This is a genomic window from Cellulomonas sp. P22 (assembly GCF_044392165.1).
This window is the reverse complement of record NZ_JBISBW010000004.1, coordinates 170,365-227,857: the sequence shown is the minus strand read 5'-3', so window position 1 is coordinate 227,857 and position 57,493 is coordinate 170,365. Positions and strand designations below refer to the sequence as shown.

Annotated in this window: 52 protein-coding genes (1 of these 52 cut by a window edge); 43 read left to right on the top strand and 9 right to left on the bottom strand. The window is 73.9% G+C overall.

Annotated elements, in window-relative coordinates; all coding sequences use genetic code 11:
* Positions 1 to 98 precede the first annotated feature (98 nt).
* Together ACGIF2_RS05110 and ACGIF2_RS05105 are read right to left on the bottom strand one after the other, a co-directional pair.
* On the bottom strand, positions 99 to 872 hold the full coding sequence (locus ACGIF2_RS05110; RefSeq protein WP_396044168.1) for a putative F420-0 ABC transporter ATP-binding protein: 774 nt from the start codon (positions 870 to 872) through the stop codon (positions 99 to 101).
* Positions 869 to 1,987, bottom strand: a complete 1,119-nt coding sequence (locus ACGIF2_RS05105) for a putative F420-0 ABC transporter permease subunit (RefSeq protein ID WP_396044166.1) — start codon at positions 1,985 to 1,987, stop codon at positions 869 to 871. Before ACGIF2_RS05105 ends, ACGIF2_RS05110 begins: the two co-directional genes overlap by 4 nt.
* A gap of 356 nt (positions 1,988 to 2,343) precedes the next feature.
* On the opposite strand from ACGIF2_RS05105, the gene ACGIF2_RS05100 reads away from it, so the two are divergent.
* The 4 genes from ACGIF2_RS05100 (at position 2,344) to ACGIF2_RS05085 (ending at position 8,284) form a co-directional block, all read left to right on the top strand.
* Complete coding sequence (locus ACGIF2_RS05100; protein ID WP_396044164.1) at positions 2,344 to 3,708, top strand: aspartate aminotransferase family protein; 1,365 nt, start codon at positions 2,344 to 2,346, stop codon at positions 3,706 to 3,708.
* Positions 3,709 to 3,787: 79 nt separating this feature from the next.
* Complete coding sequence (locus ACGIF2_RS05095; RefSeq protein WP_396044162.1) at positions 3,788 to 4,549, top strand: SDR family NAD(P)-dependent oxidoreductase; 762 nt, start codon at positions 3,788 to 3,790, stop codon at positions 4,547 to 4,549.
* A 58-nt stretch (positions 4,550 to 4,607) separates the two neighbouring features.
* Complete coding sequence (locus ACGIF2_RS05090) at positions 4,608 to 6,452, top strand: ABC transporter ATP-binding protein (RefSeq protein WP_396044160.1); 1,845 nt, start codon at positions 4,608 to 4,610, stop codon at positions 6,450 to 6,452.
* Entirely contained in the window at positions 6,449 to 8,284 is a 1,836-nt protein-coding gene (locus ACGIF2_RS05085) for an ABC transporter ATP-binding protein (protein ID WP_396044158.1), read from the top strand. The genes ACGIF2_RS05090 and ACGIF2_RS05085 overlap by 4 nt, the downstream gene beginning before the upstream one ends.
* A gap of 2 nt (positions 8,285 to 8,286) precedes the next feature.
* Here ACGIF2_RS05085 and ACGIF2_RS05080 read toward each other — a convergent pair whose 3' ends face one another.
* Entirely contained in the window at positions 8,287 to 8,982 is a 696-nt protein-coding gene (locus tag ACGIF2_RS05080) for an HAD hydrolase-like protein (protein WP_396044156.1), read from the bottom strand.
* Between the two features lie 121 nt (positions 8,983 to 9,103).
* Between ACGIF2_RS05080 and ACGIF2_RS05075 the strand changes: the two genes are divergently transcribed.
* Together ACGIF2_RS05075 and ACGIF2_RS05070 are read left to right on the top strand one after the other, a co-directional pair.
* A complete protein-coding gene (locus tag ACGIF2_RS05075; protein ID WP_396044154.1) occupies positions 9,104 to 9,646 on the top strand; it encodes a phosphoribosyltransferase in 543 nt (180 codons plus the stop codon).
* Between the two features lie 5 nt (positions 9,647 to 9,651).
* A complete protein-coding gene (locus ACGIF2_RS05070; RefSeq protein ID WP_396044152.1) occupies positions 9,652 to 11,406 on the top strand; it encodes a glycoside hydrolase family 9 protein in 1,755 nt (584 codons plus the stop codon).
* Here the strand turns inward: ACGIF2_RS05070 and ACGIF2_RS05065 are convergent.
* From ACGIF2_RS05065 to ACGIF2_RS05050, 4 genes are read right to left on the bottom strand one after another with little or no spacing between them, the layout of a single operon-like run.
* Positions 11,390 to 12,031, bottom strand: coding sequence for a hypothetical protein (locus ACGIF2_RS05065; protein WP_396044150.1), 642 nt, complete (start codon positions 12,029 to 12,031; stop codon positions 11,390 to 11,392). The genes ACGIF2_RS05070 and ACGIF2_RS05065 overlap by 17 nt on opposite strands.
* A 23-nt stretch (positions 12,032 to 12,054) precedes the next feature.
* The gene (locus tag ACGIF2_RS05060; RefSeq protein ID WP_396044148.1) at positions 12,055 to 12,729 is read right to left on the bottom strand and encodes a response regulator; all 675 of its coding nucleotides are present in this window, start codon (positions 12,727 to 12,729) and stop codon (positions 12,055 to 12,057) included.
* A complete protein-coding gene (locus ACGIF2_RS05055; RefSeq protein WP_396044146.1) occupies positions 12,726 to 14,735 on the bottom strand; it encodes a sensor histidine kinase in 2,010 nt (669 codons plus the stop codon). The genes ACGIF2_RS05060 and ACGIF2_RS05055 overlap by 4 nt, the downstream gene beginning before the upstream one ends.
* A 45-nt stretch (positions 14,736 to 14,780) precedes the next feature.
* Positions 14,781 to 15,479 carry a hypothetical protein gene (locus tag ACGIF2_RS05050; RefSeq protein ID WP_396044144.1) on the bottom strand — a complete coding sequence of 233 codons (699 nt, stop codon included), beginning with the start codon at positions 15,477 to 15,479 and terminating at the stop codon, positions 14,781 to 14,783.
* Between the two features lie 390 nt (positions 15,480 to 15,869).
* On the opposite strand from ACGIF2_RS05050, the gene ileS reads away from it, so the two are divergent.
* The 25 genes from ileS to ACGIF2_RS04925 all read left to right on the top strand — a co-directional run bounded on the left by ileS (position 15,870) and on the right by ACGIF2_RS04925 (position 43,122).
* On the top strand, positions 15,870 to 19,106 hold the full coding sequence (gene ileS / locus ACGIF2_RS05045; RefSeq protein WP_396044141.1) for an isoleucine--tRNA ligase: 3,237 nt from the start codon (positions 15,870 to 15,872) through the stop codon (positions 19,104 to 19,106).
* Positions 19,103 to 20,485 (top strand): bifunctional folylpolyglutamate synthase/dihydrofolate synthase, encoded by a 1,383-nt coding sequence (locus ACGIF2_RS05040; RefSeq protein ID WP_396044139.1) that lies wholly within the window; start codon positions 19,103 to 19,105, stop codon positions 20,483 to 20,485. The genes ileS and ACGIF2_RS05040 overlap by 4 nt, the downstream gene beginning before the upstream one ends.
* Positions 20,486 to 20,616: 131 nt before the next feature.
* Positions 20,617 to 21,612, top strand: a complete 996-nt coding sequence (gene dhaK / locus ACGIF2_RS05035) for a dihydroxyacetone kinase subunit DhaK (RefSeq protein ID WP_396044137.1) — start codon at positions 20,617 to 20,619, stop codon at positions 21,610 to 21,612.
* Positions 21,613 to 21,648: 36 nt separating this feature from the next.
* Positions 21,649 to 22,281 (top strand): dihydroxyacetone kinase subunit DhaL, encoded by a 633-nt coding sequence (dhaL, locus tag ACGIF2_RS05030; RefSeq protein WP_396044135.1) that lies wholly within the window; start codon positions 21,649 to 21,651, stop codon positions 22,279 to 22,281.
* On the top strand, positions 22,278 to 23,012 hold the full coding sequence (gene dhaM / locus ACGIF2_RS05025) for a dihydroxyacetone kinase phosphoryl donor subunit DhaM (RefSeq protein WP_396044133.1): 735 nt from the start codon (positions 22,278 to 22,280) through the stop codon (positions 23,010 to 23,012). The genes dhaL and dhaM overlap by 4 nt, the downstream gene beginning before the upstream one ends.
* Positions 23,013 to 23,066: 54 nt before the next feature.
* The gene (locus tag ACGIF2_RS05020; protein ID WP_396044130.1) at positions 23,067 to 23,684 is read left to right on the top strand and encodes a TetR/AcrR family transcriptional regulator; all 618 of its coding nucleotides are present in this window, start codon (positions 23,067 to 23,069) and stop codon (positions 23,682 to 23,684) included.
* A 52-nt stretch (positions 23,685 to 23,736) separates the two neighbouring features.
* On the top strand, positions 23,737 to 25,392 hold the full coding sequence (locus tag ACGIF2_RS05015; protein ID WP_396044127.1) for an MDR family MFS transporter: 1,656 nt from the start codon (positions 23,737 to 23,739) through the stop codon (positions 25,390 to 25,392).
* Positions 25,389 to 25,799, top strand: a complete 411-nt coding sequence (locus ACGIF2_RS05010) for a DUF4233 domain-containing protein (RefSeq protein WP_396044125.1) — start codon at positions 25,389 to 25,391, stop codon at positions 25,797 to 25,799. Before ACGIF2_RS05015 ends, ACGIF2_RS05010 begins: the two co-directional genes overlap by 4 nt.
* Positions 25,800 to 25,830: 31 nt before the next feature.
* The gene (gene ndk, locus ACGIF2_RS05005; RefSeq protein ID WP_396044123.1) at positions 25,831 to 26,265 is read left to right on the top strand and encodes a nucleoside-diphosphate kinase; all 435 of its coding nucleotides are present in this window, start codon (positions 25,831 to 25,833) and stop codon (positions 26,263 to 26,265) included.
* 128 nt (positions 26,266 to 26,393) lie between these two features.
* A complete protein-coding gene (gene smc / locus ACGIF2_RS05000) occupies positions 26,394 to 29,960 on the top strand; it encodes a chromosome segregation protein SMC (RefSeq protein WP_396044121.1) in 3,567 nt (1,188 codons plus the stop codon).
* Positions 29,961 to 30,088: 128 nt separating this feature from the next.
* Positions 30,089 to 30,454 carry a hypothetical protein gene (locus ACGIF2_RS04995; protein ID WP_396044119.1) on the top strand — a complete coding sequence of 122 codons (366 nt, stop codon included), beginning with the start codon at positions 30,089 to 30,091 and terminating at the stop codon, positions 30,452 to 30,454.
* A 92-nt stretch (positions 30,455 to 30,546) separates the two neighbouring features.
* On the top strand, positions 30,547 to 31,770 hold the full coding sequence (gene ftsY, locus ACGIF2_RS04990; protein WP_396044117.1) for a signal recognition particle-docking protein FtsY: 1,224 nt from the start codon (positions 30,547 to 30,549) through the stop codon (positions 31,768 to 31,770).
* Positions 31,771 to 31,935: 165 nt separating this feature from the next.
* Positions 31,936 to 33,234, top strand: a complete 1,299-nt coding sequence (locus ACGIF2_RS04985) for an ammonium transporter (RefSeq protein WP_396044115.1) — start codon at positions 31,936 to 31,938, stop codon at positions 33,232 to 33,234.
* A complete protein-coding gene (locus ACGIF2_RS04980) occupies positions 33,234 to 33,575 on the top strand; it encodes a P-II family nitrogen regulator (RefSeq protein WP_396044113.1) in 342 nt (113 codons plus the stop codon). The genes ACGIF2_RS04985 and ACGIF2_RS04980 overlap by 1 nt, the downstream gene beginning before the upstream one ends.
* 22 nt (positions 33,576 to 33,597) lie before the next feature.
* Entirely contained in the window at positions 33,598 to 35,382 is a 1,785-nt protein-coding gene (locus tag ACGIF2_RS04975; protein ID WP_396044111.1) for a [protein-PII] uridylyltransferase, read from the top strand.
* A gap of 27 nt (positions 35,383 to 35,409) precedes the next feature.
* A complete protein-coding gene (ffh, locus tag ACGIF2_RS04970; RefSeq protein ID WP_396044109.1) occupies positions 35,410 to 37,011 on the top strand; it encodes a signal recognition particle protein in 1,602 nt (533 codons plus the stop codon).
* Positions 37,012 to 37,033: 22 nt separating this feature from the next.
* Positions 37,034 to 38,122 (top strand): amidohydrolase family protein, encoded by a 1,089-nt coding sequence (locus ACGIF2_RS04965; RefSeq protein WP_396044107.1) that lies wholly within the window; start codon positions 37,034 to 37,036, stop codon positions 38,120 to 38,122.
* Between the two features lie 171 nt (positions 38,123 to 38,293).
* Positions 38,294 to 38,731, top strand: coding sequence for a 30S ribosomal protein S16 (gene rpsP / locus ACGIF2_RS04960; protein ID WP_396044105.1), 438 nt, complete (start codon positions 38,294 to 38,296; stop codon positions 38,729 to 38,731).
* Positions 38,731 to 38,970, top strand: coding sequence for an RNA-binding protein (locus ACGIF2_RS04955; protein WP_066581989.1), 240 nt, complete (start codon positions 38,731 to 38,733; stop codon positions 38,968 to 38,970). Before rpsP ends, ACGIF2_RS04955 begins: the two co-directional genes overlap by 1 nt.
* A 153-nt stretch (positions 38,971 to 39,123) precedes the next feature.
* Complete coding sequence (gene rimM, locus ACGIF2_RS04950) at positions 39,124 to 39,687, top strand: ribosome maturation factor RimM (protein ID WP_396044103.1); 564 nt, start codon at positions 39,124 to 39,126, stop codon at positions 39,685 to 39,687.
* A 1-nt stretch (position 39,688) separates the two neighbouring features.
* Positions 39,689 to 40,486 (top strand): tRNA (guanosine(37)-N1)-methyltransferase TrmD, encoded by a 798-nt coding sequence (trmD, locus tag ACGIF2_RS04945; RefSeq protein ID WP_396044101.1) that lies wholly within the window; start codon positions 39,689 to 39,691, stop codon positions 40,484 to 40,486.
* A gap of 210 nt (positions 40,487 to 40,696) precedes the next feature.
* Positions 40,697 to 41,056 (top strand): 50S ribosomal protein L19, encoded by a 360-nt coding sequence (gene rplS, locus ACGIF2_RS04940; RefSeq protein ID WP_396044099.1) that lies wholly within the window; start codon positions 40,697 to 40,699, stop codon positions 41,054 to 41,056.
* Between the two features lie 150 nt (positions 41,057 to 41,206).
* Complete coding sequence (gene lepB / locus ACGIF2_RS04935) at positions 41,207 to 41,956, top strand: signal peptidase I (RefSeq protein ID WP_396044097.1); 750 nt, start codon at positions 41,207 to 41,209, stop codon at positions 41,954 to 41,956.
* Positions 41,953 to 42,726, top strand: a complete 774-nt coding sequence (locus ACGIF2_RS04930; RefSeq protein WP_396044094.1) for a ribonuclease HII — start codon at positions 41,953 to 41,955, stop codon at positions 42,724 to 42,726. The genes lepB and ACGIF2_RS04930 overlap by 4 nt, the downstream gene beginning before the upstream one ends.
* 72 nt (positions 42,727 to 42,798) lie before the next feature.
* The gene (locus tag ACGIF2_RS04925) at positions 42,799 to 43,122 is read left to right on the top strand and encodes a DUF2469 domain-containing protein (protein WP_396044091.1); all 324 of its coding nucleotides are present in this window, start codon (positions 42,799 to 42,801) and stop codon (positions 43,120 to 43,122) included.
* 90 nt (positions 43,123 to 43,212) lie between these two features.
* On the opposite strand, the gene ACGIF2_RS04920 is transcribed toward ACGIF2_RS04925, so the two are convergent.
* Positions 43,213 to 45,321, bottom strand: coding sequence for a hypothetical protein (locus tag ACGIF2_RS04920; protein WP_396044089.1), 2,109 nt, complete (start codon positions 45,319 to 45,321; stop codon positions 43,213 to 43,215).
* 291 nt (positions 45,322 to 45,612) lie between these two features.
* Between ACGIF2_RS04920 and ACGIF2_RS04915 the strand changes: the two genes are divergently transcribed.
* The 5 genes from ACGIF2_RS04915 (at position 45,613) to whiG (ending at position 50,944) form a co-directional block, all read left to right on the top strand.
* Positions 45,613 to 45,969, top strand: coding sequence for a YraN family protein (locus ACGIF2_RS04915; protein WP_396044087.1), 357 nt, complete (start codon positions 45,613 to 45,615; stop codon positions 45,967 to 45,969).
* A complete protein-coding gene (locus ACGIF2_RS04910; protein ID WP_396044085.1) occupies positions 45,970 to 47,523 on the top strand; it encodes a YifB family Mg chelatase-like AAA ATPase in 1,554 nt (517 codons plus the stop codon).
* A 59-nt stretch (positions 47,524 to 47,582) separates the two neighbouring features.
* On the top strand, positions 47,583 to 48,761 hold the full coding sequence (dprA, locus tag ACGIF2_RS04905; RefSeq protein WP_396044232.1) for a DNA-processing protein DprA: 1,179 nt from the start codon (positions 47,583 to 47,585) through the stop codon (positions 48,759 to 48,761).
* 294 nt (positions 48,762 to 49,055) lie between these two features.
* Complete coding sequence (locus ACGIF2_RS04900) at positions 49,056 to 49,988, top strand: tyrosine recombinase XerC (RefSeq protein WP_396044083.1); 933 nt, start codon at positions 49,056 to 49,058, stop codon at positions 49,986 to 49,988.
* Positions 49,989 to 50,014: 26 nt separating this feature from the next.
* On the top strand, positions 50,015 to 50,944 hold the full coding sequence (whiG, locus tag ACGIF2_RS04895; protein WP_396044081.1) for an RNA polymerase sigma factor WhiG: 930 nt from the start codon (positions 50,015 to 50,017) through the stop codon (positions 50,942 to 50,944).
* On the opposite strand, the gene ACGIF2_RS04890 is transcribed toward whiG, so the two are convergent.
* On the bottom strand, positions 50,922 to 51,515 hold the full coding sequence (locus ACGIF2_RS04890) for a M23 family metallopeptidase (protein ID WP_396044079.1): 594 nt from the start codon (positions 51,513 to 51,515) through the stop codon (positions 50,922 to 50,924). The genes whiG and ACGIF2_RS04890 overlap by 23 nt on opposite strands.
* A gap of 365 nt (positions 51,516 to 51,880) precedes the next feature.
* On the opposite strand from ACGIF2_RS04890, the gene rpsB reads away from it, so the two are divergent.
* The 7 genes from rpsB to ACGIF2_RS04855 all read left to right on the top strand — a co-directional run.
* Entirely contained in the window at positions 51,881 to 52,813 is a 933-nt protein-coding gene (gene rpsB, locus ACGIF2_RS04885) for a 30S ribosomal protein S2 (RefSeq protein ID WP_396044077.1), read from the top strand.
* 45 nt (positions 52,814 to 52,858) lie between these two features.
* Positions 52,859 to 53,704 carry a translation elongation factor Ts gene (gene tsf, locus ACGIF2_RS04880; protein WP_396044075.1) on the top strand — a complete coding sequence of 282 codons (846 nt, stop codon included), beginning with the start codon at positions 52,859 to 52,861 and terminating at the stop codon, positions 53,702 to 53,704.
* 90 nt (positions 53,705 to 53,794) lie between these two features.
* Positions 53,795 to 54,544 (top strand): UMP kinase, encoded by a 750-nt coding sequence (gene pyrH / locus ACGIF2_RS04875; RefSeq protein WP_396044073.1) that lies wholly within the window; start codon positions 53,795 to 53,797, stop codon positions 54,542 to 54,544.
* Positions 54,545 to 54,586: 42 nt separating this feature from the next.
* Positions 54,587 to 55,144 carry a ribosome recycling factor gene (gene frr, locus ACGIF2_RS04870; RefSeq protein WP_396044071.1) on the top strand — a complete coding sequence of 186 codons (558 nt, stop codon included), beginning with the start codon at positions 54,587 to 54,589 and terminating at the stop codon, positions 55,142 to 55,144.
* Positions 55,144 to 56,004 (top strand): phosphatidate cytidylyltransferase, encoded by an 861-nt coding sequence (locus tag ACGIF2_RS04865; protein ID WP_396044069.1) that lies wholly within the window; start codon positions 55,144 to 55,146, stop codon positions 56,002 to 56,004. Before frr ends, ACGIF2_RS04865 begins: the two co-directional genes overlap by 1 nt.
* A gap of 40 nt (positions 56,005 to 56,044) precedes the next feature.
* Positions 56,045 to 57,196, top strand: a complete 1,152-nt coding sequence (rlmN, locus tag ACGIF2_RS04860; protein ID WP_396044067.1) for a 23S rRNA (adenine(2503)-C(2))-methyltransferase RlmN — start codon at positions 56,045 to 56,047, stop codon at positions 57,194 to 57,196.
* Positions 57,193 to 57,493: the 5' portion of a DivIVA domain-containing protein gene (locus ACGIF2_RS04855; RefSeq protein WP_396044065.1), read on the top strand. 254 nt of this gene lie beyond the right edge of the window; the window shows 301 of its 555 coding nt (coding positions 1-301); its start codon is at positions 57,193 to 57,195; its stop codon lies off the right edge, out of view. Before rlmN ends, ACGIF2_RS04855 begins: the two co-directional genes overlap by 4 nt.

Genomic DNA, 57,493 nt, shown 5'->3' with positions numbered 1-57,493 from the left:
GCGGCGCCTGCTGGGCTGGCGACGAGCGCAGTATGCCCGTCTCTGGGCATCTCCGGGCCGGTTCGTCCCCTGCCGGGCAGGACGCGTGCGCGGTGGGCTCAGGCCGGGTCGAACGTGAGCACAGGCCGACCCGTGCGTGGGTGCCGCAGCACAGTGGTGGCGACCCCGTAGACCTGGTCCACGACCCCCGGCACCAGGACCTCGTCGACCGGACCCGCCGCGACCACACGACCCGCAGAGAGCAGCACGACGTGGTCGCAGAACGCCGCCGCGAGGTTCAGGTCGTGCAGGGCCGCGAGCACCCCGGTGCCCGCGTCAGCGAGCCGGCGCACGAGCCCCAGCGTCACGAGCTGCGCGTGCACGTCCAGGTGGTTGGTGGGCTCGTCGAGGAGCAGCAGCTCGGGCTGCTGCGCGAGGGCCCGGGCCAGGTGGACACGCTGGCGCTCGCCGCCGGAGAGGGTGTCCAGGCGCCGTGCCGCGAGCCCGTCCGCGTCGACCGCGGCCAGGGCGTGCTCGACGACGGCGAGGTCCTCGGGCGAGTCGCCCGCCCACCGGGACCGGTGCGGCGTGCGCCCGAGCAGCACCGCGTCGCGCACCGTCAGGGGAACCTCGGTGGCCGACTCCTGCTCGACGAGCGCGACGCGGCGGGCCCGCTCGCGGCGACCGAGCGTGCGCAGGTCCTGGTCGCCGAGCCGGACCGTGCCCGCGTCGGGCGCACGGACCCCCGCGACGAGACGCAGCAGCGACGACTTGCCCGAGCCGTTCGGGCCCAGCAGCCCGGTCAGGGTGCCCGGTGCGACGGCGACCTCGACGTCGTCGATGATCAGGTGCCCGCCGGCCGACCAGCTGACCGCCCGCGCGTCCAGGCTCATCGTCCGACCTCCACGTCGCCGCGCGCCCGCCACAGCAGCCACGCGAAGACCGGGGCGCCGAGGAACGCGGTGAGGATGCCCACCGGCAGCTCGCGCGGCTCGAACACCGTGCGCGCCGCGGTGTCGGCCCACACGAGGAAGCTGGCCCCCACGAGGGCCACGACGGGCAGCAGGTGCCGGTGCCGGGCGCCGACGACCAGGCGCACGGCGTGCGGCAGCACCAGGCCGAGGAAGCCGATCGACCCGCTGACCGAGACGAGCGCACCCGTGAGCAGCGCGACGATCGTGAGCAGCACCCAGCGCGTGCGGGCCACGTGCACCCCGAGGGCCGCGGCCGCGGTGTCGCCGAACGCGAACGCGTCGAGCGTGCGGCCCGCGCCGACCAGCGCGGTGCCGAGCACCAGCACCGCGAGGCCCGCGATCGCGACCGACGACCACGTCGAGCCGGCGAGCGACCCGAGCAGCCAGCCGAGGATCTCGCGGTACGAGTCGCCCGTGGCCGACCAGAAGATCGCGAAGCTCGTGGCCGCCGCGCACAGCTGCGAGACCGCGAGACCCGCGAGCACGGTGCGGGTGGGGGTCAGCGCGCCGAGCGACCCCGCGAGGGTCAGCGTCGCGGCCAGCGCGGCGAGCGCCCCGACGAACGCCGCGACGGGCAGCACGAGCGCCACGCCCAGCAGCAGCACCGCGACCGCGCCGAGCGAGGCCCCCGAGGACAGCCCCAGCAGGTACGGGTCGGCGAGCGGGTTGCGCGTCAGGCTCTGCATCACGGCACCCGCCACGGCCAGCCCGGCACCGACGGCCGCGGCCGTCAGGACGCGGGGGAGCCGCAGCTCCCACACGATCGCGTCGGTCAGCCGGGGCACGCCGCCGCCACCGAGCCCCAGGTGCGCGCCGATGCTGCGCAGCACGTCCCCGACCGCGATGTCCGCGGGCCCGATCGTCACGCTCACCACGAGCGTGGCGGCGAGCACCCCGAGCAGCGCGGCCAGCACCGCGGCGAGCCGCAGGCCCCCGCCCGCACGGTCGTCGCGCCCGTCACGCCCGTCGCGCGCCGGACGCCCGCGGTCGCCCGGCACAGGGCGGGTGGGTGGGCGGACAGCCGGCAGGCTCATCGGGCGGTGCTCCCAGACGTGCGGCCCGGTGCGCGCGGGACCGGGCAGGCAGGTGGACGGTGGGGCGCACGTCGCGCCGGGGGACTCGCCGCCCAGGTCCGGACGGCCGCACCGGACGAAGCGTCGTCCGGGGTCCGGCTTCACCCTAGAGGCTCGCCACGGGCCGTCGCGACGCGGGACGCCCCCGGACGCCCGGCGCCAGGTCAGGGGGTCGCGGCGAGCACGAGGGCCTGCGCGACGAGGTCGACTGACCGCCGACCGGTGCGGCGCGGCTCTAGAGTCGTGCCGCACCGGCGCGGGGCTCGCCCGAGCACGACGCCACGCCACGCACCGCCCGACCTCCGAGGAGACGGCACATGAGCACCCACCAGTCCACGACCGGCGCGACTGCGCCAGTGACGGCCCCCGGCGCCGGGTCGGGCGACGACGCGACCGCGCGTGCTCTCGACGCGCACGTCTTCCACTCGTGGTCCGCGCAGGCGCAGCCCACCGCGTTCGTGCTGGCGGGCGGCTCGGGCAGCCACGTGTGGGACCACGCCGGTCGGCGGTACCTCGACTTCTCCTCCCAGCTCGTCAACACGAACATCGGCCACCAGCACCCCAAGGTCGTCGCGGCGATCCAGGAGCAGGCGGCCACGCTCGCCACGGTGGCCCCCGCGACCGCGAGCCTCGTGCGGGGGCGCGCCGCCGAACGCGTCCTGTCGCACGCGCCGGCCGGCATGAGCAAGGTCTTCTTCACCAACGGCGGCGCGGACGCGAACGAGAACGCGATCCGGTTGGCCCGGCTGCACACGGGACGCGACAAGGTCGTCTCGGCCTACCGTTCGTACCACGGCAACACGGGCGCGGCGGTGGTCGCCACGGGCGACTGGCGCCGGGTGCCCAACGAGTACGCACGGGGGCACGTGCACGTGTTCGGCCCCTACCTGTACCGCTCGGAGTTCTGGGCCACCAGCCCCGAGCAGGAGGCCGAGCGGGCCCTGCACCACCTCGAGCGCGTGATCCAGGCCGAAGGCCCCGCGAGCGTCGCGGCGATCCTGCTCGAGACGATCCCGGGCACCGCGGGCGTCCTCGTGCCGCCGCCCGGCTACCTCGCGGGCGTCCGTGAGATCGCCGACCGCTACGGCGTCGTGCTGATCCTCGACGAGGTGATGGCCGGGTTCGGGCGCACCGGCGCGTGGCTCGCGCTCGACCACTTCGACGTGCAACCCGATCTGGTGACCTTCGCCAAGGGGGTCAACTCCGGGTACGTGCCCACGGGCGGGGTCATGATCTCGGCCGAGATCGCCGCGACGTTCGACGAGCGCGTGTTCCCGGGCGGGCTAACCTACTCGGGGCACCCGCTCGCGATGGCGTCGATCGTCGCGACGGTCGACGCGATGGCCGAGGAGGGCGTCGTCGAGAACGCCGCCACCATCGGGCGCGACGTGCTCGGGCCGGGGCTGGCCGACCTCGCCGACCGCCACCCGCTGGTGGGCGACGTGCGCGGTCTCGGGGTCTTCTGGGCCGTCGAGCTCGTGCGCGACGCCGCGACGCGCGAACCGGTGGGCGCCGACGTGATGGGCGCGATCAAGGCCGGCGCGCTCGCCCGGGGGCTGCTGCCCTTCGTCGCCGACAACCGCGTGCACGTGGTGCCCCCGTGCGTCGTCACGCCCGACGAGGCCGCCGAAGGGCTCGCGCTGCTCGACGAGGTCCTCACCGAGGTCGGCGCCCGCATCTGACCGCGCGCCACGCCCGTCCACCCGAGTTCTGTCCCGCTGTCCGTCCACCCTGTCCGTCCACCCCTGGAGTGAGCACCGCATGAGCACCGCCCTGTCCCGTCCGCGCCGCGCCGTCGTCACCGGGGCGTCCTCCGGCATCGGCGCCGCGACCGTCCGCCGCCTGCGGACCGACGGCTGGGACGTGCTCGCCACGGCCCGCCGCGCCGACCGTCTCGCCGAGCTCGCCGCCGAGACGGGGGCCGAGGCGTTCGCCGCGGACGTGACCGACGCCGACGACGTGGCCCGCCTCGCGGCGCACGTGCAGGCCACGGGCGGCCTCGACGCGCTGGTCAACAACGCGGGCGGGGCGTTCGGGCTCGACCCGGTCGCCGACGCCGACGTCGAGCAGTGGCGGGCCATGTACGAGATCAACGTGCTCGGCACGCTGCGCGTCACGCAGGCCCTGCTGCCCGCGCTGCGCGAGCGCGGCGAGGCGGACGTGGTCGTCGTGACGTCGACCGCCGCGCACGGTGCGTACGAGGGCGGCGCGGGCTACACCGGCGCCAAGCACGCCGAGCGGATGCTCGCGACGACGCTGCGCTGGGAGCTCGTCGGCGAGCCGCTGCGCGTGATCGAGATCGCGCCGGGAGCTGTCGAGACGGACTTCTCGCTCGTGCGCTTCGACGGGGACGCCGAGCGGGCCGCCGCTGTGTACGCGGGGTACCAGCCGCTCGTGGCCGACGACATCGCCGACACGATCTCGTGGGCGCTGAGCCGCCCGCCGCACGTCAACGTCGACCTGCTGGTGGTGCGGCCCCGGGCGCAGGCGAGCAACACCAAGACCGCCCGGACCGGGGTGTGACGTCCGGGGGCTGACCACCGGGGTGTGGGACGGAGCCCGGCTCCGTAGGCTGCCCAGAGTGCCTACCGACCCGTCGGTCTCGACGACCCGTGCGCTGGCGCGACTGCTGCACTGGGCGCGTCCCGCCCTGCCGCGGCTGGCTGCCGGCGCGGCGGCCTCGCTCGGGGCCAGCCTCATGGCGCTGGCCGTGCCGCAGGTGCTGCGCGCTGTCGTCAACGGCCCGCTGCTCACCGAGGGATCGCCCCGGGCGCTCGTGCTCGCGGCCGGGCTCGTGCTCGCGCTCGGTGTGCTCGAGGCCCTCCTCGTGTGGTGCCGACGTGCGTTCGTGCTGACCCCCGGCACCCGGATCGAGCGGGCGATGCGCACCGAGCTGTTCGAGCACCTGCTCGAGCTGCCGTCGGCGTTCCACGACCGGTGGTCGGGCGGCCAGCTGCTCTCGCGCATCATGTCCGACCTCGGCATGGTGCGCCGGTGGCTCGCGTTCGGGCTGGTCATGCTCGTGGTGAGCGCGAGCACGGTGGTCGTGGGCATCGGGCTGATGCTCGCGACCGCGTGGCAGCTCGGGCTCGTGTACCTGTGCGGCGCGGTGCCGGTGGTGTGGCTCGGCTTCCGGTTCCGCGAGGACTACAAGGAGGTCGCGCGGCTCGCCCGTGACCAGGCGGGCGACCTCGCGACGACGGTCGAGGAGTCGGTGCACGGCATCCGGGTGCTCAAGGCCTTCGGGCGCGGCCAGGAGGCGCTCGACGACTTCGCCCGGCAGGCCGACGAGCTGCGCTCGACCGAGATCCACAAGGCCCGCACCCTGTCCCGCGTCACGTTCGCGCTCGGCGCGCTGCCCGAGGCCGTGCTCGCGGTGACGCTCGGGCTGGGGGTCTGGCTGGCCGCCTCCGGGAGCGTGAGCGTGGGGGCGCTCGTCGCGTTCTTCGCGACCGCCGCGGTCGTCAACGCCCCCGTCGAGCGGCTGGGCCAGCTGCTCGCGATGACGCTCGACGCGCGCGCCGCGACCGACCGCGTCGTCGAGGTGATCGACACCGCGAACCCGCTCGCCGACCCGCCCGTCCCCGTGCACCTGCCCGCCGCCGACCCGCGCGGTTCGCGCGTCGTGCTCGACGCCGTGCACTTCCGGCACCCGGCCTCGCCGCCCGACGCCCCGGACGTGCTCGACGGCGTGGACCTCGAGCTCGAGCCCGGGGAGACGCTCGCGCTCGTGGGGCTGACCGGATCGGGCAAGTCGACGCTGGTCCAGCTCGTGCCACGGCTCTACGACGTGACGGGCGGTGCTGTGCGCGTCGACGGGGTCGACGTGCGCGACCTGTCGCGCACCGAGCTGCGCCGCGCGGTGGCGGTCGCGTTCGAGGACCCGGTGCTGTTCTCGACCTCGGTGCGCGAGAACGTGCTGCTGGGCGTCGACACCGAGGCCCTCGGCGAGGCGCCGTCCGACGCGCTGGTGCGCCAGGCGCTCGACGTCGCGAGCGCCGATTTCGTGGACCGGCTGCCGCACGGCACCGCGACCGTGATCGGGGAGGAGGGGCTGAGCCTGTCCGGCGGCCAGCGCCAGCGCATCGCCCTGGCCCGGGCGATCGCGGTGCGACCGCGCGTGCTCGTGCTCGACGACCCGCTCTCGGCGCTCGACGTGACCACCGAGGCCGCGGTCACGACCCGCCTGCGCGAGGTCCTGACCGGCACCACGACGCTCGTCGTCGCGCACCGGACCTCGACCGTCGCGCTCGCCGACCGGGTCGCTGTGCTCGAGGACGGCCGGGTGACCGGCGTCGGCCGGCACAGCGAGCTGCTCGCGACGCACCCGCACTACCGCTACGTGCTCACGGCGCTCACCGCGCTCGACGACGCGGCCGACGAGGCCGTCGCGGGCCCCGGGGCCGGTCGGGGGGTGGACCGGTGAGCCCGACGCGTCCCGCACCCGCCGCCGCGTCCGGGCCGGCCGGCGCCGAGACCTCGACCGACGAGTCGACCCGCGCCGAGCGTGACCTGGCCCGGTCCCGCTCGCTGCGGCTGCTGCGCTCGCTGCTGCAGCCCCTCGCGGGACCCGCCTGGGGCACCGTCGTGCTCGTGGTCGCCGCGCAGGTGGCCCAGGTGGCCGGGCCCGCGCTCGTGGCGGTCGCGATCGACCGCGGACTGCCCGCGCTGCGCGCCGGCAACGGTGTGCCGCTCGTGCTGGCCGCGGGGGCCTACCTCGTGGCGGCGCTCGCGGGAGGGCTGCTCAGCGCCGCGGTGGTGCGCGCCGCGGCCCGCGTGAGCCAGGCGATCCTGCTCGACCTGCGCCGCCGCGTGTTCCGGCACACCCAGCTGCTGAGCCTCGAGTTCCACGAGCGCTACACCTCGGGCCGGGTGATCTCACGGCAGACGTCGGACCTGGACGCTGTGCGCGAGCTCCTCGACGGCGGCATCACCACGCTCGCGTCGAGCGTGCTGGCGATGGTGCTCACCGCCGCGTCGTTGCTGCTGCTCGACTGGCCCAGCGGTCTGGTGCTGCTCGTCGCGGTGGTGCCCGGCGTGGTGCTGACCCGCTGGTTCCAGGTGCGTTCGCAGGTGCAGTACCGCCGCAACCGCACGGCCGCGGCGCGGCTCATCGTGCGGTTCGTCGAGACCATGACGGGCATCCGCGCGGTGCAGGCGTTCCGCCGCCAGCGGCGCTCGGCCCACGAGTACGCGCGCCTCGCCGAGGACTACCGGGTCACGAGCGCCGAGTCGATCCGGCTCAACGGCCTGTTCGACGCGGGCCTCACGCTGATCGGCAACGTGACGGTCGCGGCCGTGATGCTGGTCGGTGGCCTGCGGGTGCTCGACGGTGCGCTCGAGGTCGGGGTGCTGGCGGCCGCGGTGCTGTACGCCAAGCGCTTCTTCTCGCCGCTATCCCAGATCGGCATGTTCTACAACTCGTTCCAGTCGGCGACGGCCGCGCTCGAGAAGCTCGCCGAGCTGCTCGCGGAGGAGCCCGGCGTGCCGGACCCGGCGCACCCCGTCCGGCTGCTCGCCCCGCGCGGCGACGTGCGGCTCGCGGGCGTCGAGTTCGGCTACGGGGACGGGCCGAGCGTGCTGCCGCACGTCGACCTGCACGTGCCCGCCGGCCAGAGCGTCGCGCTCGTGGGCGAGACCGGGGCGGGGAAGTCGACGGTCGCCAAGCTGCTCGCGCGGTTCTACGACGTGCGCGAGGGCGCTGTGCTGCTCGACGGGGTCGACGTGCGCGACCTCGCCCCGACGGACCTGCGGCGCGCGCTGGTCATGGTCACGCAGGAGGCGTACCTGTTCTCCGGATCGGTCGCGGCCAACATCGCGCTCGGGCGCCCCGACGCGACCCGCGCCGAGATCGAGGCGGCGGCCCGCGCGGTGGGCGTGCACGACCTGGTCTCCGCGCTGCCCGACGGCTACGACACCGAGGTGGACAAGCGCGGCGTGCGGCTCTCGGCCGGGCAGCGCCAGCTCGTCTCGTTCGCGCGGGCGTTCCTCGCGGACCCGGCCCTGCTCGTGCTCGACGAGGCGACGAGCTCGCTCGACGTGCCGGGAGAACAGCTCGTGCAGCGCGGGCTCGGCACGCTGCTCGCGGGGCGCACGTCGGTGGTCATCGCGCACCGGCTCTCCACGGTGATGGGTGTGGACCGGGTGCTCGTGGTCGACGGCGGCCGCATCGTCGAGGACGGCAGCCCCGCGGAGCTCGTCGCTGCGGGCGGCCGGTTCGCGGCGCTGCACGCCGACTGGCAGGCCTCGCTGCGCTGACGTCAAGCGCTGCGCGGCACGCCCAGACCGAGCCGGTCCAGCACGCTCGTGACCAGCGCGTCCGGCTCGTCGACGAGCGTCACCGCACCGGCCTCGACGAGCTCGCCGGGGCTCGCGTACCCCCACGTCACACCGATGCAGTCGATCCCGTGCTCGGCCGCGCCGAGCACGTCGTGCTCGCGGTCGCCCACCATGACCGTGCGGGCGGGGCCCGGGACGCGCGCGGCGCCGAGCTCGGCGAGGGCGTGCGCGATCACCAGGGCCTTGGACGACGGCTGCGAGTCGGCGGGGGCGCCGTAGACGCCGTCGACCAGGTCGCTCAGGCCGAACCGGTCGCAGATCGGGCGGGCGTACACCTCGGGCTTGGACGTCGCCACGGCGAGCGTGCACCCGGCGTCGCGCAGCCGCACGAGCGCCTCGACCACGCCCGGGTACACCGAGTTGTCGTACATGCCGCCCGCGGTGAAGGCCGCGCGGTACGCGGCGACGGCCTCGCCGAGCCGCTCGGGCGGCACACCGTGCGCGGGGAACGACGCGGAGATCGGCGGGCCGACGAACGCCCGCAGCGCGGCCGCGTCGGGCACCGGGACCCCCAGCGTGCGGAACGCGTGCGCCACGGACGACACGATGCCGGGCGCGGAGTCGGTCAGCGTGCCGTCGAGGTCGAGCAGGACGAGGGGGGCGGGGCTGTCGGTCATCGGACGATGATGCCTCGCCGGGCCTGGCATCTCCCAGCCGCCCGACCACGCGTACCCCGACGACCGGTGGGGAGGACCTTGGGGGAACGGGACGCCCGTGCGGGCCGATTACCCTGCGGGCATGGCGATCACCGAAGCAGCACCTGGTCAGCTCCTGCCCGTCGACCGTGAGGTGCTCGGCTGGGACGTGTTCGGCGAGGCCGCGCGCGACCTCGCGCAGGCCGTCGTCGACTCGGGCTTCGAGGTCGACGTGGTCGTCGCGGTCGCCCGGGGCGGCCTGCTGCCCGCCGGGGCCATCTCCTACGCGCTGGGCACCAAGGTGTGCGGCGCGCTCAACGTCGAGTTCTACACGGGCGTCGACGAGCGGCTCACGGAGCCGACTGTGCTCCCGCCGCTGCTCGACACGGCCGCGATGGCGGGCCTGCGCGCGCTCGTCGTGGACGACGTCGCGGACACGGGCGAGACCCTGGCCCTGGTCCAGCGGCTCATGGCGCAGCACTGCGACGAGGTGCGCACCGCTGTCCTGTACGCCAAGCCCACGTCGATCGTGAACCCCGACTACGTCTGGCGCCGCACCGACCGCTGGATCACGTTCCCGTGGTCCGCGCAGGCGCCGGTCGAGCGCGCGACCGCGGGTGCGGCCGCGGGCACGGCCGCGGGGTGAGCGACGTGCGCCCCGGACCCGGCGCGTCCGCGCCGGTGCCGCGCGTCCGTGCCAACCAGGTGGGCCACCTGCCCGGGGTTCCGGTGGCGGCCACGCTCGTGACCGACGCGCGCACGCCTGTGCCCTGGCGTCTCGAGCGCGCGGGCCGCACGCTCGCGCAGGGCCTGAGCACCCCCCGGGGGCACGACCCGTCCGCCGGTCTCGACGTGCACACGCTCGAGGTCGGACCGGTGACCGAGGTGGGCGAGGGCTTCACGCTCGTCGCCGACGGCGCCACGAGCGACCCGTTCGCGGTCGGCGCCCACCTGTACGCCCCCCTCGCGGCCGACGCGCTGCGCTTCTTCCACCTGCAGCGCAGCGGCACCCCGATCGGCCCCGAGGTCGCCGGTCCGCGCTACGCCCGGCCGGCGGGCCACGTCGTGAGCTCGCCCCACGGCGGCGACACGCACGTCGCGTGCCTGCCCGCGGGGCGTGCTGCGACCCGGGACGGCGTGGACCTCTACGACGGCTGGACCGACACGCACGTGCTCGACGTGAGCGGCGGCTGGTACGACGCGGGAGACCATGGCAAGTACGTGGTCAACGGGGGCATCGCGGTGGCCCAGCTGCTCGGCACCCTCGAGTGGGTCGCGGCGACGGTCGAGCTCCCCGCGGGGCTCGAGGACGCGCTGCGCGACGAGGTGCGCTGGGAGCTCGGGTGGATGCTGCGCATGCAGGTGCCCGCCGGCTCGCGGTTCGCCGGGCTGGTGCACCACAAGGTGGGCGACGAGCGCTGGACGCCGATCCCGACCCTGCCGCACCAGGACCCCCAGCCGCGCTGGCTGCACCGCCCGTCGACCGCCGCCGCGCTCAACCTCGCTGCCGTCGCCGCGCAGGGCGCCCGCGTGCTCGGCGACCACGACGCGGCGTTCGCCGGGCAGCTGCTGGCCGCGGCACGCACCGCCTACGACGCGGCGCTGCGCACCCCGGACCTGTACGCCCCGGACACGAACGTGCTCGAGAACCCCGGCAGCGGCCCGTACGACGACGTCGACCTCGACGACGAGCGCTACTGGGCGGCCGCCGAGCTGTACCTGACGACGGGGGAGGGCCGCTACCTGGTCGACCTGCGCGCCAACCCGTTCCACCTCGGTGGTGACCGGGACCCGTTCGCTGTGCTCGACTGGCAGCGCGTCGCGGCCCTCGGGCGGATCTCGCTCGCGCGGGTGCCCAGCCCGCTGCCCGAGGCCCCCGACGTGCGTGCTGCGCTCGTGGCCGCGGCCGATGCGCTCGTCGTGATCCAGGCGGACCAGCCCTTCGGCCACCCGTACGCCCCGGCCGACGACCGCTACGACTGGGGCTCGAACGGTCTGCTGCTCAACCACCTCACCGTGCTCGGCGCGGCGTGGGGCGTGAGCGGGGACGTCCGGCACCGCGACGCCCTCGCCGAGGGTGCCGGCTACCTGTTCGGCCGCAACGCGCTCGGGCTGTCCTACGTGACCGGGTACGGCACGCGCGACGTCCACCGGCAGCACAGCCGCTGGTACGCCCAGCAGGTCGACCCGACGCTGCCGCCGCCCCCGCCCGGCACCGTCAGCGGCGGACCGAACTCCGCGACACCCGACCCGGTCTCGTCGGGTGCGGTCGGCGGCCGCCCGGCGCAGCAGTGCTACGTGGACGACATCGGCGCGTGGGGCGTCAACGAGCTGACCGTCAACTGGAACGCCCCGCTGGTGCAGGTCGCCGCGCTGCTCGCCGGGGCGCTCACGCCCCGGCGGTGACCGGGGCCAGGTCCCGCACCCAGCTGCCGTCGTCCCGCGGGGTGAAGCCCGCCCGGGCGAGGTACGTGCGCAGGCCCACGAGGTCGGTGCCCGCGACCACCCGGCGCGCGTGCTCGGCCGCGAACGGACCGGCGTCGGAGTAGAGGAACGACCCGGCTGTGTAGTCGCGGTAGCCCGGGACGACGTAGTCGACCACGAGCCGCCACGACCCGGGGCCGTCGGGCTCGGCGACCACGAGACCGGCCACGACGTCGTCGTGCAGCACGAGAGCGTGCAGCGCACCCGGGGCCGCGGGCAGCGTGGCGGTGGGCGAGAACTGGGCGACGTCGGCGCCGTGCCGGGCGAGGAAGTGCGCGAGCATCGCGTCCTGCGGCGCGACCGGCACCCAGGCGAACGCGCGGCCCGCTCGGCGCGAGCGCACCAGCGACACGATGAACCACACGTTGATGAGGCACAGCGCGGCGTTCATCGCGGCCATGGGCCACACCGCGATGAGGGCGTTGAAGACCAGCAGCGCGAAGGACGCGGCCAGGTTCAGCACGCGGAACCGCAGCATGCGGGACTGGAGCACCGAGTACACGAGGAGCGCGGACCCGGCCCAGCCGAGGAGGTCGACGATGGCCACGCGGTGAACCTAGCGGTCCGGGGTCAGGGACCGGCGGGACGTCGGTCCGGCGCGCCGCCGAGCCCTTCCTCGCGGGCCAGGACGACGGCGGCCGAGCGGTCGGGCACGCCGAGCTTGGTCAGCACGTTCGCGACGTGGTTGCGCACGGTCTTGGGGCTGAGCGCCAGCCGCCGTGAGATCACCGTGTTGTCGTGGCCTGCCGCCACGAGGTCCAGGACCTCGCGCTCGCGGTCGGTGAGCCGCGGGAACGGTGGCCGCACGGCCGTACGACCGGCCAGCACGTAGGCCATCGCCTGCTCGGCGACGGCGGGTCCCAGGATCATCTCGCCCGCCGCGACGGCCCGCACCGCGCGCTCGACGGCGTCGGGCGGGGCGGACTTGAGCAGGTAGCCGCGGGCCCCGGCCCGCACCGAGGCGACGACCGCGTCGGCGTCCTCGTGCATCGTCACGACGAGCACGCGCAGCCCGGGCCGGGTCCGCACGAGCTCGCGCGTCACGTCGACCCCCGAGCCGTCGCCCAGGTCGAGGTCCATGAGCACGACGTCCACGGGCGGGGTGCCGCCTCCGAGCACCTCGCGCGCCTCACGTGCCCCGGCCAGCTGCGCCACGACGCGCACGCCGTCGAGCGAGTCGAGCAGCGCGGCCATGCCCAGCCGGAACACGGGGTGGTCGTCGACGACCGCGACGTCGATGCTCATCGCGCGCCGTCCGGCGTGGGGGCGGGGAGGGACCCGACGCGGGCGGCGAGCGGCAGGCGGGCGTGCACGCGGGTGCCGTGCGGGGCGAGGGCTGTCGTCTCGACGCTGCCGCCGAGCTCCTCGGCGCGCTCGCGCATCGAGCGGGTGCCGACGCCGGGCACGGAGCCGGGGGCGTGGCCCGTGCCGTCGTCGTCGCACACGACCTCGACGCCGGTGCCGGTCAGCACCACGCGCAGGGTGCACGCGCTCGCCCCGCTGTGCCGGGCCGCGTTGAGGACGGCCTCGGCGGCGATGGCGTAGGCGGCTGCCGCCACCGGGGCGTCGAGCTGCGCCAGGTGCTCGTGCGGGTCGGTCTCGACGTGCACGGCGATCCCCGGGGTGCGGTCCGCGAGCTCGACGAGCGCGGCCCCGAGCCCCGCGTCGTCGAGCACCGGTGGCAGCAGGCTGCGGGAGAGCAGCCGGACGTCCTCGACCCGCTGCTCGACCTCGGCCTGGAGCGCGGCGAGGAGCGCGTCGGTCGCCGGGACGTCCTGCTCGAGCAGGTTGCGGGCGCCCTGCAGCCCGAGCCGCAGCCCGCTGAGCCACGGGCCGATCCCGTCGTGCAGCTCGCGTCGGATGAGCCGGCGCTCGGCGAGCCGGGCCCGGGTCGCGGCGTCGCGCGCCCGTTCGAGGTCGCGTGCGCCCTGGGCGAGCGCGAGCCCGGCACCGACCACGGGCAGCACCTGGTCGAGAGCGTCGCGGGTGCGGGCGTCGAGCCGCTCGCCGGGCCGCGGGGTCAGCGCGACCTCGCCCACCACGACGCCGCCCAGGTGCACGTCCGCGCGGACGGCGACCGACGTCGGGGTGCCCCACGCGCCGACCAGGGTGCGGTCGTGGCTCGCGAGCGTGACCGACTCGAGCCGCAGCGTCTCGCCCAGGCTCGCGCACAGCCCCGTGAGCTGGGCGTCGGTGCCCTGCACCTCCGCGAGGCGACGTCCGACGTCGAGCGCGGCCTCGGCGGGGCGGGCCCCCGCGCCGTACACGAGCGTGTGCACCCGGCGTGCGAGCCACGTCCGTGCGGGCTGGGCCGCGAGGACGACGCCGAGCGCGGCGACCGCCTGGGCCGCGGGCGTGCTGTCGGCGAGCGCCGTCGCGACGGCCACGAGCGCCACGTAGCCGAGCGCCAGCCCCACGGTGAGCAGCGCCGCGATGGTGGCCCTGCTCACGGCGATGTCGATGCCCCACAACCGGTTGCGCAGCACGGTGACGAGCAGCGCGGCAGGGAACACAGCCTGGCAGGCGAGGTGCGTGAGCGGCACGGCGAGCATCAGGCCCGGTCCGGCGTCGGTCAGCACGAGCGGCACGAACGAGGCGGCCATGACCGCGGTGCCGAGCGCGAGCAGGCCCAGCCCCGGGCGCTCGGCGACGGGGCCGCGCACGTGCCGCACCCACGTCGCCGCCGCGGTCAGCAGGCCCACGGCCACGACCAGCACCATGAGGGTCGTGGTGTCGGCCATGGGTGCCAGCAGGCGCACGGACGTCAGGGCGAGCGTGAGCGCCCCGCCCAGGACGAGTCCGGACCAGCCGGTCCGGCCGAGCGGGTGGTCGCGCACGAGCCACGGCACCACGAGGAACAGGCCCAGCGTGCCGGGCACCCACGCCCAGCCGAGCGCCCCGGTGAGCCACGCCAGCTCGGGCACGTGCGGGCGGCTCGCGGCGTACGCCCACCACCCGCCGCCCAGCGCTGCCACCGCGCCGCCCACCCCCGTGAGCGCCACGAGGCCCCCGACGACGTGCGGGCGACGGGCGAGCAGCAGCCCCGCGACACCGCCGTACACGACGGCCACCATGACGTCGACCGCGAAGAACAGGGCCTCGCCGTCGAGCGGCACCCGGGCCGCGACGTGCAGCACCACGGCCACGACCGCAAGCGTCCAGCACACCCCCACGAGCACCACCGCGACCCGGGGCGACCCGGGGCGCGGCGGTGCGGGGCGGGACTGCGGTGGACCCGGGTCGCCGGTCATGGCGACACGGTAGGACCTGAGCACCGGTGTCCGATACGTCCTGGTTCAGCGGCGGTCGCCGAGCGCGAACCCGAGCGCCACGACGAGCAGCCACACGGGGCCCGTGAACCCGGCGAGGTACTGGAACGGGGAGATCCCGGCCACGAGCGTGATGCCCCCCAGCAGCAGGCTCACGACGCCGATCCACCGGGGTGCGGCGGAGTGCCGCAGCGACGCCACGGCGAGCGCGACACCCGAGAGCCCCGCCCCGAGCCACAGCCACGGCACGGTCGCGACCCAGTCGGTGTAGAACGCCGCCGACTCGGGCACCAGCACGTCGGGCTCGGCCAGCGCGAGCATGTACTGCGTGTCGAGCCCGCTGCCGAGCAGCAGGGCCACCGCGACCAGCAGCAGCCCCCACCCGGCGACCCGGCCGAGCAGCGACCCGGCCGGTGCCTGCTGGTCGAGCCGTCGGTGCAGGCCCGCGGCGAAGACGGGCACGGCGACCGCGCACAGTGCGGTGACCGTGTGGAACAGCAGGTACGTGCCCTGCTTGCCCGACGCGTCGGCGAGCATCGCCCCCGCGTCGCCCTGGGTGGCCTGCCAGTCGACCGAGCCGGCCAGCGACGTCTGGATGGAGGCGAGGCCGAGGGCGCCGGCGGCGACCCCCGTCCAGGCCCAGGCGCGGCTCGATGCTGCGCGCTGGCCGCGGGGGGCGGGGACCACGGCGTGCGTGGCGGTGGGTGTCGAGGACGAGGTGGGCACTGTGAGCTCCTGGAGGTCGGCGGCCGGGGCCGCGCACTGAGGGTGACCCGGTGAGCGTCCGTGGGGGGTGCGCCCGGGCACCAGGGCCCGGCGCCCGACCTCCCGGGCCGTCGGCGCCCGGGTCGGGCCGCTCGACCAGCCGCCGTGAGGAGTGGCTAGACTGTCGCCACAGGCGTCGACCCGGCCATCACCGGCGAGCCTCCGGAAGAACGGCGCCGCGTGGCGCTCAGTAGAACCGGACGGGTGGGCCCGTCATCGCCTGGAGATCGAGTGGTCGGTCACGTGCTCGCACGGACCGGCAAGCGGGGTGGTACCGCGGTGGGCCGTCGGCATCGACGAGCGGCCCGTCGTCCTCGCGGCGACCACGACGACCCAGGAGCCCGCACCGACATGGCGTACCCCCTGCACCGACCGACCGACGGCACCGGCCCCGCGGTCCCCGCCTCTCCCGACCTGCCCGCCCTCGAGAAGGACGTGCTGGCCTACTGGGAGGCTGACGGCACCTTCCGCGCCTCGATCGAGCAGCGGCCCGCCGGTGAGCACGGCTCGAACGAGTTCGTGTTCTACGACGGCCCCCCGTTCGCCAACGGCCTGCCGCACTACGGGCACCTGCTGACGGGCTACGCGAAGGACGTCGTCGGGCGCTACCAGACCCAGCGCGGCCACCGCGTCGAGCGCCGCTTCGGCTGGGACACCCACGGGCTGCCCGCCGAGCTCGAGGCCGAGCGGGTGCTCGGCATCACCGACAAGTCGCAGATCGACGAGATGGGCATCGCCCAGTTCAACGACGCGTGCCGCACCTCGGTGCTGCGCTACACGCGCGAGTGGCAGGAGTACGTCACCCGCCAGGCGCGCTGGGTCGACTTCGAGAACGACTACAAGACGCTCGACCTGACCTACATGGAGTCGGTCGTGTGGGCGTTCAAGCAGCTCTACGACAAGGGCCTCGCGTACGAGGGCTACCGCGTGCTGCCGTACTGCTGGCGCGACGAGACGCCGCTGTCCAACCACGAGCTGCGCATGGACGACGACGTCTACCAGTCGCGCCAGGACCCCGCGCTGACGGTCGGGGTGCGCCTGGAGACCGGTGAGCTCGCGCTCGTGTGGACCACCACGCCGTGGACGCTGCCGAGCAACCTCGCGATCGCGGTGGGCCCCGAGATCGAGTACGTCGTGGTCGAGCCCGCCGAGGGCCCGCTCGCGGGTGAGCGCGTCGTGCTGGCCGCCTCGCGCCTCCCGGCGTACGCCCGCGAGCTCGGCGAGGACCCGAAGGTCGTCGCACGCGTTCCGGGCGCCGAGCTGGCCGGCCGGTCCTACGCGCCGCCGTTCCCGTACTTCGAGGGCCACGAGAACGCCCACCGGGTGCTGGTCGCGGACTTCGTCACGACCGAGGACGGCACCGGCCTGGTGCACCTCGCGCCCGCGTTCGGCGAGGACGACATGGCCGTGTGCGACGCCGCGGGCATCAGCCCGGTCGTGCCCGTCGACTCCAAGGGCCGCTTCACGTCGGCCGTGCCCGACTACGCGGGCCAGCAGGTCTTCGACGCGAACCCCAAGGTGATCGCCGACCTCAAGGCGGGCGAGGGTGCGCTGTCCCTGGTCCCGGGCGAGCGCCGACCGGTGGTCGTGCGCCACGAGACCTACCAGCACTCCTACCCGCACTGCTGGCGCTGCCGGAACCCGCTGATCTACAAGGCCGTGTCGAGCTGGTTCGTGCGCGTCACGGACTTCCGCGACCGCATGGTCGAGCTCAACGACGAGATCCGCTGGGTGCCCGAGCACATCAAGGACGGCCAGTTCGGCAAGTGGCTCGCGGGCGCCCGCGACTGGTCCATCTCCCGCAACCGCTACTGGGGCACGCCCATCCCCGTGTGGACGAGCGACGACCCGGCCTACCCGCGGATCGACGTGTACGGCTCGGTCGCCGAGCTCGAGGCCGACTTCGGCGTCGAGGTCACCGACCTGCACCGCCCGTTCATCGACGAGCTCACGCGCCCCAACCCGGACGACCCCACGGGCCGTTCGACCATGCGGCGCATCCCCGACGTGCTCGACGTGTGGTTCGACTCGGGCTCGATGCCGTTCGCGCAGGTGCACTACCCGTTCGAGAACGCGGACTGGTTCGAGCACCACTACCCGGGCGACTTCATCACCGAGTACATCGGGCAGACGCGCGGCTGGTTCTACACGCTGCACGTGCTCGCGACGGCCCTGTTCGACCGGCCCGCGTTCCGCACGTCCGTGTCGCACGGCATCGTGCTGGGCTCCGACGGTCGCAAGATGAGCAAGTCGCTGCGCAACTACCCGGACGTCGCCGAGGTCTTCGACCGCGACGGCTCGGACGCGATGCGCTGGTTCCTCATGGCGAGCCCGATCCTGCGCGGGGGCAACCTCGTCGTCACCGAGGAGGGCATCAGGGAGAACGTCCGTCAGGTCATGCTCCCGCTGTGGAGCACCTGGTACTTCTTCACGCTCTACGCCGGGGCGGCCAACGAGGGGGCGGGTCTGACCGCGCGGCGGGTGAACGCCGCCGACCACGCGTCGGGCGACCTCGCGACCATGGACCGCTACCTGCTGGCCCGCACCCGCACCCTCGTCGAGGCCGTCTCCGCACAGCTCGACGCGTACGACGTGCCGGGGGCGTGCGAGAGCGTCCGCGAGTACCTCGACGTGCTGACCAACTGGTACGTGCGCACGTCGCGTGACCGGTTCTGGCAGGAGGACGCCGCGGCGTTCGACACGTTGTGGACGGCCCTCGAGATGCTCACGCGCGTCATGGCGCCGCTCGCCCCGCTGCTCAGCGAGGAGGTGTGGCGCGGCCTGACCGGTGGGCGCAGCGTGCACCTCACGGACTGGCCCGACCTGTCCCCGGGCACGCCCGACGACGAGGCGCTCGCGGCCGACGACGCGCTCGTGGCGGCGGTGGACCGGGTGCGCGAGATCGTCTCGGTGACGCTCGGGCTGCGCAAGGCCCAGTCGCTGCGGGTGCGTCAGCCGCTGCGTGCGCTGCGCGTGGTGCTGCCCGACCCCAGCCAGGTCGAGGACTTCGTCGACCTGGTCGCGGCCGAGCTCAACGTCAAGGGCGTGGTGCTCCAGTCGCTCGACGACGCGGCCGCCGGTGCGGTCGGGGTACGCACCCAGCTCACTGTCAACGCACGGGCCGCCGGCCCGCGCCTGGGCCGCGGCGTGCAGGACGCGATCCGCGCCGCCAAGGCGGGGGACTGGTCGACCGACGCGCAGGGGCGGGTCGTGGTGCACACCGCCGCGGGCGACGTGCCGCTCGAGGAGAGCGAGTACGAGACGAGCACTGTCGTCGAGGCGGGCGAGGGCGACCTGACCGCCGCTGTGCTGCCCGGTGGCGGCTTCGTCGTGCTCGACCTGGCGCTCGACGAGGAGCTGCGCGCCGAGGGCTACGCCCGTGACGTGGTCCGTGCCGTGCAGGACGCCCGCAAGGCGGCCGACCTGCAGGTGACCGACCGCATCCTGCTCACGCTCACCGTGCCCGAGGACCGCCTCGAGTGGGTGCGCACGCACCGGGACGCGGTCGCCGGCGAGACGCTCGCGTCCGAGCTGACTCTCGAACCGTCGTCCGACGGCGAGCTCGGTGTCCGGGTCGTGCGCGCATGACCGGCCAGGGAGGTGCGGGGCACCTGCGTCGCGAGGCCGACGACTCCGCCCGACGTGCGGCGGACGAGGTGTACGCCGCGATCCTCGAGCGGGCGCCCGAGCACGACATCGACCCGACGCTCGACCGGGTCGCGGCCGTGTGCGACCTGCTGGGCGACCCGCAGCGCACGTTCCGTACGGTGCACATCACCGGGACCAACGGCAAGACCTCGACGGCACGCATGGTCGAGGCGCTGCTGCGCGAGCACGGCCTGCGCACGGGCCGGTTCACCAGCCCGCACCTGACGCGCGTCACCGAGCGCATCGCGATCGACGGCGAGCCGATCTCGGACGAGCGGTTCGTCGAGGTGTGGCAGGACGTCGCCCCGTACGTTCACATGGTCGACACGGCAGCTCTCGCGGAGGGCAAGCCGCGGCTGAGCTTCTTCGAGGTGTTCACGGTCATGGCGTTCGCGGCGTTCGCGGACGCCCCGATCGACGTCGCGGTGGTCGAGGTCGGGCTGGGTGGCCGGTGGGACGCGACGAACGTCGTCGACGGCGAGGTCGCGATCCTCACCCCCGTGGCGCTCGACCACGAGCGCTATCTCGGGAGCACCCTCGTCGAGATCGCGAGCGAGAAGGCCGGCATCATCAAGGACGGCGCGACGGTCGTGCTCGCGCCTCAGCACGACGACGTCGAGGGCGTCGTGCTCGCGGTCGCGGCCGAACGCGGCGCACGCGTGGTGCGGGACGGCGTCGACATCGACGTCGTGGACCGGCAGGTCGCCGTGGGCGGCCAGGTGCTCAGCCTGCGTGGGCTCGGCGGGGTCTACACCGAGGTCTTCCTGCCGCTGTACGGCGCGTACCAGGCGCACAACGCGCTGCTGGCGCTCGTCGCGGTCGAGGCCCTGGTCACGGGCGGGGCCGCGCTCGACGGTGGCGTGGTCGAGGCCGCGTTCGGGTCGGTGACCTCACCCGGGCGGCTCGAGGTCGTGCGCACGAGCCCGACGATCCTGGTCGACGGCGCGCACAACCCGGCCGGCGCCGAGGCGCTCACGGGCGCCGTCGAGGAGGCCTTCGACTTCACCACGCTCGTGGGCGTCGTGGGCGTGATGGCGGACAAGGACCCCGAGAACATCCTCGCGGCCCTCGAACCGCTGCTCGCCGAGGTCGTGATCACGCGGGCGTCGTCGTCCCGCGCGCTCGACGTGGCGGACCTCGCCGAGGTCGCCGTGGACGTGTTCGGCGAGGACCGCGTGCACGTCGCGGACCGGCTCGACGCGGCGATCGACATGGCCGCGGGGCGGGCCGAGGCGCTCGAGGAGTACGGCTCGGGCGTCCTGGTCACGGGGTCGATCCTGCTCGTCGCCGAGGCGCGGGTCCTGCTCGGGCGGCCCTGAGCCGCGGGGCGGGAGCCCCCGCTTGACGACCCGGTGCGGTACCGGGAGTGTGAGGTGATGTGGCGCCGGTGCCGCACCCGCGCAGTCCGGTGCCGCACCGGTGTCCTGCGCGGGCCGAAGGGAAGCTCACGATGAAGAAGCTGATCAACGACCCTCAGACCGTCGTCGCCGAGTCGCTCGCTGGTTTCGGTCTGGCGCACGCCGACGTGGTGGAGGTGCACACCGACCCGCTGTACGTCACGCGGGCCGGGGGCGTGGTGCCGGGCAAGGTGGGTCTCGTGAGCGGCGGGGGCAGCGGCCACGAGCCGCTGCACGCCGGTTTCGTGGGGGTCGGCATGCTCGACGCGGCGGTCCCCGGTCCGGTGTTCACCTCGCCCACGCCCGACCAGATCGCCCCGGCGCTCGCCGCCGCGGACGCGGGTGCGGGGGTCGTGGCGATCGTGAAGAACTACACCGGCGACGTGCTGAACTTCGAGACGGCGGCCGAGCTGGCCGACGCCGACGGGCTGCGGGTACGCACGGTGCTGGTCAACGACGACGTCGCGGTCGAGGACTCGCTGTACACCGCGGGCCGCCGCGGGGTCGCGGGCACCGTCGCGGTCGAGAAGATCGCGGGCGCGGCCGCGGCGCGCGGCGACGGCCTCGAGCAGGTCGTGGCGGTCGCCGAGCGGGTCGTGGCGAACGTGCGCTCGATGGGGGTCGCGCTCACCGCGTGCACGGTGCCGCACTCGGGACGGCCGAGCTTCGACCTGCCCGAGGACGAGATCGAGATCGGCATCGGCATCCACGGCGAGCCGGGGCGCCGGCGCGTCCCGCTGGCGGGTGCCGACGAGATCACCGAGATGCTTCTCGCTCCCGTGGCCGACGACCTCGGGCTCGCGGCGGGTGAGAAGGTGCTGCTCCTGGTCAACGGCATGGGTGGTACCCCGGCCTCGGAGCTGTACGTCGTCTATGGTCAGGCCCGCAGGCTGCTCGAGGACCGGGGGGTCGCGGTGGTTCGTTCGCTCGTCGGGAACTACGTGACCTCGCTCGAGATGCAGGGGGCGTCGGTCACCGTGCTCCGGTTGGACGAGGAGCTGACGGCCCTGTGGGACGCCCCGGTGCACACCACCGCGCTGCGTTGGTGAGCACGCCTGCACGATCGCCGAACGAGGAGCTGGAGCATGACCCTGGACGTGACGTGGGCCATCGCGTGGGTACGCGGCACGGCCGCGACCGTGGCCGAGCACCGCGACGAGCTCGTCGAGCTCGACCGGCAGATCGGCGACGGTGACCACGGCGAGAACATGATGCGGGGCTTCACCGCGGTGCTGGCCCGGCTCGACGCGCTCGACGAGCCGCCCACCGAGGTGGGGGACGTGCTCAAGCTCGTCGCCACCACGCTGATGTCCACCGTCGGGGGCGCGGCGGGTCCGCTCTACGGCACGGCGTACCTGCGCGCGGCGAAGGCCACGGGCGTCCGCGAGCTCGACAGCGCGGGGGTCGTCGCGCTGCTCGAGGGGGCGCTCGAGGGCATCGTCGTGCGCGGCAAGTCGACCACGGGGGAGAAGACCATGGTCGACGCGTGGTCGCCGGCCGTCGAGGCCGCGGTCGCCGCCGCGGACGCGGGGGCGGGACCGGCCGAGGTGCTCGAGGCCGCGGCCGACGCGGCGGCACGCGGCTCGGACGCGACCATCCCGATGGTCGCCACCAAGGGGCGGGCGAGCTACCTGGGCGAGAGGTCGGCCGGGCACCGTGACCCGGGGGCCGAGTCGAGCGCGTTGATCCTGCGCGAAGCGGCCCGGGCCGCGCAGTGACCGCCGGGGTCGGCGGCGGCGCGCGGGTCGCGCTCGTCCTCGTCTCTCACTCGAACCTGCTCGCCCAGGGCGCTGTCGAGCTGGCGGCGCAGATGGCTCCCGGCGTGGAGCTGCTGGCCGCCGGGGGAGCGCCTGCGGGCGGGCTGGGCACGAGCTTCGAGGCGATCGAGCAGGCCCTCGAGCAGGCCACGTCCGAGGGGCGCTCGGCCGTCGTGCTGACGGATTTGGGCTCGGCGGTGCTCACGACCGAGTCGGTGCTCGAGATGCTCGACACCGACGTGGCGGAGCGGGTCCGGCTCGCGGACGCCCCGTTCGTCGAGGGTGCGGTCGCGGCGGCGGTCGAGGCGCACGGCGGCGCGGACCTCGCCGCGGTGCTGGCCGCTGCGGAGCGTGCGGCGTCGACGTTCGCGGGGGCGCCGGCCGTTCCCGCGGGAGCGGCCGGCGGCGCCGCCGGGTCCCAGGCCGCTGCGGACCAGGGTCTCGAGGCGGTCGTGACCCTGCGCAACCCGCTCGGCCTGCACGCCCGACCCGCCGCTGTGCTCGCGCGCCTGGTCGCGGGGCTCGACGCCGACGTGACGATCGACGGGGTCAACGCGGCGAGCGTGCTCGAGCTCATGAAGCTCGGGGCGACGGGCGGCCAGACGCTCACGGTCCGTGCGAGCGGCGCGGCGGCGCGCGAGGCGCTCGACGCGGTCGTCGCACAGGTCGAGGGGGGATTCGGGGAGGTCTGAGCCGCCCGCGGACACGCGTGGACACAAGTTGCACTCCGTGCAATATTTCTCACCGTGCACTGTCTGCCGGCCGAGTCCGGCCTTCGTGAGCGCAAGAAGCGCGCGCGCCGTGAGGCGCTCGTCGACGCGACGCACCGCCTGGTCGCGGAGCACGGCCTCGACGGCGTCACGGTCGAGGCGATCTGCGCCGACGTCGGGGTCTCGACGCGGACGTTCTTCAACTACTTCGAGTCGAAGGACGACGCCGTGCTCGGCATCGGGCCGTGGGAGATCGACCCCGACGCAGCCGAGACGTTCGCGACGGGCGGCCCCACGGGTGAGCTCCTGGCCGACCTGCAGGTCCTGGCCGGACACGTCCTGGCGCACCCCACGCTCGGGCACGAGCGCATGTCCACCGTGCTCGAGCTCACGCACCGCGAACCCCGCCTGCTCCAGCGCCACATGACGTGGATGGACCAGCACCGCAGCGCCGTCGAGGAGCTGGTCGTCCGACGGCAGCAGCACACGGGCGCACCGGGGCGGGGCGCCGACGTCGTGGCGATGCTGCTCCTGCTCCTGGCGCACGGCTCGTGCGTCCGGCGCGAGGCCGCGCACGGCGAGGGGAGCACGACCGACCACCTCGCCGGGTTCGTCGACGACCTGCGCCACGTCCTGGGGACCGCGACCAGCTGACGGTCCGCCCACCTCTTTCTTCACCGCACCGACACCACCACCGGGGGACCCCATGACCACAGCGGCACCACCGACGACGGCGAACGACAAGCCGCTCGTCGTGCTCACCCAGCGCACCGTCTGGCTCATCTTCGGCGCGCTCCTGGCGAGCATGTTCCTGTCCTCGCTCGACCAGTCGATCGTGGGCACCGCGATGCCCACGATCGTGGGCGAGCTCAACGGCGTCGAGCACCAGGGCTGGGTCGTGACGGCCTACATCCTGGCGATCGCGATCGTCATGCCGCTGTACGGCAAGTTCGGCGACCTGTGGGGCCGGCGCTGGCCGTTCCTCGTGGCGATCGGGCTGTTCACGATCGCCTCGGCCGGGGCCGGCTTCGCGGGCTCGTTCGGCGAGCTCGTGTTCTGGCGCGGCGTGCAGGGCCTGGGCGGCGGTGGCCTGATGATCCTGTCGCAGGCGATCATCGCGGACATCGTGCCGGCGAAGGAGCGCGGCAAGTACATGGGCCCGATGGGTGCGCTGTTCGGCATCGCCGCTGTGCTCGGCCCGCTGCTGGGCGGGGTGTTCACCGACCACGCCGACTGGCGCTGGTGCTTCTGGATCAACATCCCGATCGGCATCGCGGCGTTCGTCACGGCGTGGTTCACGCTCAAGCTCCCGAGCCACCGCTCAGGCCGCACGATCGACTGGTGGGGCATCGTCCTCATCGTCGTGGCGACCTCGAGCCTGGTGCTCGTGACCGCGTGGGAGAGCTGGAGCGGGAAGCAGGGTTACGACTGGGGCGACCCGCTGCTGCTCGGGCTGGTGACCGCCACCGTCGTCGGGGCTGTGCTCTTCGTGCTCGTCGAGCGCACAGCCGAGGAGCCGCTGCTCCCGCTGCACCTGTTCCGCAACCCCACGTTCACGATCGCGACGGCGGTCGGTCTGATCATCGGCATGGGCATGTTCTCGGCGCTGGCGTTCCTGCCGACGTTCCTGCAGATGTCCACGGGCGCGGGTGTCACCGAGTCCGGGTTCCTCATGCTCCCGATGATGGTCGGCGTGATGTTCACAGCGATCGGCTCGGGCTTCGCGATCACCAAGACGGGCCGGTACCGCATCTACCCGATCGTCGGCATGGCGATCGCCACCGCCGGGCTGGTCTGGCTCACGCGCCTCACAGGCGACATGTCGATGGTGCTGTTCGGCGCGATGATCTTCGTGCTCGGCGCGGGCCTGGGCCTCGTCATGCAGACGATCGTGCTCGCGGTGCAGAACTCCGTGGACCCGCACGAGATCGGCACGGCGACGAGCGCGAACAACTTCTTCCGGGAGATCGGCGCGGCCGTGGGTGTCGCGCTCTTCAGCACGGTCTTCACGAGCCGCCTCACCGAGCGCCTCGAGGCCGTCATCCCGGCGGGCTCCGCGCCGGGCGGCGGCAGCGCGAGCCTGACGCCCGCGATCGTCGCTGAGCTGCCCGAGCCGTTGCACTCCGGGGTCGTCAACGCGTTCGCCGACGCGCTCGCCCCGGCGTTCTGGTACCTCGTGCCGCTCGTCCTGGTCGCGTTCGTCCTCACGCTGTTCCTGCGCGAGGTCAAGCTGTCCGACGAGGCCGGCATGGTCGCGCGTGGCGAGGCCGTGGCCGATCCCGGCACGAAGCCGCAGGCCGCCCCGGAGCCCGTCGCCGCGGGTCCGCTGCTCCCGGACACCGCCGGTAGCCTGGACCGATGAGCACCCCCGCGACGGCCGTGCGCCGCAAGCGTCCCGCGCGCCTGCAGTTCACCTCGACGATGCTGCTGCTCGAGGCGTTCCTGGTGCTGTTCGTGACGCTCGTGGCGCACGGCCTCGCGGTCGCCGACCCCGGGTCGGTGCCGCTCGGGGCGATCTGGGCGGTGGGCGGAGCCCTGATGCTCACCCTGATCGTGCTCTCGCGGCTCGTGGCGTGGCCCGGCGGCCTGGTCGCCGGCTCGGTGGCCCAGGTGCTCCTGGTCGCGACGGGGTTCGCGGTGCCGATGATGTTCGTCGTCGGCGCGATCTTCGTGGTCATGTGGGTCGTCGCGCTGCGGCTCGGCGGGCGCATCGACCGGGAGCGTGCGGAGTGGGTCGCGGCGCACCCCGAGGAGTACCCGGAGGGGTGAGACCGCTGTCCGCGCCGATAGGGTGCACGCCATGACTGACGCACAGCAGACCGAGCGCACCCTGATCCTCGTCAAGCCGGACGGCATCCGGCGCGGGCTCGCGGGGGAGGTGCTGCGACGGGTCGAGGCCAAGGGCTACCTGCTCGTCGCTGTCGATCTGCGCACGGCCACGACCGAGCTGCTCGAGGAGCACTACGCCGAGCACGCGGGCAAGCCGTTCTTCGACTCGCTCGTCGAGTTCATGGCCTCGGGGCCCGTGCTGGCCGTGGTCGCCGAGGGCAACCGCGTGATCGAGGGCTTCCGGGTCCTCGCGGGCACGACCGAGCCCACGACGGCCGCGCCCGGCTCGATCCGCGGCGACCTGGGCCGTGACTGGGGCCTGGGCGTGACGCACAACCTGGTGCACGGCTCGGACTCGCCCGAGTCGGCCGCCCGCGAGATCGCGCTCTGGTTCCCGGTCCTCTGACGTCCGGGTCGCCCGACCCCGGCGACCCGCGCCCCCCGGCGCACCCCCACGACCCGTCGTCCCGCCCGGGGCGGCGGGTCGTGCCGTGCCCGCGGCCTGTGGCGCCGGTCACCGCCTAGGCTCTACGCGTGCACCTCAAGACCCTCACCCTGCGGGGGTTCAAGTCGTTCGCCTCGGCGACGACGCTGAACTTCGAGCCGGGCGTCACCTGCGTCGTCGGACCGAACGGCTCGGGCAAGTCGAACGTCGTCGACGCGCTCGCCTGGGTCATGGGCGAGCAGGGTGCGAAGTCGCTGCGCGGCGGCAAGATGGAGGACGTCATCTTCGCGGGCACCACGGGCCGGGCCCCGCTGGGCCGCGCCGAGGTCTCGCTCACGATCGACAACTCCGACGGCGCGCTGCCGATCGAGTACTCCGAGGTCACGATCTCCCGGACGTTGTTCCGCAACGGTGGCTCGGAGTACGCGATCAACGGCCAGGGTTGCCGGCTTCTCGACATCCAGGACCTGCTCTCCGACTCGGGCCTGGGCCGCGAGATGCACGTCATCGTGGGGCAGGGCCAGCTCGACGCTGTGCTGCGCGCCACCCCCGAGGAGCGTCGCGGCTTCATCGAGGAGGCCGCGGGTGTCCTCAAGCACCGCAAGCGCAAGGAGAAGGCGCTGCGCAAGCTCGACGCGATGCAGGCCAACCTCACGCGCCTGGGCGACCTGACCAGCGAGATCCGCCGCCAGCTCGGTCCGCTGGGTCGTCAGGCCGAGGTGGCCCGCAAGGCGCAGGTGGTCCAGGCGGACCTGCGCGACTCGCGTGCGCGTCTGCTGGCCGACGACCTGGCCCAGCTTTCGGCCACGCTCGAGCAGGAGATCGCGGACGAGTCCGCGCTGCGTGCACGGCGCACCGAGGTCGAGGCGAGCCTCGCCGAGGCCCGCGGCCGGCTCGCGGCGCTCGAGCTCGCGGCCGCCGAGGCCGCACCGGCCCTGAGCGAGGCGAGCGACGTCTGGTACCGCCTGTCGTCGCTGCGCGAGCGGCTGCGCGGCACCGCGACGCTCGCGGGGGAGCGGGTGCGCCTGCTGGGCACGGCCGCCCCCGAGCGCGGCACAGGGGCCGACCCCGACGACCTCGCGGCGCAGGCCGAGCGCGTGCGTGCAGCCGAGGCCGAGCTGGCCGCGGAGGTCGAGCTCGCCCGCGCTGCCCTCGACGGGGCCGTGACGCAGCGGCAGGAGGCCGAGGCCGCTGCCTCGGCCGCCGAGAAGCACCTGGCGACCGCGCTCCGCGGCGCCGCGGACCGCCGCGAAGGGCTGGCACGGCTCGCCGGTCAGGTCGGGGCCCGCCGCAGCCGCCTCGAGGCCACGGAGGCCGAGATCGGGCGGCTGCGCGAGACCCTCGCCGAGGCCGAGCGCCGCGGGCAGCAGGCGTCGACCGAGTTCGCCGCCCTCGAGACGCAGGTCGCAGGCGTGGAGCAGGGCGAGGAAGGCCTCGACGCCGAGCACGAGCAGGCCGCCGAGGCGGTCGAGGTGGCCGACGCGCGCGTCGCGGAGCTGACCGACGTCGTGACCCAGGCCGAGCGCGAGCGCAGCACGCTCGAGTCCCGCATCGAGACCCTCGAGCTGAGCCTGACCCGCAAGGACGGCGCGGGAGCCCTGCTCGCCGCCGACTCGCTGCCCGGCACCATCGGTTCGCTCGCGGCGCTGCTGAGCGTCGCGCCGGCCGACGAGGACGCGATCGTCGCGGCCCTGGGCCACCTGGCCGACGCCGTGGCCGTCGAGTCGGTCGACGCGGCTGTCGACGCGATCCGGTTCCTGCGCACCGAGGACGCGGGACGCTCGACGCTCGTCGTCGCGGCACCCGCGGGACGCACCGACCGACCGGCCGACCTGCCCACGGGCGCCGTGCCCGCTCTCGACCTGGTCGAGGCCCCGGCCGCCGTGCGAGGTGCGGTCGAGACCGTGCTGCGGGACGTGGTCGTGGTCGACGACCTGGCCGCTGCCCGGGCGCTCGTCGCCCGCCGGCCCGAGCTCGTGGTCGCCACGCGCACGGGCGACGTGCTCGCCAGCCACCACGCGTCGGGCGGCTCGGCGACCGCACCCAGCGCGCTGCACCTGCAGTCGGCCCTCGACCAGGCGCGCGCGGGCGCGACCGAGGCGACCGCCCGGGCCGAACGGGCCAGGTTCGAGCTGACCGGCGCGCGCGAGGCCCAGCAGGAGGCACGCACCCGGTACGAGGACACCCTCGAGCGGCTGAACCAGTCGGACGCGGCGCTGGCCGCGGTCGCCGAGCAGCTCGGGCACCTGGGGGCCACCGCCCGCGCCGCACGGGCCGAGGCCGACCGGGTCCGGGCGAGCCTCGAGGCCGCGACGACGACGCTCGCGGCGAGCACCACCGAGCTCGCGGAGCTGACGGAGCGCCTCGCCGCGGCCGAGCAGGAGCCGGCCGAGAACGAGGCGACCATCGCGGCAGGCACCACCGAGCGCGACCGGTGCACCGAGGCGGCGGCGGGTGCCCGTTCACGCGAGACCGAGGCGCGGCTGACGCTGCGCACGAGCGAGGAGCGCGCCCGGGCCCTGTCGGGGCGCGCCGAGTCGCTCGAGCGTGCGGCCCGCACGGAGCGTGCCGCCCGGGAGAAGGCCGCCGAGCGCGAGCGCGCGCGGACCCGGCAGTCGCGCATCGCCGACGCCGTGCGCGACGGCGCCCAGCAGACGCTCGCGACGCTCGAGGTCTCGCTGCACCGGGCGACCGGTGAGCGGGAGGCCGCCGAGGCGGCCCGCACCGAGCGGGAGGCCGCGCTGAGCCAGGTGCGGTCCGAGGTCGAGACCCGCACGCGCGAGCTCGCCGAGCTCACCGACGTCGCGCACCGCGACGAGGTGGCCCGGGCCCAGCAGCTTCTGCGCATCGAGCAGCTGCAGACGCGGGCCGTCGAGGACCTCGGGCTCGACCCCGAGGTGCTGCTCGAGGAGTTCGGGCCGCACCGCGCGGTGCCGGTCGTCCCGGTGCCGGGCACCGCGCCCGTCGAGGGTGCGCCGACCGAGGTCCCGTACGTCCGCGAGCAGCAGGAGAAGCGGCTGCGGTCGGCCGAGCGCTCGCTCGCCCTGCTGGGGCGCGTCAACCCGCTCGCGCTCGAGGAGTTCGCCGCGCTCGAGGAGCGCCACCAGTTCCTCGTCGAGCAGCTCGCCGACCTGAAGAAGTCCCGGGCCGACCTGCTCGAGATCGTGCGGGAGATCGACGAGCGCGTCGAGCAGGTGTTCGCCGAGGCGTACCGGGACACGGCCGAGCAGTTCGACCGGGTCTTCCCACGGCTCTTCCCGGGAGGCGAGGGCCGGCTCGTGCTGACCGAGCCGGGCAACATGCTCACGACCGGCATCGAGGTCGAGGCGCGCCCGGCGGGCAAGAAGGTCAAGCGTCTGTCGCTGCTCTCGGGCGGTGAGCGCTCGCTCACGGCGGTGGCCCTGCTGGTCGCCATCTTCAAGGCCCGGCCGAGCCCGTTCTACGTCATGGACGAGGTCGAGGCCGCGCTCGACGACGCGAACCTGGGTCGGCTGCTCGAGCTCTTCACCGAGCTCCAGGAGGACTCGCAGCTCATCGTCGTGACGCACCAGAAGCGCACGATGGAGATCGCCGATGCGCTCTACGGCGTGACGATGCGCGGTGACGGTGTGACGACGGTCATCAGCCAGCGCATGCGTGAGGACGCTTCGGCCTGAGCCCCTCCGGTCGGATCTGCTGCCGCAGGGCAGCGGCCCTGGGGCGCACGTGTGAATGTTGTGTGGGGGTTGCCGCCTCCCGCCTACCCCGGGGGACGTGGGCCGAAAGGCCCACGGATACTGGCGTGATGATCGCTGTCGTCGTGTGGACCATCGTCGCGCTCGTCTCCGGGGCCGGTGTGCTGCTCGTCGCGAGCGTCGCCACGGGTGAACGGGGCGCCGACGGGGACCAGGACCGCGACCTGCGCGCCGGTCTCGCCGAGCTGCGCCGCAGCGTGACAGGCCTGGCGACCCTGCGGCGGCGGCCCCCCGAGGAGGCCGAGGCGCTGCGGGCCGCCTCCGAGCCGGTCGACGTGCGACTCGAGGAGTTCCTGCGCGTCGCCGCCGTCGAGGACGACGGCTACCTGCAGGCCGACGAGCTCACCGACACGCTCTCCCGCGCCCGCGAGAAGGCTGCGCGCTCGGTCCCGCGGATCGGCCGCCGCTCGGCGTGAGACCCCGGCCGACAGCACGCGCCGTCGGCCGGCGTCGCGCGCGCGCGGGCCGGGTGCCTCGCGTCCTGGGCGAATGCTGAGAGACTGACCGCGTGGACAACGACACCCTGACCGCGCTCCTCGTCGGCGTGCCCTCGATCATCGCCGTCGCGACCGCCGCCGTGCTGGTCGGACGCCGTCGCGGCACGAGCACCGACGCGCACCCGACCACGACCGAGCCCGCGCGCCCCGCCCCGACCGAGGCCCCGGCGTCCGCGTCGGCACCGACCACCGCTCCGGCGCCCGGCACCGACGCGCCGGTGGCAGCGCCCCCGGTCGAGGTCGAGGAGCCCGAAGGGGCGCAGGCGGCGCCGCCGCTCGAGGTGCCCGCCCCCACCGCCGGGCGTCTCGCGCGTCTGCGCGACCGCCTCTCGCGCTCGGGCTCGCCGCTCGGCACCCGGCTGCTCGCGGTCCTCTCGCGCGACCACCTCACCGAGGACGACTGGGACGAGCTCGAGGAGACCCTGCTGCTGGCCGACGTCGGCGCGGGCCCCTCGGCCGAGCTCATCGACGCGCTGCGCACCCAGGTGCGCGTGCAGGGCGTGCGCGAGCCCGAGCAGGTGCGGGCGCTGCTGCGCGAGCAGCTCGTCGCGCTCGTGGACCCGGACCTCGACCGGTCGCTCGCCACGACCCCCGTGCCGCGCGCCGGCGACGAGGGTGGCCAGGTGCCCGCGGTCGTGCTCGTCGTCGGGGTCAACGGGACGGGCAAGACCACCACGGTCGGCAAGCTCGCCCGCGTGCTGGTCGCTGACGGGCGCACAGTCGTCCTGGGCGCCGCTGACACGTTCCGCGCGGCCGCGGCCGACCAGCTCGAGACGTGGGGGTCGCGCGTCGGGGTGCCGACTGTGCGCTCCGACCGGGACGGTGCCGACCCGGCGGCGGTCGCGTTCGACGCGGTCCGCACCGGCGTGCGCGACGGTCTCGACGTCGTCCTCGTCGACACGGCGGGCCGGCTGCAGAACAAGGCCGGGCTCATGGACGAGCTCGGCAAGATCACCCGCGTCATCACGCGCGAGGCGCCGCTGTCCGAGGTCCTCCTGGTGCTCGACGCCACCACGGGCCAGAACGGGCTCAACCAGGCCCGGGTCTTCGCCGAGGTCGCGGGCGTCACGGGCATCGTGCTGACCAAGCTCGACGGCACCGCGAAGGGTGGCATCGTGATCGCGGTGCAGCGCGAGCTCGGCGTCCCGGTCAAGCTCATCGGCCTGGGGGAGGGCCCCGACGACCTGGCACCCTTCGACGCCGAGGCGTTCGTCGACGGTCTGCTCGGCGGCTGAGACCCGGTCCTCGTTCCTGGGCGTCCGTCCAGCCCGAAACCGAACGTTTACCTCCGCGCCCCCTCTGTCACATCGTCGTAACAGTCTCCGCTCACCCGCGAAACGACGGTCGCCGACAGTGGGACTCGACCGGCCGTCCGGCTGGCGAGGGGAGAGGCGATCCACATGGAATTCCAGCTGGACACCGGCAACACCGCATGGTTGCTGACGTCCGCGGCTCTGGTGCTGCTGATGACGCCTGGACTGGCGTTCTTCTACGGCGGCATGGTCCGCGTCAAGTCCGTCCTCAACATGATGATGATGAGCTTCGGTGCGATCGCCGTCGTGGCCGTCGTCTGGGTGCTGTGGGGCTACTCCGCCACGTTCGGCACGGATGTCGGCGGCGTCATCGGCAACCCGTTCGACTTCTTCGGCCTGAGCGGCCTCACGGACGACCAGAGCCTGCTCGCCGGCTCGGGCGTCCCGGCGCTCGTCGCGGTCGGCTTCCAGGCGACCTTCGCCATCATCACCGTCGCCCTCATCTCGGGTGCCATCGCGGACCGCACGCGGTTCGGCTCCTGGCTGCTCTTCGCGGGCGTCTGGGTCACCCTCGTCTACTTCCCCATGGCGCACATGGTCTGGGGCGGCGGCATCCTCGGCGGCGGTGAGAACGGCATCGCAGCCGCGCTGTTCGGCAGCACCGACGGGGTCGCGAACGTGACACCGATCGACTTCGCCGGTGGCACCGTGGTGCACATCAACGCCGGTATCGCGGGCCTCGCGCTCGCGCTGATCCTCGGCAAGCGCAAGGGCTTCGGCAAGGAGCCGATGCGTCCGCACAACCTGCCGTTCGTGATGCTCGGCGCGGCCCTGCTGTGGTTCGGCTGGTTCGGCTTCAACGCGGGCTCGGCCGGTGCGGCCGACGGCGTCGCGGGCCTGGCCTGGCTCAACACGACGGTCGCGACCGCCGGTGCCATCATCGGCTGGCTCGTCACGGAGAAGATCCGCGACGGGCACGCCACCTCGCTGGGTGCCGCCTCGGGCGTCGTCGCGGGCCTCGTGGCCATCACGCCCGCCGCTGCGGCGCTGAGCCCGATCGGCTCGATCGTCCTCGGCCTGGTCGCCGGTGCGCTCTGCGCCCTCGCGGTCGGCCTGAAGTACAAGCTGGGCTACGACGACTCGCTCGACGTCGTCGGCGTGCACCTCGTCGGCGGCCTCGTCGGCACCGTCTCGATCGGCTTCCTCGGCACCGAGACGGGTCTGTTCTACGGTGGCGGCTTCGACCAGCTCGTCCTGCAGGTCATCATCGCCCTGTTCGCCGTCGTCTTCTCCTTCATCCTCACGTTCATCATCGGCACGGTCATCAAGTCGACGATCGGGTTCCGGGTGAGCGAGGAGGTCGAGGTCGGCGGGATCGACCTCGCCGTCCACGGCGAGACCGCGTACGAGTCCATCGGTGCCCGAGTCGTGACGGAGGTGAAGTGATGACCAAGCTCATCACCGCAGTGATCCAGCCCCACCGGCTGGACGACGTGAAGTCGGCCCTCGAGGCCGCCGGGGTCCGCGGGCTCACGGTCAGCGAGTCGAGCGGCTACGGCCGCCAGCGTGGCCACACCGAGGTCTACCGGGGGGCCGAGTACACGGTCGACCTGGTCCCCAAGGTGCGGATCGACGTGCTGGTCGCGGACGAGGACGCCCCGGGGATCACCGAGGTCGTCATCCAGGCCGCCCAGACCGGGAAGATCGGTGACGGCAAGGTGTGGATCACGAACGTCGAGGACGTGGCCCGGGTCCGCACCGGCGAGCACGGCGAAGACGCTCTCTGAGCAGGACGGTCGATCACAGCACATGACACACGAACGGCCGCCCGCAGGGGGCGCGGCCGGGAACGGGTCGCCCGAGGCCCCGCACCCCTCGCACGGGGTGCGGGGCCTCCGGGTTGAGAGGCTCGATCTCGCAGCGAGCCTGACCGGTCCCGGGCACGAGGGCACCACACGTCGGCGAGCGATCGTCGACCTCGTCCACCAGCGCCTCGCGGAGCTGTGGGAGGACGCGACCGGCGGCACAACGACGGGCATCGCGCTCGGCGCCGTCGGCAGCATCGGACGCGGCGACGCGAGCCCGATGAGCGACCTCGACCTGCTGCTGGTGCACGAGGGGCGGGGCCGGTCGACCGAGGAGGTCGCCGCCCTGGCCCAGCGCCTGTGGTACCCGATCTGGGACGCGGGGCTCGACCTGGACCACGCGGTCCGCTCGGTCGCGCAGTGCCGCCAGGTGGCCTCGCGCGACCTGCCGGCCGCGGTGGGGCTGCTCGACCTGCAGCCGGTCGCGGGCGACCCGCTGGTGGTGCACCACGCGCAGTCCGCGCTGCTCGCCGACTGGCGCTCGGCCGCGCGGCGCCGGCTGCCCGAGCTGCTGGCCACGACCCGGCAGCGTGCCGAGCGGCACGGCGAGCTCGCCTACCTGATCGAGCCCGACCTCAAGGAGGCCCGGGGCGGGATCCGGGACGCTGTCGTGCTCTCGGCGCTGGCGGCCACCTGGCTCACGGACCGTCCGCACGGGGCCGTCGACAAGGCGTACGCGCACCTGCTCGACGTGCGCGACGCGCTCCAGGTCGTGACGCGCCGGCACACCAACCGGCTGCTGCTGGCCGACCAGGACGAGGTCGCCGCCCTCGCGGGCTTCAACGACCGCGACGACCTGCTCGCGAGCCTCGCCGAGTCGGGACGGATCATCTCGTACGCGCTCGACACGACGGTGCGCAACGCCCGCCAGGCGCTCCAGCGCCCCGCCGTGCGCAAGCCCGTGCTGGTGCGCGGACGGCGCACGGCGCCGAGGCTGCGGGCCGTGGGCGAGGGCCTGGTCGAGCACGACGGCGAGATCGTGCTCGCGGTCGACGCGCGCCCCGCCGAGGACGCGCTGCTGTCGCTGCGGGCGGCCGCCACCGCTGCCCGCACCGGCCTGACGCTCTCGCCCGTGACCGTCGCGAGCCTCATGCAGACCCCGCCGCTCGAGACCCCCTGGCCGCGTGCGGCCCGCACGTCGCTGCTCCAGCTGCTCGGCTCGGGCCACGCGCAGGTGCCCGTGTGGGAGGCCCTGGACCTCTCGGGCGTCGTGACGACCTGGATCCCGGAGTGGGCGGCGGTGCGCAACCGGCCCCAGCGCTCACCCATCCACCGGCACACCGTCGACCGTCACCTGGTGGAGACGGTGGCCCTCGCGAGCCGCGACCGCCGTGCCGTGGCGCGCGGGGACGTGCTGCTGCTCGCCGCGCTGCTGCACGACATCGGCAAACGGCCCGGGGCGGGGGACCACTCGCTCGAGGGGGCGCGGCTCGCCGGCCCGATCGTGACCCGGATGGGTTTCGACGCCCACGACGCGGCCGACGTCGCACGGCTGGTCCGCCACCACCTCACGCTCGCCGAGCTGGCGACGACGGCCGACCCGGACGACCCCGCGACCGTGCGCACGCTGCTCGAGGCCGTGGACGGCAGGCTCGACGTGCTCGAGGTGCTGCGCGCCCTCACCGAGGCCGACGCGACCGCCGCGGGACCTGCGACGTGGACCGCGTGGCGGGCCCGGCTCGTCGACGACCTGACCACGCGGGCGGCAGGTACGCTGGGACGTCCGTGATCCCGAGAAGAGCGTGAGGATCCAGCGGTGTTCGCCACCCTGTCCGACCGACTGACGTCGACCTTCAAGAACCTCCGTACCAAGGGGCGCCTGTCCGAGGCGGACATCGACGCCACCGTGCGTGAGATCCGCCGAGCCCTGCTCGACGCGGACGTCGCCGTGCCCGTGGTGCGCCAGTTCACCGCGGCGGTGCGCGAGCGTGCGCTCTCGGTCGAGGTCTCGGGCGCCCTGAACCCGGCCCAGCAGGTCGTCAAGATCGTCAACGACGAGCTCGTGGCGATCCTGGGTGGCGAGAACCGCCCGCTGCGGCTCGCGAAGAACCCGCCGACCGTGATCATGCTGGCTGGCCTGCAGGGTGCGGGCAAGACCACGCTCGCGGGCAAGCTCGCGCTGCACCTGCGCGAGCAGGGGCACACGCCGCTGCTCGTCGCGGCGGACCTGCAGCGCCCCAACGCCGTGACCCAGCTCCAGGTCGTCGGCGAGCGTGCCGGTGTCCCGGTGTTCGCCCCGCACCCCGGCAACCAGGGCCACGGCGATGTCGACCCCGGCTTCGGCGACCCGGTGGGCGTGGCCCGCGAGGGTCTGGCCGCCGCGCACGCGCGTCAGCACGACGTGCTGATCGTCGACACCGCGGGCCGTCTCGGCGTCGACAGCGAGCTCATGGCGCAGGCCGCGGACATCCGCGACGCCGTGCAGCCCGACGAGATCTTGTTCGTGATCGACGCGATGATCGGCCAGGACGCGGTCGCGACCGCGCAGGCCTTCGCCGACGGCGTCGACTTCACCGGCGTGGTGCTCTCGAAGCTCGACGGCGACGCGCGTGGCGGTGCCGCGCTGTCGGTCGCCTCGGTCACCGGGCGCCCGATCATGTACGCCTCCACCGGTGAGAAGCTCACCGACTTCGAGGTGTTCCACCCCGACCGGATGGCCTCGCGCATCCTCGACATGGGTGACGTGCTCACCCTCATCGAGCAGGCCGAGAAGGCGTTCGACGCCGACCAGGCCGAGGCGATGGCCGGCAAGATCGCGAGCGGCGAGGACTTCACGCTCGAGGACTTCCTGCAGCAGATGCAGGCCATGAAGAACATGGGCTCGATGAAGAAGATGCTCGGCATGCTGCCGGGCATGGGTCAGATGCGTGAGGCCCTGGACAACTTCGACGAGCGCGAGGTCGACCGGATCGAGGCGATCATCCGCTCGATGACGCCCGCCGAGCGCCGCACGCCCAAGATCATCAACGGCTCGCGCCGCGCGCGGATCGCGGCCGGCTCGGGCACGAACCCGAGCGACGTCAACCAGCTGCTCGACCGTTTCGCGGGCGCGCAGAAGATGATGAAGCAGATGGCCCGCGGTGGCGGCATGGGCATGCCCGGCATGGGCAACCTGCCCGGCATGGGCGGCAAGAAGTCGCGCGGCAAGGTCGCCGCCCCGCAGCGCAAGGCCAAGGCCAAGTCGGGCAACCCGGCCAAGCGCGCCGAGCAGGAGCGGGCGGCGGCCGACCGGGCCGCGGGCGTGGCCCCGCGGGCGGCGCAGGGCTCGGCCTTCGGGCTCGGTGCCGCGAAGGAGCCGGACGCCGTCGACCCGGCCTCGCTCGACCTGGGCACGCTGGGCAAGTTCCTCGGTCGCTGACGTGGGCGTCGCGGGTGCGCGGGTGCTGCACCTGCGGGGCACGCTCGTGCTGGACGACGAGCGCGAGGTCGGCGACGCGTGGGTCGTGGGCGGGCGGCTGACGTTCGAGCGACCGCGGACGGCGACGGACGTCGAGGTTCTCGAGGGCTGGGCCCTGCCCGGCCTGGTCGACGTGCACTGCCACATCGGCCTCGGTCCGGACGGCGCGGTCGACCGCACCACGGCGCGCGCCCAGGCGGTCGCCGACCGTGACTCGGGCGTGCTGCTCGTGCGCGACGCAGGGTCGCCCGCCGACACCGCCTGGGTGCACGACGAGCCCGACCTGCCCAGGCTGCTGCGGGCGGGCCACCACCTCGCGCTTCCCAAGCGCTACCTGCGCCACTACGGCCGCGAGCTCGACGACGTCGGCGAGCTGCCCCGTGCCGTGGCGCAGGAGGCCGCGCGCGGCGACGGGTGGGTCAAGCTGGTCGCCGACTGGATCGACCGGGACCTGGGGCCCGAGGGCGACCTGCGGCCGCTGTGGCCTGCGGACGTGCTGGTCGAGGCGGTCGCCGCGGCGCACGACGCGGGAGCCAGGGTCACAGCGCACACGTTCTCGACCGAGGCCCTCGACCCCCTGCTCGACGCGGGCGTGGACTGCCTCGAGCACGCGACAGGTGCGAGCGCGGCCCAGATCGAACGGATCGCCGCCGCCGGGGTGCCGGTGACGGCCACCCTGCTTCAGGTCGCGCAGTTCGAGGCGATCGCCCGCCGGGCGGACGCGCGCTACCCGCGGTACGCGGCCCGCATGCGCGCCATGCACGCGCGACGCCACGAGCACGTGCGCGACCTGCACGACGCGGGGGTCCGGCTGCTCGTGGGCACCGACGCGGGCGGCACGATCGGGCACGGCAGGATCGCCGACGAGGCCGCCGAGCTGGTCCGCGCCGGGATCCCGGCGCGCGAGGTCGTGGCGGCCGCGAGCTGGCGCACCCGGGAGTGGCTCGGTGCCCCCGGGCCGGCCGAGGGCGACCAGCCGGATCTCGTGGTCTACCCGGCAGACCCCCGGCAGGACGTCGGGGTGCTCGCAGCACCGTCCGCGGTCGTGCTGCGCGGCACCAGGGTTCGCTGAGCCCGCACGGTTGGGCTGCGGCCCGGCATCTGGCAGAATGCCGTCTGTACTCGGTGCGTCTGGCCCCTCTACCCGGGCGTGACCGTGTCCTTCCGGCCTGACCCGTCCGCTCAACCCCACGAGCAATGGACCCGTCGGGCCACCACAGCAGAAACCAGGAGAGACCACACTGTGGCCACCAAGATCCGTCTGAAGCGTTTCGGCAAGATCCGGGCGCCGTACTACCGCATCGTCGTCGCGGACTCGCGCACCAAGCGCGACGGTCGTGTCATCGAGGAGATCGGCAAGTACCACCCCACCGAGGAGCCCTCGCTCATCGACATCACGTCGGAGCGGGCGCAGTACTGGCTCGGTGTCGGCGCGCAGCCGACCGAGCAGGTCCTCGCGCTCCTGAAGATCACGGGTGACTGGCAGAAGTTCAAGGGCCTCCCGGGCGCCGAGGGCACGCTGCGCACCAAGGCCGTCCCGGCCGAGGGTGACGTGAAGTCGGCCGTCGAGGCCGTCGCGCTCGAGGCCGAGAAGGCCAAGGCCAAGGCGTCCGAGAAGAAGGCTGCCGCGAAGGCCGCCGAGGCTGCCGCGCCTGCCGCGTCCGAGGACGAGCAGGCCTGATGCTCGACGACGCGCTCGAGCACCTGGTGCGGGGCATCGTCGACCACCCGGACGACGTGCAGGTGAGCACGAAGTCGCTGCGTCGCGGTGAGCTGCTCGAGGTCCGGGTCCACCCGGACGACCTCGGGCGTGTCATCGGCCGCGGCGGGCGCACGGCGCGCGCGCTGCGCACCGTCGTCGGGGCACTCTCTGCCGACGGCCCGGTCCGGGTCGACGTCGTGGACGTCGACCGCCGCTGACCTCACCGTCAGCATCCCGGCCGTCGAGCGAGTACTGAGGCCCGGTCCCCGTAACCTGGGGGCCGGGCCTTCGCTCTGCTCCGGACCGTCCGTCCCGAGCCGCGCCGCACCCCCAGCACCGACCCCCAGAACCACCCGGATCGAGAGGACCTCATGCAGCTGACCGTCGCACGCATCGGCCGAGCCCACGGCCTGCGGGGTGAGGTGGCGCTCGACCTGCGCACCGACACCCCCGAGGACAGGCTCGCCGTCGGCACCGTGCTCCAGACCGTCCCCGCGAGCGCGGGACCGCTGACGGTCGAGCGCACGCGCGTGCAGCAGGGTCGCTGGCACGTGGCGTTCGCCGAGGTCGGCGGCCGAGACGCCGCCGAGGCGCTGCGCGGCGTGGAGCTCGTCGTCGAGTCCGACGCGAGCGACGAAGAGGACGCCTGGTACCCGCACGAGCTGGCCGGCCTGCGCGCCGAGCACGTCGACGGCCGGGTCCTCGGCGAGATCGTCGGGCTCGAGCACCTGCCCGCGCACGACATGCTGGTGCTGCGCGAGCCCACCGGCGAACGCACCCTCGTGCCGTTCGTCCGGGCGATCGTGCCGGTCGTGGACGTCCCGGGCGGCCGCGTCGTGCTCGACCCGCCGGGCGGCCTGCTCGCGTCGGACGCCGAGAACCTCGTGGTGAGCGACGAGACGTCGGGACCTGCCGCGACGGGCGACGAGGACTGACGTGCGCATCGACGTCGTCTCGATCTTCCCCGACTACCTCGCGCCGCTCGAGCTCTCGCTCGTCGGCAAGGCGCGCACGTCGGGCATCCTGTCGTTGCACGTGCACGACCTGCGGGACTGGACCACCGACCGGCACCGCACGGTCGACGACACCCCGTTCGGCGGCGGCGCCGGGATGGTCATGCGGCCCGACGTGTGGGGCACGGCGCTCGACGACGTGCTGCAGGACGGCGCGCACCTGCTCGTGCCGACCCCGTCGGGGACCCCGCTCACGCAGCGCACCGCCGAGGAGCTCGCGGGCGAGCAGCAGCTCGTGATCGCGTGCGGGCGGTACGAGGGCATCGACGCCCGCGTCGCCGAGCACTACCGGGGACATCCGGGGGTGCGCGTCTCCGAGTTCTCGATCGGCGACTACGTCCTCAACGGGGGAGAGGTCGCGGCCCTCGTGCTCATCGAGGCCGTGGCCCGGCTGCTGCCCGGTGTCGTGGGCAACCCGCACTCGCTGGTCGAGGAGTCGCACGGTGCCGCGGGGCTGCTCGAGTACCCCGTCTACACCAAGCCGCCGCAGTGGCAGGGGCACGACGTCCCCGAGGTGCTGCTGTCCGGCCACCACGGACGGATCGAGCGCTGGCGTCGGGACCAGGCCCTCGAGCGGACCGCCGCACGCCGACCCGACCTTGTCGAGCGCCTCGACCCCGACGCGCTCGACCGTCACGACCTCGTGGTGCTCGCCGCGCACGGATGGGTGCCCCAGGGTGGCCGGCTCGTGCGCGCGGTGGACGGCGCGCCCGAGGTCTGAGGCGCCGAGTCACCTGCCCGCCCCGGCTGTGGCAGACTGTTCCTCCGGTGCGCTCGGTCGCGTCTCTGCCACAGGGGAGGCGATCACGACCACTCCGGGTCCCGCGAGGGAGCCCCGGACGCACCGTTCATGAGCCATCGGGACGCCCGCCACGGCGGAGCGCCCTCGACGACGCACCTGACCTGTGGCAGGGCGAGGAAGTGACATCACATGCATACGCTCGACCAGCTCGACGCAGCATCGCTGCGCACCGACATCCCGGCCTTCCGCGCCGGGGACACCCTGAAGGTCAACGTCAAGGTCGTCGAAGGCACGCGCTCGCGCATCCAGGTCTTCCAGGGTGTCGTCATCGCCCGCCAGGGTGGCGGCGTTCGTGAGACCTTCACGGTCCGCAAGGTCAGCTTCGGCGTCGGCGTCGAGCGCACCTTCCCGGTGCACTCCCCGTCGATCGAGTCGATCGAGGTCATCACCCGTGGTGACGTGCGTCGCGCGAAGCTCTACTACCTGCGCGCGCTGCGCGGCAAGAAGGCCAAGATCAAGGAGAAGCGGGACGCGCCTGCCCCCAAGTGAGGCTCGCACCACCTGCATCGACGCACGTCCCGACGGGCGGGCACCGGTTCTCCGGTGGCCGCCCGTCGGCGTCGTAGGCGCTCCGGGCCGGGACGATCCGGCCAGGCGACGAGATAGGTGCGGCACCGGCGGGCGTGGCACAGTGTCCTGGTGACCTCTCAGCGCGCGCCCGAGCGCGGACCGACCGAACCCGGCGCGAGCGCCTCGCACGCCCGGCGACGCAGCGCCGGTGCGGCCTGGTTGCGCGAGACGGCGATCATCCTCGTCAGCGCGTTCGTCCTGTCGTTCCTCGTCAAGACGTTCCTGGTGCAGGCGTTCTTCATCCCGAGCGAGTCGATGGAGGACACGCTCGTGCGGGGCGACCGGGTGCTCGTCTCGAAGCTGACGCCGGGCCCGTTCGACCTGCACCGCGGCGACATCGTGGTGTTCAAGGACCCGGGCAGCTGGCTCGGCTCGACGGCCGACCAGGACCAGAGCGCCCTGGGCGAGGTGCTCTCGGACGCGCTCACCTGGGTCGGGCTGCTGCCCCAGGACGCCGGGCAGCACCTGATCAAGCGCCTCATCGGCCTCCCGGGCGACCGCGTCGCGTGCGAGGGGGCCGGGTCGCCGCTGACCGTCAACGGCGTCGCGATCGACGAGCCGTACCTGGCCGAGGGGGCGACGCCGTGCGACGCGGACCGTCCCTTCGACACGGTCGTCCCCGCAGGGCACGTGTGGGTCATGGGCGACAACCGGCAGGACTCGGCCGACTCGCGCTGGCACATGGGCGACCCCGGTGGCGGCGCGGTGCCGATGGACAACATCGTCGGGCTCACGTTCGTCAAGGTGTGGCCGCTCGACCGCGCCGGCGCGCTGCGCAACCCGTCCGACACGTTCGCCGAGGTGCCCGACCCGTCATGAGCCTGCTCGAGGACGTCGACCTGCTCGACGAGCCCGGCACCGCGACCCCGCGGCGCACGCGGGCGACGTCCGGCGGCACCGGTCGCCGCGCTCCTCACCTGCGTCACGAGCGCACGCTGCTGCGCGCGGGAGCACGTCTCGTGGCGGGCATGGACGAGGTGGGTCGGGGCTCGCTCGCCGGACCCGTGAGCGTGGGCGTCGTCGTCGTGGACGCCCGCACGCGGGCGTGCCCGCAGGGCGTCGCGGACTCCAAGCTGCTCACGGCGGCCCAGCGGACCGCGCTGCTGCCGGCCCTCGGTCGGTGGGGCCTCGCGCACGCGGTCGGGCACGCGAGCGCGGCCGAGATCGACGCCGTGGGCATCATCGCCGCGCTGCGGCTCGCGGGGACGCGCGCGCTGCAGGTCGTCGAGCGCGAGGTCGGCCCGGTCGACGCCGTGCTGCTCGACGGCTCGCACGACTGGCTGACACCGCCCGCGCAGGGCGAGCTGTTCGCCCCGGCGGTGCCGGAGCCCACGCTGACGGTCGCGCCCCAGGTCCACCTGCGGGTCAAGGCCGACATGACCTGCGCGTCGGTCGCGGCTGCGAGCGTGCTGGCGAAGTGCGAGCGCGACGCGATCATGGTCGCGTGGGCCGGGGAGCACCCCGCGTACGGGTGGGAGTCGAACAAGGGCTACGCCTCGAGCGACCACGTGGCCGCGCTGCGCGAGCACGGCCCGAGCCCCGTCCACCGGCGAAGCTGGCGGCTGCCGCTCGGCGACGTCATCGGGTGAACTCGGCGGTGGTCGGGGGTGGGCGCGCCGGGCGTGTGCGCGGGGCGTCGCGCGATGGGGGATGATGGCGGGGTGAGTGCCGAAGACCTGGAGAACTACGAGACCGACATGGAGCTCGCGCTCTACCGCGAGTACCGGGACGTGGTCGGGCTGTTCTCCTACGTCGTCGAGACCGAGCGCCGTTTCTACCTGGCCAACCAGGTGGACCTGCAGGTGCGGTCGGCGGCGGGCGAGGTGTACTTCGAGCTCGCGCTCGCCGACGCGTGGGTGTGGGACGTGTACCGCTCGGCCCGCTTCGTGAAGTCGGTGCGGGTGGTGACGTTCAAGGACGTCAACGTCGAGGAGCTCGCCAAGGCGGACCTCGACCTCTCGGCCGGGGCGGGCTTCGGCCGCTGACCCTTCCTGCCGCCCGGGTCCGCCCGGCCGGCTGCGCACCGACGGCGACGTCGGGGCGGTGTCGCCCCGACGTCGCCGCCACTGCTCACCTCACGATCGGTCGAACCGTCGCCGCCGCGTGTCCGCGAGGATCGCGCCGAGCGCCAGCAAGCCGAGCCCGAGCGCGGCCATCGGCTGTGCCTGCCCACCTGTCGTGGCCAACCGGGCAGCCGCACCAGGATCGCGTCTCGTCGTCGTCGTCGCCTCGGCCACGGTCGTGTGCACGGTGCGGCACAGCTCGCACGGGCCCGCCTCCGACGGGACGATGCTGTTGATGAGCTCCGCCGCGTCCGTGGCCGTCACCAGCACCGAGAACGTGAGCGTCTCGGTGCTGGTCAGCACCGGGATCGTCCACCGGAAGGTCGAGCCGTCGCGGGCGACCGAGCCGGCCGTGACCGTCGGGTCACCGATGATGTCGGCGACGCCGATCAGCCCGGACAGGTCGTCGACCACCAGGACGTCACGAGCCTCCACGCCGCTGACGTAGGTCGCCGTGAGGGTGTACGTGATGACGTCGCCGGCCCTGACGACCGTCCCTGAGGGCGGGTTGCTCGTCTTGGCGGTCCTCCACACGGCGGGCCCGTCGTCGTTGAGGAACGTGCAGGACACGGACGCCCCCACCGGGACGCTCACGATGAACCGTCCGTCGGCGGCAGGGCGCACCGGCACCGCGCCGTCGGCGTCGGAGCACGTGGGACCGATGAGCTCGTACCCGAGCGTCGGTGGCGCGGTCTCCCAGATGTAGTAGTCGGTGACGGGGCGCACCGTGACGGCGAACCCGGCGACCGAGCCCGGCGCCGAGACGGTGTCGATGCCGTCGACGGCGTCGACCGGCTCGATGTGCAGCGTCCAGTGGTCCGGCTGCTGGATGCCTCCGCCGCTGTTGTCCACCGTCTTGACCAGCCGCAACGTGGCGGCCTGGTTGAGGGCGGTGCAGCGGACCCGGTGACCGGTGTGGACCGTGACCAGGCCGTCCCGACCGTCGGAGTAGCCCGGGACGGTGTTGCCGTCGGCATCCAGGCGCTCGCACGCCCAGCTGGCCGTGGTGCCCTCGGCGGCGGCCTCGTCGACGAACGGGACGTAGCGAGGGTCGCCCCCGCCCTCGGCGAGCAGGTAGCGCTCCTCGGGCGTGACCTCAGCCTCGACGCCCGACGTCCCGCCCGGGAACGCCAGGGCGTCGTCGCCGCCCCGTGCGCTCAGCGTCCAGCCGCTGACGTCCGCGGAGCCGTTCACGGTCTTCGCGAGCTGCAGGCGTGCTGTGCACTCGACCTCGTTGGTGACGGTGAGGTTGTTCGCGCCCTCCGCGAGCGTGACGTCGACGGGGTCGGCCAGGCCGACGGTGCCGTCGATCGTCGCCCCGCGGATCGTGCTGCGCGTGACCTCGCAGAGCTCGAGGCCCACGACGCGGGTCGTCTCGGAGACGGTCACCGTGTCACCGTTCGAGTAGCCGTCCTGGGTGGTGCTCCACGGTGCGCTCGCGCCGTCGAGCAGGAGCGTGGCCTCGAGGCCGTCGAGCTGCTCACCGTCCGGCACCGCCGCCGCACCGTTGACCACCCATTCCTTCGCGACCGTGATCGTCGACGGGTGCGAGGGGTGAGTGGTCGGGGTCGGGGTCGGCGTCGCGGTCGGTGTGTGGGTCGGTTTGGGCGTGTGCGTGGGCTCTGGTGTGTGGGTCGGCCTGGGCGTGTGCGTGGGGTTGGGTGTGTGGGTCGGTTTGGGCGTGTGCGTGGGGTTGGGTGTGTGGGTCGGTTGGGGCGTGTGCGTGGGCTCCGGGGTTGTGGTCGGCTCGGGCGTGTGCGTGGGCTTCGGGGTGTGGGTGGGCTTGACGGTCGGTGACGGCCCCGGCCCATCGGTGTGCGTCGGCTTCGGCGTCGGATACGGGTGCGCGGGGGTCTCGGTCGGCTGCGGACCCGGGTCGCCGTGGGTCGGACGCGGGCCCGGTTCGTGACCGTGCGTCGCGGGATCCGCGTCCGCCGTGGCCGCGACGTCTTCGGTGACGGGGTCGGCGGCGGGCGGGGCGTGCTCGGTGGACGTGACCGGCTCGGTCGGGGCGGCTTCGGCGTCCGGCGTGCTCGCGGCGTTCTCGACCGTGTCGGACACCTCAGGCGCCTCGGTGGCGTACGCGAGCGGACTCGCCCCGATCGTGACCAGCACGGTCACTGCCGCAGTGGTGAGGCCGACGGCGGCTGACCGCCAGCGCCGGTGGTGCGGTCGTGGGTGACGTGAATCGAGTCCGATCATGATCCCCCCTAGTACCTTATGTCCGGGTTTGGCACGTTATCAGGACGGGGCTCGTCCGTCACTGGGTGCGGCGGAGAGGTCGGCGGCGCGGGGCTGCGGCCCAGGATCAGCCGTCCCCAGGCGCGTCGGCTGCCTGCGGGTCCCCAGCGATGGCCGCCCGCCACCCGCCGGTCCTCCGCAGGAGCGAGGGTCGTGCGCGGAGGTGGTCCCGTGCGGGCGACGGATGCGGTGGGCAGGTACGGCGAGGACGTCGCGGCGGCGTTCCTGGTCGGTGAGGGGTGGACTGTGCTCGACCGGAACTGGCGGGGGACCCGCGGTGAGCTCGACCTGGTCGGGCTCGACGGCTCCGAGCTCGTGGTGGTCGAGGTCAAGACCCGCCGCAGCACGGCCTTCGGGCACCCCGCCGAGGCCGTCACGGCGCGCAAGCTCGCTCGGGTGCGCCGCCTGACCGCGGAGTGGCTGCGCACGCACGACGTGCGACCGGCCTCGGTGCGCGTCGACGTGGTCGCCGTGCTGCTCACCGGCCGCGGTCCGGCCCAGGTCGAGCACCTCGTGGGGGTGGTCTAGGTGGCCCTCGGACGGACGCTCGCCGTCTCGCTGCTGGGACTCACGGGGCACGTGGTCGAGGTCGAGGCGCACCTCGCACCCTCGTTGCCCGCGTTCAGCCTGGTCGGGCTGCCCGACGCCGCGCTCGGCGAGGCGCGCGACCGGGTCCGGGCCGCCGTGGCGTCGAGCGGTCTCGCATGGCCGAACCGGCGCATCACCGTCAACCTCACCCCGGCGACGCTGCCCAAGTCGGGATCGGGCTTCGACCTCGCCATCGCGGTCGCCACCCTCGCGGGAGCGGGCCTGCTCGACGCCGCCGCGGTGCGGGACGTGGTGCACCTCGGCGAGCTCGGTCTCGACGGTCGGCTGCGGCCCGTCCGGGGTGTCCTGCCCGCCGTCGCGGCCGCCGTGGCGGCCGGCCACCCCCACGTCGTCGTGCCCGCGGCCAACGCCCGTGAGGCAGCGCTGGTCCCCGGCGCCCACGTCACCGCCGCGCACAGCCTGGCCGAGGTCGCGCGCCGCGGTGGCGCCGACGTCGAGGTGCCCGACGTGGTGCCGGTCGGTGCTGTGCACCTGGACGGCTCGTTGGCCGCAGCGGACGTCGCCGACCTCGCGGACGTCGTGGGCCAGGAGGACGCGCGGGCGGCTCTCGAGGTCGCGGCAGCCGGGGCGCACCACCTGCTCATGGTCGGGCCGGCGGGCTGCGGCAAGACGATGCTGGCTGCACGCCTCGCGGGCCTGCTCCCCGACCTGACCGAGGCCGAGGCCGTCGAGGTCACAGCTGTGCACTCCGTGGCGGGCACGTTCGACGCCGACGCCGGGCTCGTGCGCAGGCCGCCGTTCGAGGACCCGCACCACACAGCGACCCCCGCGAGCATCGTGGGCGGCGGCAGCGGGGTGCCGCGGCCCGGAGCGGCGTCGCGGGCGCACCGCGGCGTGCTCTTCCTCGACGAGGCACCTGAGTTCGCGAACGCCGTGCTGCAGACGCTGCGGCAGCCGCTCGAGCACGGCGAGGTCGTGATCCACCGTGCCGCAGGCGCGGCGCGCTATCCGGCGCGGTTCGTGCTGGTCCTCGCCGCGAACCCGTGCCCCTGCGGCCGGTACGTGGGCAAGGGCCTCGACTGCACCTGCACGCCCGATCGCCGACGGCGCTACCTGACCAAGATGTCGGGACCGCTGCTCGACCGGGTCGACCTGCAGGTCGAGCTGCACGCCGTCTCGCGCGGCGCGCTGAGCCGCTCGGTGCACGCCCTGGCACCGGGGGAGTCGACCGCCACGGTCGCGGCGCGGGTGCGTGCGGCGCGGGCCGCGCAGGCAGAGCGCCTCCAGGGCACACCGTGGCGCACGAACGCCGAGGTGCCCGGCCGCTGGCTGCGCGACCGGCTCGGACCGGACCGCGCCCTGAGCGCCGACCTCGACCGCGCGATCGACCGGGGCATGCTGAGCCTGCGCGGCGTCGACCGGGTGCTGCGGGTCGCGTGGACGCTGGCCGACCTGGCGGGGCGCGCGGCGCCCGCCCGCACCGACGTCGGGCAGGCGCTGGCGCTGCGCACCCGCGGGCAGGGTGCGCAGTGACAGCGGCTGTGACCGGCGCTGCCCCCGACGGCGTCGGCCCAGGCGATCCGGACGACGAGATGTTGGCCCGGGCGGCGTGGAGCGCGCTCGTCGAACCGGGCGACCCGGTCGCGGGGGCGCTGGTGGCCGTCTTCGGCGCGGGACCGGCGTTCCGGTGGACCCGGCTCGCCACCGCGCGGGGCGTGGACGTCGCGTTCGCCGAGCTCGGCGGGACCGGAACGGACGACGCCCTCGAACCGCTGCGACGGCGCCTGGCGAACGCCGTGACCCGGTGGGAGCCGCGGCTCGCCGCGCTCGACCCCCGGCGTGACCTGGAGCGGCTGGCCCGCGTCGGCGGGAGGCTGCTGCACCCCGCGAGCCCGTCGTGGCCCGTGGAGCTCGGCGACCTCGGTCCGAGTGCGCCGATGGCGCTGTGGGTGCGCGGCGACGGCGACCTGGCCGCACTGGTCCGACGCTCGGTCGCGCTCGTGGGATCACGGGCGTCGACCGCGTACGGGGAGCGCGTCGCGACCGACCTGGCCGAAGGGCTTGCCGCCCGAGGGGTCGGGGTCGTCTCGGGCGGTGCCTACGGGATCGACGCCGCCGCGCACCGTGGAGCGCTCGCGGTCGGCGGGTGCACCGTCGTGCTGCTCGCGGGGGGTGTCGACCGTCCCTACCCGCAGGGGAACGCCCGGCTCGTCGAGCACGCGCTGGCGTCCGGCGGTGCTGCCGTCAGCGAGGTGCCCCCCGGCGCTGTCCCGCTCCGCAGCCGGTTCCTGCAGCGCAACCGCCTCATCGCGGCCCTCGGATCGGCCACCGTGGTGGTCGAGGCAGCATGGCGGTCGGGCGCGCTGAGCACGGCCCACCACGCCGCCGCGCTCCTGCGCCCGCTGGGCGCCGTGCCCGGGCCCGTGACGTCAGTCGCCTCGGCCGGCTGCCACCGGCTGCTGCGCGAGGGCGCCGCGGTGTGCGTGACGGACACGGCCGAGGTCCTCGAGCTCCTCGCGCCGGCGGGTGAAGACCTCGTGCCCGAGCACGGCGAGGACGCTCGCCCCGGCGACGACCTCGACCAGGGCGCGCGACGGCTGCTCGAGGTCCTCCCGCGGCGCGGAGCGGCGACCCACGAGGACCTGGCACGACGTGCGGGGCTGTCGGTGGCCGAGGCACGTGCCGCCGTCGGCGTGCTCGCTCTGGCCGGCTTGGCCGAGCGGTCCGCGGCGGGCTGGGGACAGGCGCGCCGCGGGGCCGGTCCGGGCTGACGTACCCGTCCCGTTTGTCGCGGACGGGTGAAGATCCGTGCCTGCGCTGACGGCTCGCGGGGTCGCGCGGCGTGGGCCGAATGGCGTCTGAAGCCAGAGGAAGACGTGTCACGGGGCGCCGGTGGCGCCCGAATGTGCTGTGAGACACGTCACATCGCGGGGATGGTGCAGCCGGTGGGGATCGGGTGATCCGATTGGCCTTTCGGACATCTGCACACGTACCTGGCAGGCCCCGGGTGAAGTGTGACCAAGTCGGCTTGTGGGCCGAATGTGTGACACGCCACGGTAGGGGGCATGACCGCGGCGACCGAGGTGCACGCTGCGACGGACGCCTCGCGGACCGTCGCCGACTTCGCCGTCCACCTTCGGGCCCAGCGCGGGCTCTCGGAGCACACGGTGCGGGCCTACCTGAGCGACGTCGAGCACCTGCTCGCCTACGCCGGGCGGCACGGCCGACCCGAGGTCGGCTCGATCGACCTCGGGGTCCTGCGCGGCTGGCTGGCGAGCATGGCGGCAGCGCAGCGGAGCCGGTCGACGCTCGCCCGACGGGGCGCCGCGGCGCGCACCTTCTTCGAGTGGGCGGCCCGGACGGGCCGGGTCGCCGCCGACCCGGCGCTGCGGCTCGCCAGCGCCCGCGCGGCCCAGCACCTGCCGACCGTGCTCGCGGTCGACGCAGCGGCGCGTCTCCTCGACGTGGCGCGCACCCGTGCCGACGACGCCGACCCGGTGCACCTGCGCGACTGGGCGGCGCTCGAGCTCCTGTACGCCACGGGCGCCCGCGTGGGCGAGATCTGCGGGGCCGACGTCGACGACGTCGACCTCGACGAGCGCACGCTGCGCGTCGTGGGGAAGGGCGACAAGGAGCGTGTCGTGCCGTTCGGCCTGCCAGCTGCCGACGCGGTGGGTGCCTGGCTCGTGCGAGGACGTCCCGCGCTGGCCACCGCCGACTCGGGGGCCGCGCTGCTCCTCGGCAGGCGCGGCGCACGCGTCGACCAGCGGAGGCTGCGCGCGGTCTCGCACGAGATCTCGGCGCTCGCCGAGGTCGACGACATCGCCCCGCACGCGCTGCGGCACAGCGCGGCGACCCACCTGCTGCAGGGCGGCTCCGACCTGCGCAGCGTGCAGGAGGTCCTGGGTCACGCGAGCCTCGCGACGACCCAGCGGTACACGCACGTCACGGCCGAGCGGCTCCGCTCGTCCTTCCAGCAGGCCCACCCCCGGGCATGACGATCCCCGACGAGAGGAGGAGCAAGATGGCTGCACAGACGGAGTCCGTCGTGCTTCTCGCAGGCCGTACCCGCGGAGCTGTCACAGCTCCTGACGGGGTGATCCCGCAGCCGCACGGCGCCGACGTCGAGCCGGGAGCGCGGCGCCGGCTCGACGTGGTGCGGGACGAGCACGACCTCGACGTCCTGGACCGCGACCCGGTCGAGGCCGACTGGGTCGAGTTCAAGGCGCACGGCGAACGCCAGGTCCGGGACCGGCTGATCCTGCACTACGCGTCGCTCGTGACGGCCGTGGCCTCGCGGGTCGGCATGCGGCTGCCGAGCACGGTCGAGCAGGCCGACCTCGTCTCGTACGGGATGTTCGGGCTCATCGACGCGATCGAGAAGTACGAGCTCGACCGCTCCGTGAAGTTCGAGACGTACGCGAGCGCGCGCATCCGCGGGGCGATCCTCGACGAGCTGCGGGCGATGGACTGGATCCCGCGATCCGTGCGCACGAAGGCTCGGGCGGTCGACCGCGCGTACGCCGAGCTCGAGAGCGAGCTGCACCGGACCCCGAGCGAGGCCGAGGTGGCCCGGCGGCTCGAGGTCGGAGTGGGGGAGCTGCGCGCCGTCTTCACCCAGCTGTCGACCGTCAACGTCGCGGCCCTCGACGAGCTCCTGGGGTCGGGCTACGAGCGCTCGGACAAGATCTCGCTGATCGACACGCTCGGCGACGACCGTGCCCAGGACCCGGCCGGCAGCTTCGAGGCCCAGGAGACCAAGTTCCTGCTGGCTCGTGCGATCGAGCAGCTCGGGGAGCGCGAGAAGATCGTGCTCGTCCTCTACTACTACGAGGGCATGACCCTCGCGGAGATCGGCCGCGTGCTCGGGGTCACCGAGTCGCGGATCTCCCAGATGCACACAGCGGCGATGCTGCGGCTGCGGGCCAAGCTCACGGACTCCGACCGGTCCTGACCCGGGCGCGCTCGGGGAGCAGCACCACGGGTGCAGCTCCGGGCAGCAGGCCGGACGGGTCGACGTAGACGTCACCCTCGCGCACGCCCCAGTGCACGCACGACGCCCGGACGCAGTGGTGGACGGTTCCCTGGAGATGTCCCACCACCTGCCCCTGCGCCACCGTGTCGCCGGGCGACAGCGTCGACGTGACGGGCTCGAGGCTGCTGCGTCGGCCGTCGGGGTGCAGGATCGTCAGGACGTCGCGGTCCACCACGGGGCCCGCGAACGTCACGACGCCGTCGGCCGGCGCGAGCACCTCCTGGCCGGTCTGCGCCGCGAGGTCGATCCCGCGGTGGCCCGCGGCCCAGCGCTCGGGCGGGGCCTCGAACCCGCGCACGACCACGCCGTCGGAGACGGGTGGCGCGTACGGTCCCGGTGACTGCGGCCGGGCGCTGGACGGCGTCTGCGCCGCGCCCGACAGCGGGGTGGCGTCGGGCGCGGCACCGACCACCACCCCGCCGTACGTCAGGCTCCCGGCCAGGGTTCCGACCGTCAGGACCGCGAGGACTCCGCTGCGCAGGGGGTGCATGGGTGCGAGCGTCGTGGGTGCGTCGCCCCGCACGGCCGGCCGCCCCGGGGGTCTGTGGGCTTCGCACCTGCGGTACCCGCAGGGGGTGGGTCACGGGCCAGCGAGGCGGTCGGGTAAGATGACGTTCGCGACCGGTCCGCACCGGTCGACATCGCGCGTCATCTCCTCCGCCAGGACGTGCCCCCCGGGGCGCTCCGGACGAGGGTCGGCGCTGGCAGCGGTCCGGGCTCGACGAGCCCGGCGCCAGCGACGACGTGACGCCAGGGGCACCGACGATCCGTCGGGGCCGACAACCGAGATGCGGGTCCCGCACAGGGGCCCGCCCAGACGTGCGCACCGGCAGGTGCGCACCGGAAGGACGTGCCATGGCCGTCGTGACCATGCGCCAGCTGCTCGAGAGCGGTGTCCACTTCGGGCACCAGACCCGCCGCTGGAACCCCAAGATGAAGCGCTTCATCTTCACCGAGCGCAACGGCATCTACATCGTCGACCTGCAGCAGTCGCTGTCCTACATCGACAGCGCGTACGACTTCGTCAAGGAGACCGTCGCGCACGGCGGCACCATCATGTTCATCGGGACGAAGAAGCAGGCGCAGGAGCCCGTGGCCGAGCAGGCCGCACGCGTGGGCATGCCCTACGTCAACCAGCGCTGGCTCGGTGGCATGCTCACCAACTTCCAGACGGTGAACAAGCGCCTGCAGCGCCTCAAGGAGCTCGAGCTCGTCGACTTCGACGACGTCGCGGGCAGCGCCTTCACCAAGAAGGAGCTCCTCATCATGCGTCGCGAGCGTGACAAGCTCGCCAAGACGCTCGGCGGCATCCGCGACATGACCAAGGTTCCCTCGGCCGTGTGGATCGTCGACACGAACAAGGAGCACCTCGCGGTCGACGAGGCGCGCAAGCTGAACATCCCGATCGTCGCGATCCTCGACACCAACTGCGACCCCGACGTCGTGGACTACCCGATCCCGGGCAACGACGACGCGATCCGCGCCGTCGCGCTGCTCACGCGGGTCATCGCCGACGCCGCCGCCGAGGGCCTGATCCAGCGCCACGCCGGTCGCTCGGGTGCCGAGAGCGCCCCCGCGACCGAGGCCGAGCCGCTGGCCGAGTGGGAGCGCGAGCTGCTCGCCGGTGCCGAGGCCACGGCCGCCGCCGAGACCGAGGCTGTCGCGGAGGCCGTCGAGGTCGCCGAGGCCGTCGAGGTCGCCGAGGCAGTCGAGGTCGTCGAGGAGGCCGCTGCCGCCGAGAGCACCGAGACCGTTGCCCCGTCCGAGGGTGACTCCGCGTCCGCGTGACGTCGGACATCCATCGCTGACTGACGAGAAGGACGGACAACACTCATGGCGAACTACAGCCTCGCTGACATCAAGGCGCTCCGGGAGAAGACCGGCGCCGGCATGATGGACGTCAAGAAGGCGCTCGAGGAGGCCGAGGGCGACTCGGACAAGGCTCTCGAGATCATCCGCGTCAAGGGCCTCAAGGGCGTCGGCAAGCGTGAGGGCCGTGCGGCCTCTGACGGCCTCGTGGCCGCTCACGTCGGCCCGACGGCCGACGGCGAGGGCGCCACCGGCGTGCTCGTCGAGATCAACTCGGAGACCGACTTCGTCGCGAAGAACGTCACCTTCCTCACGCTCGCCGACAAGGTCCTCGCGGTCGCGGTGGACTCCTCGGCGCGCGACGCGGACGCGCTCCTGGCGACCGACGTCGACGGCTCCTCGCTGCAGGACGTGGTCGACGAGACCGCGGCGACGCTCGGCGAGAAGATCGTCGTCCGGCGCCTCGCCCGTGTCGCGGGCGAGCACGTCGAGGTCTACCTGCACAAGGTCAACAAGGACCTGCCCCCGCAGGTCGGCGTGCTCGTCGCGACCGACGCCGCGGGTGCCTCGGTGGCCCGTGACGTCGCGACGCACATCGCGGCGTACTCGCCCACGTACCTCACGCGTGACGAGGTGCCGGCCGAGACCGTCGAGTCCGAGCGGCACATCGCCGAGGAGACCGCGCGCAACGAGGGCAAGCCCGAGGCTGCGCTCTCGAAGATCGTCGAGGGTCGCCTCAACGGCTTCTTCAAGGAGAACGTGCTGCTCGACCAGGCGTTCGCGAAGGACCCGAAGAAGACCGTCGCGCAGGTGCTCGCCGAGAACGGCGGCACGGTGACGGGCTTCGTGCGGTTCCGCGTGGGAGCCTGATCCACGACGCATGAGTCAGGTGGCCCCGGCCCGCTGGGGCCGGGGCCACCTGCACATCTGGACCATCACGACCGGCACGTGGGAGGAAAAGTGGCGCAGGACGCTACGTCAGGCACCGGAAACCACGAGGAGCCCGCACGACGGGTGCTGCTCAAGCTCTCGGGCGAGACCTTCGGCGGCGGCGGTGTCGGCCTCGCACCCGACGTGGTGCAGCGCGTGGCCGCCGAGATCGCGGTGGCCGTCCGCGCCGGCGTGCAGGTCGCGATCGTCGTCGGAGGAGGCAACTTCTTCCGGGGTGCCGAGCTCTCGCAGCGCGGCATCGACCGCGCCCGCGCCGACTACATGGGGATGCTGGGCACGGTGATGAACTGCCTCGCGCTCCAGGACTTCCTCGAGCAGGCCGGGGTGAGCACGCGCGTGCAGACCGCCATCACGATGGGGCAGGTCGCCGAGCCGTACATCCCGCTGCGCGCGATCCGGCACCTCGAGAAGGGCCGCGTCGTCATCTTCGGCGCGGGCGCAGGCATGCCCTACTTCTCGACGGACACGGTGTCGGTGCAGCGTGCGCTCGAGACGCACTGCCAGGAGGTGCTGATGGGGAAGAACGGCGTGGACGGCGTCTACTCCGCCGACCCGCGCACCGACCCGACGGCCGTCAAGCTCGACCACCTCACCTACACCGACGCGCTCGTGAACGACCTCGCGGTGATGGACGCGACCGCGATCAGCCTGTGCCGGGACAACGACGTGCGCATGCGCGTGTTCGGCATGGGCGAGCAGGGCAACGTCACCCGTGCACTCCAGGGTGAGAAGATCGGCACGCTGGTCACCGCCAGCTGACCGGCCCGGCCCGCACACCCACCCGCAGACGAAGGAGCACCGGTGATCGACGAGACCCTCCTCGAGGCCGAGGAGAAGATGGACAAGGCGGTCGAGGTCGCCAAGGAGGACTTCGCGACGATCCGTACGGGACGCGCCAACGCGGCGATGTTCTCGAAGATCTTCGTGGACTACTACGGCAGCCCGACCCCGCTGCAGCAGCTCGCGTCGTTCAACGTGACCGAGGCCCGCACGATCCTCATCGCGCCGTTCGACAAGTCGTCGACGACAGCGGTCGAGAAGGCCCTGCGCGACTCCGACCTGGGCGTCAACCCGACCAACGACGGCAACGTCATCCGCGTCGTGCTGCCCGCGCTCACCGAGGAGCGGCGCAAGGACTTCGTGAAGCTCGCCAAGGCGAAGGCCGAGGACGCCCGCGTGTCGATCCGCAACATCCGTCGGCGCGCGAAGGAGGAGCTCGACCGCATCGCGAAGGACGGCGAGGCGGGCGAGGACGAGGTCGCCCGCGCGGAGAAGGAGCTCGAGGCGCTGACCAAGCGCCACGTCGACGTGATCGACACCGTGCTCACCGCCAAGGAGAGCGAGCTGCTCGAGGTCTGATGCCCCACGCCGTCCGTACCGCTCCCGTGCCGCCGCCCGTGCGCACCCCCCGCGCCGGCCGCGACCTCCCGGTCGCGGTCGTGGTGGGGCTGCTGCTGCTCGCGGTGGTCGGGGCGTCGCTGTTCATCCGCAAGGAAGGGTTCCTGCTCGTCGCCGCGCTGGCGGTCGGGGCGGGGATGTGGGAGCTCGCGCAGGCGTTCGCGCGACGCGGCATCCAGCTCCCGCTGCTGCCGTTGCTGGTCGGTGCCGTCGGCATCCTGGTCTCGGCCTACGTCGCGGGGCCCGAGGCGCTGCTCGTGGCGTTCATGCTGACCGCCGGGGGAGTGGTCGTCTGGCGCGTGATCGACGGCAACGGTGCGCCCGCGCTGCGTGACGCCACCGCGGGGATCTTCGCGGCGGCCTACCTGCCGTTCCTGGCGGGCTTCGTCATGCTGATGCTGGCGATGCCCGACGGCGCGCTGCGCGTGCTGCTGTTCATCCTGCTGTGCGTCGCGAGCGACACGGGCGGCTACGCGGTCGGCGTGCTGATCGGCCGGCACCCGCTCGCCCCGTCCGTGAGCCCCAAGAAGACCTGGGAGGGTCTGCTGGGCTCGATCGTGCTCGCGTGCGTCGTGGGCGTGGTCGGGCTGCGGGTGATGTTCGACGGCGACCCGCTCATCGGGGTGTTCCTGGGGGTGGCCACCGTCGTGACCGCGACGCTCGGAGACCTGTCGGAGTCGCTCATCAAGCGTGACCTCGAGCTCAAGGACATGGGCTCGCTGCTGCCGGGGCACGGCGGTCTGCTCGACCGCATCGACTCGATGCTGCTGGCCGCCCCGGTCGTCTACCTCATCCTGGATGTGCTCGTCCCCGTCGGGTGAGCGCGTCCCACCACCACCGATCGCTAGAGAGGGGGTGCCCATGAGCGGGACACCCGTCGAGCTGCAGAAGAACCCCATCGCACTGAACCTCACCCCGCCGACCACGCGGGGACCCCGCGGCAAGCCGCCGCGCCACTTCGTCGACCTGACACCCGAGCAGCGCATCGCCGCGGTCACCGACCTCGGCGAGAAGCCGTTCCGGGCCAAGCAGCTCGCGACGCACTACTTCACGCACCTCACGTCCGACCCCGAGGCGATGACCGACCTGCCGAAGGCGACCCGGGACCGGCTGGTCGAGGGGCTCTTCCCGCAGCTGCTGACCGCGGCGCGCACCATGAAGGCCGACGGCGGGACGACGGTCAAGACGCTGTGGCACCTGTTCGACGGCGCCAAGGTCGAGTCGGTGCTGATGCGCTACCCGAACCGCTCCACGCTGTGCGTCTCGAGCCAGGCGGGCTGCGGCATGGCCTGCCCGTTCTGCGCGACAGGTCAGATGGGCCTGACCCGCAACCTGTCCACCGCCGAGATCGTCGAGCAGGTGCGGCTCGCGAGCCGTTCGCTCGCCGCGGGCGAGGTCCCCGGCGGGCCGACCCGGCTCTCCAACCTGGTGTTCATGGGCATGGGTGAGCCGCTGGCCAACTACAAGGCCGTCATGGAGACCGTGCGCACGCTCGTGGCGCCCGCCCCGGACGGTCTGGGGATGTCGGCCCGCAACATCACGGTCTCGACCGTCGGGCTGGTGCCGGCCATCACGCGGCTGACGGGCGAGGGCATCCCGGTCACGCTCGCGGTGTCGCTGCACGCCCCGGACGACGAGCTGCGCGACTCGCTCATCCCGATCAACACCCGCTACAGCGTCGACGAGACGCTGGACGCGGCGTACCACTACTTCGAGGTGACCGGTCGGCGCGTGTCGATCGAGTACGCGCTGATCAAGGACATGAACGACCACGCGTGGCGTGCCGACATGCTGGGCTCCAAGCTCAACGCCCGCGGCCGGGGCTGGGTGCACTGCAACCCCATCCCGCTCAACCCGACGCCCGGGTCGATCTGGACCGCGAGTGATCCCGCCGTCGAGCGCGAGTTCGTGGCACGCTTGCGCGCGCACGGTATCCCCACGACGATCCGTGACACCCGGGGGAGTGACATCGACGGCGCCTGCGGCCAGCTCGCAGCGGAGGAACAGGGATGAGTGAGGGCATGTTCCGCACGGTCTCGCGGCTACGCAGCGGTTACGACCCGGACGAGGTCGACGAGTTCTTCGACCACGCCCGCTCGGTGTACGAGGCCGGCGCCCCCGGCGCGCTGACCGGACGTGACGTCCGTGCGGTGGCCTTCGAGATGGTGCGCGGCGGCTACGTGACGTCGGCGGTCGACGCGGCGCTGGACCGGCTCGAGGCCGCGTTCGTGGCCCGGTCGCGTGCCGAGTTCCTCGCCGAGCGCGGGCAGCAGGCGTGGATGGAGCTGCTCGCCGACCAGGCGCGCACGC

Bases quoted from the DNA above. Each gene is read 5' to 3' on its own strand.
- ACGIF2_RS05105 (WP_396044166.1), bottom strand. From the start codon at position 1,987: ATGAGCCTGCCGGCTGTCCGCCCACCCACCCGCCCTGTGCCGGGCGAC.
- ACGIF2_RS05060 (WP_396044148.1), bottom strand. From the start codon at position 12,729: ATGAGCATCGACGTCGCGGTCGTCGACGACCACCCCGTGTTCCGGCTG.
- ACGIF2_RS05075 (WP_396044154.1), top strand. From the start codon at position 9,104: ATGGCGATCACCGAAGCAGCACCTGGTCAGCTCCTGCCCGTCGACCGT.
- ACGIF2_RS04975 (WP_396044111.1), top strand. From the start codon at position 33,598: ATGACACACGAACGGCCGCCCGCAGGGGGCGCGGCCGGGAACGGGTCG.
- ACGIF2_RS05015 (WP_396044127.1), top strand. From the start codon at position 23,737: ATGACCACAGCGGCACCACCGACGACGGCGAACGACAAGCCGCTCGTC.
- whiG (WP_396044081.1), top strand. From the start codon at position 50,015: ATGGCTGCACAGACGGAGTCCGTCGTGCTTCTCGCAGGCCGTACCCGC.
- rlmN (WP_396044067.1), top strand. From the start codon at position 56,045: ATGAGCGGGACACCCGTCGAGCTGCAGAAGAACCCCATCGCACTGAAC.
- ACGIF2_RS04890 (WP_396044079.1), bottom strand. From the start codon at position 51,515: ATGCACCCCCTGCGCAGCGGAGTCCTCGCGGTCCTGACGGTCGGAACC.
- ACGIF2_RS05055 (WP_396044146.1), bottom strand. From the start codon at position 14,735: ATGACCGGCGACCCGGGTCCACCGCAGTCCCGCCCCGCACCGCCGCGC.
- rpsB (WP_396044077.1), top strand. From the start codon at position 51,881: ATGGCCGTCGTGACCATGCGCCAGCTGCTCGAGAGCGGTGTCCACTTC.
- ACGIF2_RS04985 (WP_396044115.1), top strand. From the start codon at position 31,936: ATGGAATTCCAGCTGGACACCGGCAACACCGCATGGTTGCTGACGTCC.
- ACGIF2_RS04900 (WP_396044083.1), top strand. From the start codon at position 49,056: ATGACCGCGGCGACCGAGGTGCACGCTGCGACGGACGCCTCGCGGACC.
- dhaK (WP_396044137.1), top strand. From the start codon at position 20,617: ATGAAGAAGCTGATCAACGACCCTCAGACCGTCGTCGCCGAGTCGCTC.
- rimM (WP_396044103.1), top strand. From the start codon at position 39,124: ATGCAGCTGACCGTCGCACGCATCGGCCGAGCCCACGGCCTGCGGGGT.
- ACGIF2_RS05100 (WP_396044164.1), top strand. From the start codon at position 2,344: ATGAGCACCCACCAGTCCACGACCGGCGCGACTGCGCCAGTGACGGCC.
- ACGIF2_RS05080 (WP_396044156.1), bottom strand. From the start codon at position 8,982: ATGACCGACAGCCCCGCCCCCCTCGTCCTGCTCGACCTCGACGGCACG.
- ACGIF2_RS05010 (WP_396044125.1), top strand. From the start codon at position 25,389: ATGAGCACCCCCGCGACGGCCGTGCGCCGCAAGCGTCCCGCGCGCCTG.
- ACGIF2_RS05095 (WP_396044162.1), top strand. From the start codon at position 3,788: ATGAGCACCGCCCTGTCCCGTCCGCGCCGCGCCGTCGTCACCGGGGCG.
- ACGIF2_RS05110 (WP_396044168.1), bottom strand. From the start codon at position 872: ATGAGCCTGGACGCGCGGGCGGTCAGCTGGTCGGCCGGCGGGCACCTG.
- tsf (WP_396044075.1), top strand. From the start codon at position 52,859: ATGGCGAACTACAGCCTCGCTGACATCAAGGCGCTCCGGGAGAAGACC.
- ACGIF2_RS05040 (WP_396044139.1), top strand. From the start codon at position 19,103: ATGACCGGCCAGGGAGGTGCGGGGCACCTGCGTCGCGAGGCCGACGAC.
- ACGIF2_RS04980 (WP_396044113.1), top strand. From the start codon at position 33,234: ATGACCAAGCTCATCACCGCAGTGATCCAGCCCCACCGGCTGGACGAC.
- ndk (WP_396044123.1), top strand. From the start codon at position 25,831: ATGACTGACGCACAGCAGACCGAGCGCACCCTGATCCTCGTCAAGCCG.
- ACGIF2_RS04865 (WP_396044069.1), top strand. From the start codon at position 55,144: ATGCCCCACGCCGTCCGTACCGCTCCCGTGCCGCCGCCCGTGCGCACC.
- ACGIF2_RS04930 (WP_396044094.1), top strand. From the start codon at position 41,953: ATGAGCCTGCTCGAGGACGTCGACCTGCTCGACGAGCCCGGCACCGCG.
- rplS (WP_396044099.1), top strand. From the start codon at position 40,697: ATGCATACGCTCGACCAGCTCGACGCAGCATCGCTGCGCACCGACATC.
- dprA (WP_396044232.1), top strand. From the start codon at position 47,583: ATGTTGGCCCGGGCGGCGTGGAGCGCGCTCGTCGAACCGGGCGACCCG.
- ACGIF2_RS04995 (WP_396044119.1), top strand. From the start codon at position 30,089: ATGATCGCTGTCGTCGTGTGGACCATCGTCGCGCTCGTCTCCGGGGCC.
- ileS (WP_396044141.1), top strand. From the start codon at position 15,870: ATGGCGTACCCCCTGCACCGACCGACCGACGGCACCGGCCCCGCGGTC.
- ACGIF2_RS04955 (WP_066581989.1), top strand. From the start codon at position 38,731: ATGCTCGACGACGCGCTCGAGCACCTGGTGCGGGGCATCGTCGACCAC.
- dhaL (WP_396044135.1), top strand. From the start codon at position 21,649: ATGACCCTGGACGTGACGTGGGCCATCGCGTGGGTACGCGGCACGGCC.